The following is a 55818-nucleotide window of genomic DNA, read 5'->3' as shown; positions in this document are numbered from 1 at the left end:
ATGGTGACAAACTCTAGCGGCTCAATTCGCGATCGCTCAAAGCCATTAAACTCAGGAACAACAAACGCCTGAGTCAGTTGCCGTGCCCGATCAGGTCGAAAGTTAAAGAAAATGACACCGTCACCCGCTTCAACCGCGCCAGGGGCTAGCCGCACAGGCTGCACAAATTCATCGGTCGCCCCCGCTTCATAGGAAGCTTTCAAAGCTGCGACAGCCGTTTGTCCGGTGCCGGAGCCGTCTTCAGTCATCACGCGGTACACTTTCTCAACCCGATCCCAGCGGCGATCGCGATCCATCGCATAATAGCGACCGCTGAGGGTAACGATTTGGCCTAAACCAATTGTCTGCGTGTAGTCTTGCAGCCTTTGCAACGCCATGACACCGTCAGTCGGCTTGGTATCGCGACCGTCAGTAACAGCGTGAATACAGACCTGGCTTAAATCTTGGGCTTTGGCCATGTCTAACAAACCCAGCAGGTGGTTGAGATGGGAGTGTACGCCCCCCTCCGAACACAGCCCTATCAGGTGCAATTTGCTGTTACGATAGCGAACCGCCTGACAAACCGCTAGCAAAGCTGCATTTTCTTGCAGAGTTCCTTCTTCAACCGCGTCGGAAATTCTAACTAATTCCTGTGGCACAACACGACCTGCCCCAATGTTGAGGTGGCCTACTTCTGAGTTACCCATTTGCCCGTCAGGCAGACCCACATCCTTTCCAGAGGTGCGAATCAAGGTGTGGGGATAAGCCGACCAAAGACTGTCCATAACCGGGGTATTGGCTGCTGTAACAGCATTGCCAGTTGTATCCTCCCGATACCCCCAACCGTCTAAGATGACGAGCACCATCGGCGAAACAGGCGCTTGTGTCATATCGAAGATCCTTTAGCAATGTAGACAGTTGACTCAGCCATAATACCATCCACCTTCTGATAGTGTGTGCTATGCAAAACCGTTTTATACCACCAAGGAAAAATCAGCTTCCAAACATGAGATAAAGCGATTTATAAATTTTTGTTAAGTAGGGATGGGGTCTTAAAAATCAATTTAATTTTTGGTTAAAGAATGTCCCTGCGCCTTATAGGGTCAGCCTTACAAGTCGATATATTGTGTAGTGAATTGGCGAAATTTTAATTGAAGTTAACATGCAAATGAGATTTTGTCACCTGTTCAGCAGAGGGATATAGATTCTCTGAAGACCCATTATATCGCTGCCTTGCCGCTGGCTGATTGCTACTCAAACCCAACAAAGTAGCCGGTGAGTTCATCTACGAACCTATGAAAAACTTAAGCTTTTCTGCAGTAGAGGTTAATGTTTAGTTGCCGTCTGCAGTGAAGAGTCCACAAGAATCAGCCTCAGTTTAAATAACCCTTTAAATAGTTGCAGAAGCCTAGCGCTGTCGTGATCCCCATCGTTAGCGATCGCCTGACGTTAAAACGACGCTGCTCAAGTTGCTTTGCGGGCGGCTTTGCGAGACTGTTCCTTTTGCCGTTGTTTTTGGCGTTTTTCAGCTGCTTTCGCTGCTTTTTCGGCGGCGATCGCGCTTAGCCGTGCCTGCTCTTTTTCTTCTGTGAGCTTTGCTTGATAGTAGTGATAGTCGCCGCGATAGAGACGGAGTTCTCCTTCTCGCAGCTCAACGATTTTGGTGGCGACCTGAGAGATGAAATAGCGATCGTGCGAGACAATCAGCACCGTGCCGTCGTAATGCTGCAACGCTTCCTCTAACATCTCTTTGGCTGGAATATCGAGGTGGTTGGTCGGCTCATCTAGAATCAGCAAATTAGCTGGTCGAAGCAGCATTCGCGCCAGTGCAAGCCGCGCTTTTTCGCCACCGCTGAGCGCTTTGACAGGCTTGAAAACAACCTCGCCGCTAAAGAGAAATTGGCCTAAGAGCGATCGCACTTCAACGTCTTTCCAGTCGGGCACTTCATCATGAAGGGTGCTCATGACGGTTTTTTCTAGATCAAGCGCTTCTGCCTGGTTTTGCTCAAAGTAGCTGGGGATGACGTTGTGTTTACCCAAGCTGACGCTGCCTTCGACAGGCTGTTCGGATCCGGTGATCATCCGTAGCAGCGTGGATTTGCCCGAACCATTAGGCCCCACAAAAGCAATGCGATCGCCGCGCTCAATCAGCAATTCCGCCCCTAGAAAGAGAATTTTTTCGTCATACATGTGGCTCAAATCTTTGATTTCAACCACCTCTCGGCCACTGCGAGGCGCAGGCGGAAATTTGAACCGCAATCCCCTGAGATCGGCATCTGGCGCTTCAACCAGTTCTATTTTGCTCAGTTGTTTTTCGCGACTTTTGGCCTGGGTGCTGCGGGTGGCGCTGGCGCGAAAGCGATCGACGAAGGCTTGCTGCTTTTCCAGTTCTTTTTGCTGGCGCTCATAGGTACTGAGCTGAGCAGCCTGGTTTTCAGCCTTTTGGGTGAGATAGGCGCTGTAGTTGCCCAGGTAAGTCGTAGAAACCCCCCGTTCTGTTTCTACGATTTGGGTGCAGAGGCGATCGAGAAACTCACGGTCGTGAGAGACGATTACCATCGGCGTGTTCAGGCTTTTGAGGTAAGTTTCTAGCCACTCGATGGTTTCTAAATCTAAATGGTTGGTCGGCTCGTCTAGCAGCAGCAGGTCAGGCGCTTGCAGCAAAATTTTACCCAAGCTCATGCGCATCTGCCAGCCGCCGCTAAAAGCACTAACCAAGCGATCGCCGTCTTCTGGGGCAAACCCCATCTCTGGCAAAATCTTCTCAATGCGCGCTTCTAAGCCGTAACCGTCTAAAGCTTCAAACTGGCGCTGCAGGCGATCCATTTGGGTAATGAGCTTTTCTAGCTCGTCGGGATCAGCCTGCTCCATGCGGTGGGGCATCTGGGTTAGCGCCTGCTGTACACCGTTAGCAGCTTCAAACACCGTCCAAAATTCTTCTCGAACCGTGCGGCTGGGATCAACCTCAAACTCTTGGGTCAGGTAAGCAATGTGCAGACCGTTGGGACGCACCACAGCGCCAGAAGTGGGTTCAACTTCGCCAGTGATGATTCGTAGCTGAGTCGATTTACCCGCGCCGTTAACGCCGACTAAACCAATGCGATCGCCCGATTTAACTTCCCAGTTAACATCTTTGAGCACTTCTCCAGTCGGATAGATTTTACTAACGTGTTCTAGGCGTAACATAGGCGCTTACTCTAAACAGCTTCCGTCCATCCATCCCTTTGCCGCGTCGCCCAGTCTTGACCCAAGCCAGTTATCCCAGACGGGCGAATTTAGCGCGATCGACCAGAGCTATCTAGCAGCGATCGCCTCAAGGCAACTTTAACAAACTTCATAACTCTTGAGAGCAGGGAAGTCAATTTTGTCAATTCTCTGTCTCTTGGCTCTGCCCTGGCTCAGCGAAAATCGGCTGCTCAGCCATTTCCGCTAACCCTACCGACGTCAAAAGCTCTGCCCAACGCGCTTGTACAGTAGCCGACTGGGGATACCCTTGGCGGAGGCTAATGAGTTGAGCGATCGCATCAAACCATAGGCCGTTGGCGGCGTAGAGAGCGGCATGGGCAGCGACAGGTTCACGAGCTAGCTGAGCTGCTAAATCAGCGGTGGGATCAATTCGCTGAATCCAACCGTCTACCCGCAAATCTTGCTGACGAGCCTCAGCATTGCAAACAAGCGCCACCGACCATTGATAGTCTTGCTCCAGCGCCAGAGGAGGCAAACCCACCGATTCAGGCAATTTCAGGCTAGCAATTCCAGCAGCCCTATCGGGCACAAACGTGCTGCGATACACGAGCTGTCGCTCTGCGGCTGTAGTCTCAGCCCGGTAAAGGCTAAATTCAACTAGCTGTGCTGAATTTTGAGGCACAAACCAGTAAAAAGTCGGGTAAGGCTGAGTGGTCAGCCCCAAATTACTATCCGGGAGCAGCGCCGTCAGCCGTGCAGGATTGCCAAACGCACAGCCCCCTCGCGTCCCGCCGCCCACCCGCCGCCCAGGACGACCCAAATTTGGCGGTTCAAAACGCTCAGCAGCAACAGGCAGCAGCGGCAGAAAGCCGCTGAGGTTGAGGCTGAGCGCTAAGCCTAAAGAAATGTAAATTGGACGCCAGGTTTGCCAGTCAGTCATGACGATTAGGGCTAAACAACATCAGCCGTTAAAAAATTAAGGCACAAGGCGATCGCAGCTAAGCAGTTCTATTATCTCACCCTGCATACGGCTGATTAACATCCTTCAAATTCCTTACTGCTTCATCCGCCTAGACCTGTAGGTAGTCCCTAATGGGTAAGCATACGGAGTCGAGTTTCCAGCAAAGAGACAATGCAGCAATGGGCAAAACTCGGTAAAGCCAGGATTAGGTTGATATTTAGCAGGGTTTATGGCCGCGCCATTAACACCTTGTCCAGCGTGTCATTCCTCTACAACATATCCTGACCGCTTTAGGACTACTGAGATTTTCGATAGCCTACTTTTATGGCTAAGCATTCAAGTCAATATCTTCATAGAGATCACTGATATCAACCGGGCAATCAAAGCTGTTAAAAGAAAGCGCTACGTCAGGTGAACGATACTCTGACAATAACCACTGATTGGGCGAGGTTTTAACGTAGTGCTCAACATGGATAGCGTACTGATCGATCAGCAGGTATTCCTGAAACGTAGGAATCGTACGATAGGCTAGAAACTTGTCTCCCCGGTCATAGTCCTTGGTAGAGGTAGACAGAACCTCGGCAATAAAGCAGGGGTTCGTCACCGTATCCATGCGCCCCGTTTGCAACTGGATGGGTTTAGGCACCACCATCACATCCGGATAAGTGTAAATATTGCGAGCCGGAATCCACAGGCGTTGATCGGCCACAAACGTCCGAAAGGGTTTACCACGCAGGGCTGACTTTAAAAGCACCAGCAGATTTCCGGCAATATCGTTAGGGTCGGGCGTGCCCCCCGTCATGAGCCTGATGTCTCCATCCCAAAATTCATGGCGATCCTCCGAGTTGACTTCCAACTCTAGATATTCTTCAACGGTGTAAGTGCGTTCAGCAGCTTGAATCATGGCGGCTAATTAGGGCGGTTTGAGCAGCAGGGCTTTAATCTCACCCATAAGTCTACCGCCGTCGATCTTTCTCTAAAATGCTGTCGATCAGATCTGCTGGCGGCATAGGTTCAAAGGTGTCTTTGATAGTGAGGTTCTTCTGATCCAGATTGTAAATGGGGATGTAGAGTTCATCCCTACGGGCTTTTTGCGATCGCGCTTGGTTACACAGTTCCTTGCAGCAGGCCAAGCTGCTTTACGCTAGTTGACGTTGTTTATCGGCACAAAACCTTATGGCGCACCCTCTTTTCATCTTCAATCTTTTGCTGGGAGTTTTGCTGACAACAGCCCCTACAGCCCACGCCAGAACCGGGGCAGCGGCTGAGACAATTTCATCTGGGCTGGCGCAGCTAAGCGAAACTTACAACACCTATGCCGAAGACGGTCTGGCCATTGATTACCCAAGTGGCTGGCGAATTGAGCGTCCTAGCCAGCAGTCAATACGGCTGATGAACTATGACCCTATTGCGCCGCTAACAGAGGTCAGCGCTCCCATCAAAACCGAGATCTGGTTAATTGACGAAAATCCAGCCGTCGTGGTTGGGCGCGAACTGGATACCTTGCAGCAAGAACAAGCTCAGGTTAATCGCTATCGAGTGGTAACAGTCGATCAACAATCAGGAATTCGTATTTGGCTGGGAGGTCTCACAGGAGACTTCTCCCATGCGATTAAAACCTACGTGGGCTACGGCGATCGCCAAACAGTCATGATTGTCAGCCACTATGCCAGCCCCGGCGAAGCGGACGAAGCTGCAGCGATCGAAATCGAAGCAGCGGTGCTACGCATTCACGACTCATTTAAAAAGCTAGCGATCGCTGACGAGTCATAGCCGTTTTTCGGTGAACCGTATCAGACGTATCGGCCAGGGTTGGGAAGCAGTTGTTAGAGTAAGAAAGCGTTATTCGCTAGAGCCATTGCAAAATCAGCCTGTGAATCAAGTCTTACTCGTTGTTCACCAGGAAACCTCCAACCCTGGCCTGGTAGGACATTTTCTCAAAACAAAAGGCTATGCCTTAGATATGCGCTGTCCGGCTTTAGGGGATGAACTACCGCAAAGCCTGGAAGAACATGCTGCGGTGGTCGTTTTTGGTGGCCCCATGAGCGCCAACGACGACCATACGCTGCCGTTTATTCGGCAAGAACTCGATTGGATTGAGCAAGTCCTCGCGGCAGAGAAGCCCTTTTTGGGGATTTGTTTAGGCGCACAGCTCTTAACCCGTGTTTTGGGTGCCCAAGTTCGCAGTCATCCCCAAGCCATTCGCGAAATTGGCTACTATCCCATTACCCCTACAGCCGCTGGCAAAGAATATTTCCAAACCCCCATGCATGTCTATCACTGGCATCAAGAAGGGTTTGAAATTCCTCTGGGTGCGACCTTACTGGCTGAAGGAGAAAACTTTGCCAACCAAGCTTTCTGCTACGGTGACTTTGCCTTTGGGTTGCAGTTTCACCCCGAAATTACGGCAGAAATGATCGACCTCTGGACGACCAAAGCAGCCGACCAGCTACAACTACCGGGTGCCCAAAGCCGACAGCAGCACTTTGAACTTCACACTCACCACAGCCCCACAGTTCAAAGCTGGTTAAGCCGATTTTTGGCTCACTGGCTAGGCGAAGATCCCACCCGGCAAACGCTACGGCCTCTCTCAGCGGCTTAAAGCCTCAGGCTAAATGGGCTTGCAAAAAGGCCAGCGATCGCTGCCACGCATCGGCTGCGGCTTCAGCGCTATAGGCTTCTGGGCGAGCATCGTTGAAAAAGGCGTGTCCGGCCTCTGGGTAGATGTGGGTTTCGATCGTGCCTTGAGCCGCCTGAATGTCTGCTGTGAGCGCCTCTACGGCATCGCTAGCGACAAACTGGTCTTGCTGCCCGAAAAAGCCCAGCACTGGCCCAGAGAGTTGGGAAAAGTCAGGCTTGACGTCGGGGTGAATGCCGTAAAAATCAATAGTTGCCACAATTTCTGGGCTAAGGGTGGCGGCCAGCAACGCCAATTGCCCCCCCATACAAAAGCCCACCACCGCCAAACGCGGATGTGTCACCGCCTCATGATTCAGCAAATACTCAATCGATTGCCTCAAATCTTGAGCCGTCTGTTCGATATTGAGAGCCATCATGAGCTGTTCGGCTTGGTCAGGAGATGTTGTTTTTTGGCCGTGATAAAGGTCGGGAGCCAGCGCTACATAGCCTGCGGCAGCAAAGCGATCAGCGAGGTCGCAAATGTGAGGCACCAACCCCCACCACTCCTGAATCACAATGATGCCTGCTCCAGATCCAGCCGATGGAAGCGCTAGATATCCCAGATTTTGAATGTCAGTGCCCATAGCAAGGGTGCCAATAGAAAAATACGCATGCCCATTATTGAAGCGGCGATCGCCAGTTGCCAATCTGTCCGCTGGTGGTTTAAACCCTTGGGGCGGAGCAAAGTTTGAGTTAGGTTCGCTGGCGACCATAGTAAACAACTTCAAGATCGGCGCACCAGCTAGGGGTCGTATTTTCGTAAAGATAAACTTGCTCTACGCGGTAATAGACGCCGTCTCGAAACAGGCAATCTCCAACTCTGGGAATAATAGGATAACTAGCAAACCAAAGAGCATCTTCTTTGGGGCTGTGCTGACTGGGTACCTTGGGCGCACGATAAATAATTTGCACCGGAAAGCCCGCGCTAGAAACCGAATTTGTTGCTGCTTGTGCTACTTTTTTGCCAGAGGTTTTCTTCATGGGCATAGCCTCGTCCCCAACATTCAGCACTCAAGCATTTTTTTTGAAATTTATACTGAGTATTTATACTCAATACCCAGGTTTTTAACCGCTCGAAAATCGGGCCGATCGCGACGGGTTTGCTTTCACCTAAAGGGTTTCAGCCTGATCAATCACTTTTGAGGGAGGCAGAAACCCCAAATAAATTTAACAATTAAGCGTAAAACGTAATACCTCTCAATCTGGTAAGGTGATCTCTATGAACTTTTGCAACCGTCCGCCTTCATAGTGAAATCCTTTAACCACGCAAATCATTTTGATTTGATGTAGTTGCTGGATTGACAGGTCTACGACGGAATGAAGTGATTGATAGTGATCGAGGAGGATTATGATGCTATCTCCAATCGAGGAACCTGACGAACGATTCGCTCAACTTTCAGCTTGGGCAAATGTCGTTTTCAAAGTCGTTGGCTTCAGACTCTTACTGGGTATTGTGCTAACGCTAACGCTTTTGTTCACCAGTTGGCACTCACAACCCTTAGAAGCCACTGCCGTTACGCAGTCATCTTTGCAAATGATGACGTCTCGGCCTCAGGCTCAGGTGATGTCGGCTGCTCATTATCAGCGATCGCAGCCTCCAGCCGCTTCGGAGACTGACCCAGCTTTTGATCCCAGCGTGGCAAATCGACTCAGCCGTCAAGGGTTAAGTCATGCCGTTTTGACAGGTAATCATTTAACTCGGGCTCATCTTTTTACTGAGTTACCTCGCTGATTTTAATAGCCGATGCCTGTAGCGCTTGCTATCAGGTTAATGGCAAAAACTAGCCTTACGCTTCAGCATTCACTGGCCTGCTAACGTTAGATTTCGCTTCAATCTTATTTAGCTGAGGCAACGAGAGAAAGCTGTGAGAAAAGACTAGAATAGTGTGTTGAGTTTTCTAACCTCAGCACACTTTTGAGTTTTTAAAACAGCGTTGAGTGTTGCTCTCGCTGGTGTAGAGAATTTTTGTCCTATCTCGTGTCAGCGTTAACTGCCGACGACTATTATGACTGCTCCGATTCGCTTTCTCATGTGCGCTCCCCATCACTATGACGTAGATTACGTTATTAACCCCTGGATGGAGGGCAATGTTCACAAGTCTTCCAAAGATACCGCAGCAGAGCAGTGGCAAGGTCTGTACCAGATCATTGCTGAACACGCCACGGTCGATCTGGTCAAACCCCAACCGGGCTGGCCAGACATGGTCTTTACTGCCAATGCCGGTTTAGTATTAGGCAACACGGTCGTTTTAAGTCGATTCTTTCATCCAGAGCGACAGGGAGAAGAACCTTACTTCAAGGCGTGGTTTGAAGAGCAAGGTTTCACCGTGCATGAATTGCCTAAGGATCTGCCGTTTGAAGGGGCCGGAGATGCCCTGCTCGATCGCGAAGGTCGGATGTTATGGGCGGGTTATGGATTTCGCACCGAGCTAGATGCACACCCTTATTTAGCTAAATGGCTTGATATTGAAGTGCTTTCGCTGCGTCTAATGGACGAGCGTTTTTATCATTTAGATACGTGCTTTTGTCCGCTGACAGACGGCTATTTGCTTTACTATCCGCCCGCCTTTGATGCCTACTCTAATCGCTTGATTGAGATGCGCGTTCCGGCGGCAAAGCGAATTGCAATTGACGAATTAGATGCCGTCAACTTTGCCTGTAATGCGGTCAATATCGATCGCCTTGTGGTTTTAAACCAGGCCAGCCAAGATCTAAAGCAGCGGTTAGCGCAAGCAGGTTTTCAGGTTATTGAAACGCGGCTAAGCGAATTTCTCAAGGCTGGTGGAGCGTCTAAGTGTTTGACCTTGCGCGTTACCGAACCCGTTCAGGCTGACATTCACGCTGAAGCTGCCATTGAAAGCAAAACGTTACGGTTAGAAGGGCATTTGCTCGATTCGGGTTTGATCAACCGGGCTTTAGATTTGATTGTCGAAGGCGGCGGCAGCTTCCAGGTGCTCAAGTTTGACCTGGGTGAACAGCGGCAAAGTCCATCCGCAGCCGAGGTCAAAGTCTCTGCCCCTGACCACGGCGTCATGGAAAAGATCATGTCGCAGCTGATTGATTTGGGGGCTGTGGCTCTGCCTCAAGAAGTGCGCGACGCACAGCTAGAAGCCGTCACTCGAGCGGGTGTAGCACCGCTTGATTTCTACAGCACAACCATTTATCCCACTGAAGTCCGGGTGCAAGGGCAGTGGCAGCGCGTCCAAAACCAGCGTATGGATGGCGTGGTCGTGGTGGCGCAAACCGCCACAGGGCTGACAGCAGAATGCCGTCTGTTGCGAGACTTACAAGTTGGGGATCAGGTGGTCGTCAACATAGAGGGTATTCGCACAGTGCGTAAGGCAGATGCCAGAGAAACGCGAGGCTCGGCAGAATTTTCCTTTATGGGGGCTGGGGTTTCGAGCGAACGGCGAGTTGAACTGGTAGTTGAACAAGTCAGTTGGGAACTGCGTAAACTACGGGATCAAGGCGGACGTGTGGTGGTCGTTGCTGGGCCAGTGGTGATTCACACGGGCGGGGGAGAACATCTCTCACAGCTAATTCGAGCGGGCTATGTTCAAGCCCTATTAGGTGGCAACGCGATCGCAGTGCATGATATTGAGCAAGCGCTGATGGGGACTTCTTTAGGGGTCGATATGAACCGAGGCGTTTCTGTCAGGGGCGGTCACCGCCATCACATCAAGGCAATCAATACAATTCGTAACTGTGGCAGCATTGCCCAAGCGGTTGAGCAGGGGGTTTTGACCCAGGGCATTTTCTATGAATGTGTGCAGCACAACGTGCCTTTTTCTCTAGCGGGTTCGATTCGTGACGATGGGCCGCTCCCCGATACCCAAATGGACTTAATTCAAGCTCAGGCAGATTACGCCCGCTTGGTACAGGGGGCTGACATGATTTTGATGCTCTCGACCATGCTGCACTCCATTGGGGTAGGCAACATGACCCCTGCTGGCGTCAAGATGGTCTGCGTCGATATCAACCCAGCGGTTGTGACCAAGCTAAGCGATCGCGGTTCAGTTGAGTCTGTAGGCGTAGTCACCGACGTAGGGCTATTCCTCAGTTTGCTGGTTCAACAGCTCGATCGCCTCAACCATCCTTACTTAGTCAAATAGGCTAGCTGGCTGGTTTATTGCTACAATGCCCTGTCTTGGTGGCAGGGCTTTTTTTTGCTCGGCGTGACTGCTCGGCAAGAAAAACATATAGCTAAAAGCAAAAGGTTGAAGGCTAAGGGCAGAAGCAAAGCGTTTCTGTCAGCGGCTTTCAGCTATTTAAGCGTCTCAACACGGGTGTCTACAGCAATATCAAACAAAACGTAGAGGATATTACATTTTCCTAGAAAGCTGATGGCAGCGATCGCCACTCAGGTTAAAAAAAGGATGACGTGAACCATTTAGGTAAAAAAGTGACGAAGTATCAATCCGCTATCATAATGGCTCTATTGGGTCTAGCTGGCAGTGGGCTGAGCGCATCAGCAGACGTTGCCGACTGTCGAGCAGCCATTGGGTCTGCTCCGCTGGAGGGAACAAATGCCTCTCGTCAAGGTGAAGTCATTGTCGTCGGGCGTTTGCCTGAGCGGCACTACCTCGTTATTGTGCCAACTGACAATGTTGCTGTGCTAGCGCAAGTGCAGGCTTGTGTGCCAGGAGCTTTCATCACGCGATCGCGTTTAGGCCCCTATATTCAAGCCGGAATTTTTGAGCAACGTTTTTTGGCTGAAAATTTGTCGTCTTTGTTACGCGATGAAGGTATTCGGGCACGGGTAATTTATATTCGGTAAGCTAACTTCAATCAGGAGATAACGATAGTTGCGAAGATGGACACAGCCTTTACTGATAGCGGCAGCGGTCGGTATCACCTGCTCGGCTTCTACCAGCATTATTGCTCAGACTTTACCCGTGCGGGTCAACCGTTGGTTAGAACTCCGCCAGACCAGCGGCAGCGTCGTCTATGTACGCGGTAGCCGTACCCAGCCAGCGCGAACGGGCTTTCGCTTACAAGCGGTGGGAGATGGCCTCAGAACAGGCGCAAGAGCCAGAGCGACCCTAGCCCTCGACACGCAAATTGGCTTTGTGCAGGTTTCTGAAAATACCGACTTGCAAATTACCGAGTTGCGAACCACCCGCAACGGTGGCCGCGTGACAGAAATTACGGTTAACCGGGGGCAAGCCAGATTACAAGCTCGACCTTTTACAGTTCCAGATACCGAATTAAACATTCGCACGCCCGCAGGCGTCAGCGGTGTACGGGGCACCATTTTTGGCGTTTCTGTACAACCGGGGGGACGAACTGGGGTGGCCACCGAAGAAGGCAACGTCGAGACGTCAGCGCAAGGACAAAGCGTCAACGTGCCCGCTGGGTTTCAGTCCATGATTGTTCCTGGCGAACCCCCTACCCCACCCATGCCATTAACCAACGACCCCAGCCTCAATTTAAGTATCTTAAGAGCAGTTGACGATACAACCGTTGAAATCATTGGTCGAGTCGATCCACTAAACTTGTTACTTATAGAAGATGCCGTTCAAACACTCGATCGCAGTGGCGAGTTCAACCTTCGTTTGCCTTTGCCTGCCGATCGGCGGATCCAGGCTTTGGTAACAACGCCTTTAGGACAACAGCAAGCTTATGAGTTGGTGGTTCCGTAAACTCGGATTGCCTTTGCCTGAGTTGGGGCGACTCATGCCCGGAGCCATCATTGCCCTGGTAGTTGCCTGCTTGATGCAGCTTAAAATTTTTGACCCGATAGAGTTGCTGCTGCTGAAAACGCTGACACTATCGAGAGGGGCAACTCCTTGGGATGATCGGATTGTTCTGGTAACCGTAGACGACCAAACCTTAAACGAGCTGGGTCGGTTTCCAATTTCTCGCGCTAACTATACGCAGCTTTTGCGGCAGCTCAAACTGGCGGAAGCCAGCGTGGTAGCGTTAGATATTTTGTTGACTGATCCCAGCTCAGAAGACACCAGACTGGCAGAGACGATTTTGCAGAACGGGCAGGTCGTTTTAGCCCAAGCCTGGAGTCCGCAAGAAATACCCTTGCCGCCTACCGCTATTCTGGCGGAGTCGGCTGTGTTGACTGGCCATATTCGTCAGTTGATTGATGCCGATGGCATTACTCGTCGGGTTGAACTGGTCTATCAGGATGTGCCCGCTTTGGGGGTGGCGATCGCCCAGGTTTACAGTTTAGTAGCCGAACTGGTTACAATTCCGGATCAGCCGATGATTTGGGTCAACTGGCCGGGGCCAGTCGCCACACTGCCCAGCTATTCTCTGGTAGATGTTATTGCTGGGGAAGTGCCGCTGTCTACCTTTCAAGACAAGATTGTGCTGATCGGTATGACCGCCACTGGCGTAGACCCGCTGCTGACCCCTTTTGATCAGCTTTCTCCAGCTAGTGGCGTTCATCTCCATGCGGCTGTTGTGCATAATTTGCTCAATGAAAGCTGGTTGCGGCAGCCTAGTTCGCTTTGGGTAGGGCTGCTTTTAGTTGTTTTTGGCCCTTGGCTCAGCTGGATCCTCAGCGATCGCGCCTTAGCCACGCAGCTAATCATTTGGCTAGGGGGCAGTCTGGTTATTCTCATTCTGGCCTTTGTGGGAATGGGGTTAAACTACTGGCTACCGGCTGTAGCGCCTTTAGTCTTTTTGACCTTAGTAAGCAGTAGCGTGATTGCGCTGGATCGGTTGAGAACCAATGCTATCTTGCAAGCCCGCAGCGAGTTTCTCAGCACCATGAGCCACGAAATCCGCACCCCAATGAACGCCGTTATTGGCATGACAGAACTGCTGCTAGAAACTTCGCTCTCACCTGAACAAAAGGATCTCTCAGAAACGATTTATCACAGCGGCCAAACCTTACTGGCGCTGATTAACGACACCTTAGATCTTTCCAAAATTGAGGCAGGCAAGCTAGAGCTAGAAGAACGTCCCATTAGCCTGCGTGGCTGTATGGAGCAAAGTCTAGAGTTAGTCGGCAGTAAAGCCAACGAGAAAGGCATTGAGTTGGCCTATTTGATTGAGTCAGGGGTACCCGAAATTATTTTGGGCGACGAACTACGCATTCGCCAAATTTTGCTGAATCTTTTGAGCAATGCCATCAAATTTACCGAAATTGGGGGCGTTACGCTTAAAGCCCAGCTAACGCTAGAGTCGCATCAACCGCGATCGCGATCGCGCCAGTTGCGCCCCATCCCCCCCAAAACAGCCCAGGTCAGTCAAGGATTTACCGCCTACACTTTAACCCTTGCCGTCACTGATACGGGTATTGGCATTCCCGAAGATCGCTTAGCCAGCTTATTTAAGCCGTTTAGCCAGATAAACCAGTCAACCGCGCGGCAATATGGCGGTACAGGGTTAGGCTTGGCGATTAGTAAACATTTGGTTGAAAAAATGGGAGGGATTTTGTGGGTCAAAAGTCGCGTGGGCAAAGGCAGTACCTTTGCCTTTAAGCTGCCAGTAGTCGCTCCGCTGCGCCAACCATCGCTGCCAACCTCAGATAGACGGTTCCATCAGCAAGCACTGGTGATCGAAGCTTACGAAGCAAGACAGCAATTTTTACAGCAGCAGCTCGAAGCCTGGGGTTTTCAATCTCAAATATTTGGCTCGATAGAAACGGCTTTAGCCGATATGCAGCCCCACTCGCTGCCACAAATAGCCATCGTCAATGCGCTAACGCTAAAAACAGGCATGGCGATCGCTGATTCGTTACGTCATGCCGCTCAGCAACCAGGCTTACCCGTCATTTTGATGCTGTCGGCTTTTCAAACGCCATCCAAAAGCTTACCGGATGGCATCCTGCTTCTGCGCAAACCCATTCGCCAAACCCCTTTGCTAGAAGCTTTGCAAACTGGCCTTGCCCCCACCTTGAGCGCTCATGACAAGGTAGATCAGGCGAAGATACCTGACGCTTCAAGCGCGACGCGATCGCTCAAAATTTTGCTAGCTGAAGACAACAAAGTCAATCAAAAAGTGGCGCTGCGGATGTTAGAGCGAATTGGCTACCGGGCTGATCTAGTGGTCAACGGTCGCGATGCCGTACGAGCCGTGTCAGAGCAACCCTACGACGTGGTGCTGATGGATATGCGGATGCCTGAGCTAGACGGCCTAGAAGCCACTCGCCAGATTCGTCGCCAGCATCCGATCGATCGCCCGTGGATTGTTGCCATGACCGCCAACGCCATGGAGGAAGATCGACGAGAATGTTTAGCCGCTGGCATGAACGATTACCTCAGCAAGCCCATTCGGGTGCACGAGTTGACGCAAGCCCTTGAGCGCTGCCCCTATCCCCCCAAAGCCCCAGATTAGGGACGGTTCGCCAAGGCCATCCGACTAATAGCGAATACGCGGATCGATATAGGCATTGAGCACATCGATTAAGATGCTCATCAAAGCCACAATGGCTGCAAAAAAGACCATTAGCCCCTGGACAACCGGGTAGTCTCGCTGAGAAATAGCTTCGTAGAGGCGATTAGCCAGCCCTGGCCAGGAAAATGTCACCTCCGTCAGCACCGCCCCCCCCAGCATAGAAGCAAACGTCAGCCCCAAAATTGTAATCACCGGGATTAAGGCATTTTTGAGGGCGTGAACAACAACAATCCGGCGTTCGGGAATGCCCCTAGCTCTAGCAGCTTCAACGTAGTCTGCTCGTAGCGTCTGCTTTAGATTGACCCGCACCATCCGCTCAAAAATGCCGCTAATCAAAATCCCCAGGGTCAAACAAGGCAGCACCAGATAGTACAGCGCTGTCAAACATTGAGCCAGATTAGCGTGCAGCAAGCTATCGACCACGTACAGCCCGGTTGGCCCTGCGGGCGGAGCCATCGTCAGCGGAAAGCGCGTGCCAATGGGAAACCAGCGCAGTTGTACGGCAAACACCAGTTGCAAAATCATGCCAAACCAGTACATCGGCACGGCATAGGTAAGAATGCCAAACAGCCGTCCGCCCGCATCAATGGCAGAGTTGGGCCGAGACGCTGCGATCGCCCCTATCGTAATGCCCACCACTGCCGCCACCAGCAATCCCCCAAGGGTTAGCTCTACCGTGGCCGGAAAATGAGCCGCAATAATTTGCCAAACGGTTTGACCCTGGCTAGAAAGAGAGGTTCCCAAATCTAGCCGCAGCAAGTCACCTAGATAGCGAATATATTGCAGCCAGAGCGGCGCATCTAAGCCAAGCTGCGATCGCAGCGCCTCTTTAGCTGCTTCGGGTGCCCTTGAACCCAATAAGGCATCAATCGGATCGCCCGGTGTGGCTCGCAACAGCAAAAACACCAGTGTAATGATCGTCCAGATCATCAGCGGCGCTAGCAGCAGACGAGCCAAGACATAGTTACGAAGTGAGGCAGAACGAGACATTATTTGCTAATCTGCCACAACAAAAACTGCTGGGTGGGTTGAATTTCAGCCCCTTCAACGCTGCCTTGGGCAAAAACGTAATCTTTGTTTTGCCAGAGTGGAATATAGGGCACGTCTTCTTCTAGCAGAGTTTGCAGATCTTTGAAAATTTGGTTGCGGGCTTGGGGGTCTTGTTCGCCTCGCTGTTCACTCAGCAAGCGATTCGCCTGCTCACTAAAGTAGAACGAACCGCTGTCCTGGCTTTCACCCTTAATGCACAACGTCGTTGCTGAGCCTTCCGCACAGCTCATAAAAGGCTGAATAAAGGTATCCGCGTCGTAATAGTCGGGATACCAGTTAGCCAGCACCGTTGGGTAGACGCCTTTTTCCACATTCTCCCAAATCGTGGCTGACTCAGCGCTGTTGAGCACAACCGTCACCAAACCGGGCAGTCCCTTTTCAATTGATTCTTTTAAGGTGGTGGCGACAATGCTGCGGGTGGTTGAAGAAGAGGGGTACCAGATTTCTAAAGTAAAGGGATTGGCCTCTGAAAAGCCAGCTTCGGTCAACAGCGTTCTGGCTTTTTCAAAGTCGCCGTCACCATAGGTTGCCTTAAACACAGGCTCGTAAATATCAAAACTGGTGGGAATGAGGCTATATAACGGTTCAGCCTGCCCCTGAAAGACGCGTTGATTGATCAGTTCTCGATCGATCATGGCCGCAACGGCTTGACGCACCTTCACATCGTCAAACGGTTCAATCTTCTGGTTAAGCGTCATAAAGTTAATTACCGTGGTGCCCGCTTCTATCACCGTCCAGTCATTGCTGTCGGCTTCTCGTTCCAGGCTGGCAATTTGATCGGGATCTAGCGTTTGATAGGCGACATCTACCCCCCCAGTACGGAAGGTGTTATACAGGTTGGCGGCACTGGTAAAAATTTGAATGTCAATCCCTTCATTTGCCGGAGCCTGCCCCCAATAGTCTGGGTTGACATCGAGCTTGATCGCATCAGGGCTGAAGGCAGCTAGCTTGTAGGGGCCAGAACCCGCAAAGCTATCTGGTTGAAAGCTACCAGCCGCAATTTCATACTGGGAGGGGGGTACCGGAGTAACGCCCCAAAACGTCAAGAGAGCCGTAAAAGCGGCAAAAGGTTCTTGCAGGGTAATGGTAAGCTCGTAATCGTCGGTGGCTGCAACGGTGGCAATTTTATCGGCTAGCAAAAAGGCAGGGCGTCCGCCATTTTCCATAAAGCGCTGAATGGAAAAGGCCATGACTTCAGCGTTAAAGGGCGTACCGTCATGTAAGACGACGTCTTCCCGCAGGGGAATGGTATAGGTAAGGCCATCTTCGCTAATGTCTGGCATCTCGGTGGCTAGCTGCGGCACCAGGTCGGTTGTACCCGGTTCGTAGGTATAGAGGCGATCGCCCAGGTTATAAAGCAAAATGCCGGGAAAAATTTCGTAGGCATCAGCCGGATCTAGCGTTCTAGCCTGAAGCGTTGTCCCTATGCTTACACGGCCACCGCTTGTGGTCGTGGCCGCTGTACTCTCATCGCTGGGTGGCGAGGCCGGACTACACGCCACAATTAGCCATAAGCCAAAACTAAACAGCGCGATCGCCTGTAGCAAGACGCGCCGCGATTTTGAGAACTGAGTCCGCCAGCGTTTTCGTAAAGTTGTAGCCGCCCGCAGCATGGTTACTCCTCACAAGACAGAACCAATCCCCGCCTGATCAAAAATAGGGATCCTGCTAGTTGTACCACTGTGGCTGACTTTAGTTCAATCACATTAGCTGCCAGCCGCAACAGATTCGCTTTGATCGGGGCTACTCGATTTACCCCCCAATTTGAGCGCTAGGGTTTCAGTCAGGATGTGGCTGAGCAACCCTAGCGGCCCCGCAAAGAGGCACAGCAGCAGCGAGTGGCGAAACCAGACGTTGAGATCTAGCGATCGCAGGTAGAGCCAACGACCCACAAGCAAATCCATAACCAAAAAGTGAACCCAGCCAGCCGCCATCACTTTTTCTTGGCTAAAAAGCTGGGCTAAATCGGCCAGCTTCAGTTGCGGGTCAGAAAATGCAGCCGCAGTGTCAGGGTCGAGGCTGGTAACAAAAAAATACAGATAGACCAGCGCCAGGGCAACAAAGGGTAAATAAGAAGTCATCACCCGCCGCGTTACACCCCAGCGCGGCGCAATTAGCATCAAGCCCCAGAAGGGCAGCACAAACAGGTTGGCACCGTTAAAGATTAGGTCTAGCGTCATAAAATCAGGCTAAGCAGGGTAGGGGCTAGGTTTAAGCTTAGATCTTACTGCTCTACGCGATAGCCCAGATCAGCAAGGCGAGTGCGCGACTGTCGCCACTTCGGCTGGACTTTGACAAACAATTCCAGGTACACCTTGCCCGCAATCAATTTCTGAATCTGCTGACGCGCGGCAGTGCCAATTGTTTTCATCATGCTACCGCCTTTGCCAATCAAAATGCCTTTTTGCGACGATCGCTCTACATGCACCGTTGCCAGTACCCGCGTAATGGTTTCCTCTTCTTCCACCCGGTCAATAGAAATAGCGACCGAATGCGGTACTTCCTCACGGGTATGCTCTAAAATCTGCTCGCGAATGAGTTCTCCCATGATGAAACGCTCTGGCTGGTCAGTGACTAAATCAGGAGGATAGTAATAAGGGCCAGCCTCTAAATGATCGACCAAAAGCGTTTGCAGCGAATCCATGCCTGATCCGGTCAAGGCTGAAAATTGATGCAACGGCCACTGATGCGCCGTCGCAATCTCCTGATAGCTTTGGTTAATCTCTGCGGCAGCTTCGCCCTGCTGATCGATTTTGTTAATCCCCAAAATCACAGGCGTTTGTACCCGTGTCAGTAGCTCCACAATAAAGCGATCGCCCCGTCCGGCTGCCCCTGTACCATCGACAACCAACAACGTGGCATCTACCGAAGCGATCGCCACTTGAGCATTTTGTACCAATACCCGACCCAGCTCGTGGTGCGGTTTGTGAATGCCAGGGGTATCGACAAAAATAATTTGAGCGGTAGGGGTGGTGAGAATCCCCCGCAGACGGTTCCGCGTAGTTTGGGCGACAGGTGAGGTAATGGCAATTTTTTGACCCACCAGATAATTCATCAGGGTCGATTTGCCCACATTAGGACGACCGACAATCCCCACAAAGCCCGATCGAAATCCCGCCGGAGCCGTCGGGATCAAATTTGAGTTGAGTGCCTCCATATCGCCCTAGCTGCCTACGATGTGAACGATAACTTCTCGCTGATGAGCGCGATCGCGGTGTTCCCAGAGATAGATCCCCTGCCAGGTGCCTAACCCCAACCGTCCCTTGATAACTGGAATCTGCTCTGAAGTATGAGTCAGCGCTGTGCGAATGTGAGCAGGCATATCATCTGGGCCTTCGGTGCTGTGGCGGTAGCGACGGTTTTCAGGCACCAAATCAGCAAAAAAGTTAGCCATATCTACTAGCACATCCGGATCCGCGTTTTCCTGAATCAACAGGCTAGCAGACGTGTGACGTAAAAAGACCGTGCAAAGTCCAGTTTGTATGCCTGAGTCAGCAACGGCTGACTGCACTTTATGGGTGAAGCGCTCCAGGGATTTGCCCCGTGTTTGCAAAGTCAGAGTGGTTTGGTAATGAATCGTTTCGGTTGTCTTGGTAGCCATGCAGTTTTGTCAGGTCTCTTCTTCCAGGATAAAACAGGCACGAATGCCTCAGTCTATTCGCAGCGGCCTCAAACAAGACCGACGGCAAGACCCCAGCTAGACGACCTCAGATGGCGATCGCTGACGCTTTTATCCGGCATGACAGCCATTAGTTGAGCAGAGCGCCAACTGGATAGTTAGCGTTGAGCAGAGCGTTGGCTCCCTTTACATTTTTTAACAGCCACAGTAAAGCAGCCACCTAAAAAACGGTCAGCCCAGGGAAGGATATTTTAACTTCTAAAAGTTTTTTCGCAGGTTTTGCAACTATTGGAGATCCCTTCATTATTTATCGGGATCGTCAATAAAAAGATTTAAGGGTTTGAACCTTGATTTTAATTTTCGGTTGACCTTCTCTTAACCTGAATTTCACTTCACAGAAAGCAATTTATGAGATTCTTGGTAAGGGTATAAACACTTACAAATTTTTGCTCGTCTATGTATTTGATTAACGAGTTTTAGTGAAATTAATGTTTTTTAAGGCGTTTGACGGTGCAACCTAAAAGTTTTTTAGCCCGGAAACTGCTAACGGTTGTAGTAGCAGCCAGTTTTACCTGGATTTTGGCAGACGTGCATCAACCTGTCTGGGCAGAAACAGAAGATATTGTGATCGATATGCCTGTTTCTGGTTCAGTTTTGTATAGCACTTTGATCGAACAAGCTGAACAATTAGCCAGTGGCGAGGTCAGCCGTCAGTTTAGCCAAAACTCAGACATTTCTGAAGTAAGAGTAGTCGTCATGGGTAGCCGCTATGGCGAAATTATTCCAATTTTAGCGACGAAAGTATCTCGCAGCCAGTGGCAAGATAACCCGCAAATCACGGTCTGGACAGACTACTATAGCGCGTCCTACACGTTACTTCAGCGACATGACGAAGAAATTATCGCTTTAGCACCCGCTCGGTCTATAACGGCAAATCCGTCTGTTTCTGCGCCTACAAAACAAACAGAAATAGATGCGGCTTACGACGAAGGGCGTCTATCGGCTGAAGAAGCACAAATTTATTTAGATTATTTGGACTAAGTTAACCTAATTGACTGCAAAGGTTGAACATCAAGCAATGAACAATTGCCCCTGATTTGCAGGTTCAAATAAGTTTATGTCATGCAGACTTTCCAGAAGTAGAAACAGCTTAACGCTGTTTTTTGAGGTGGTTTAATCGCAAAGCAGGCGTTGTTGGGTGATGTTGTTAGCAACTTTTCAATTCTTAGGAGAACACCAGTGAATCACGATAACAGAATTAGCAACAAATCAAGTAATCGTACTTTTCAAGACGTTCTTCAGGCTAGACTGTCTCGTCGCGGCGTCTTGGCTCGCAGTGCAGCTTTATCGGCAACTGGCTTTTTGGCGGCTCTGGTGGGTGACAAAACTCTGGTCAAGGGTGCTGTTGCAGCCGTAACAGACTCAGCTACCACCTCTCTAGAGGGCAGCGGTACAGCGATCGCTCAAACTAGCCCCTTAATTGATTTTTCAATCGTCCCTGCGGCTGAAGGTTCAGGCCCTGTGCCCAATATTTCTTCAGACTACCAGTTTGAAGTTTTAATTCCCTGGGGCACCCCGCTTCAACCCGGTGGGCCTGAGTACAACGGCGATCCCAACTCTCGTCCAACTGCCGAAGAGCAAACCCGCCAAATCGGAATTGGCCACGATGGTATGTGGCTTTTCCCCATCGGCAGCGGCAATGACCACGGTGTCTTGGCGATCAACCACGAGTTTGGCGGCAACGATCACATTCTGGGCAAGCCTGCCCCTGAGAGCTTAGAAGATGTTCGTCTCTCTCAACACGCCCACGGCGTTAGCGTAGTCGAAATCAAAAAAGTCAGCGGCAACTGGCAAGTCGTTGCCAGCAACAAGTCTCGCCGCATCCATGTCAATACGCCTGTAACCTTTAGCGGCCCTGCTGCCAACAGTGCCCTGCTGCAAACACCCGCAGGCAACACCCCCCTTGGTACTGTTAACAACTGTGCCAATGGCTATACCCCCTGGGGCACCTATCTCACTTGTGAAGAAAACTTCAACGGTTACTTTGGGGCTACTGGCACTTGGACACCAACTGAAGCTCAAAGCCGCTACGGTTTCAGCGCGGGTGGTTTTGGCTACGGTTGGGAGAACTTTGACCCCCGCTTTGATCTCTCCAATCCTGACTATCGCAATGAAGAAAATCGCTTTGGCTGGGTAGTTGAAATTGACCCAATGGATGCGTCTCAGACCCCGGTTAAGCGTACAGCGCTAGGCCGCATCAAGCACGAAAACGCCGAATTGGTGATTGGTCGTGGCGGTCGCGCCGTCGTTTACATGGGTGATGACGAGCGCTTTGACTACATCTACAAATTTGTCTCTCAAAGCAACTGGCGTTCTATGCGGGCTCGCGGTATTAGCCCCCTCGATAGCGGTAAGCTCTATGTCGCCAAATTCAATGATGATGGCACGGGTGAATGGCTAGAACTCACCATCAATAACCCAACGCTGAAGGCTCAATTTGCGGATCAAGCAGAGATCTTGACCTACACACGCATGGCGGCGGATGCCCTGGGTGCAACCAGAATGGATCGGCCTGAGTGGATCAGCACAGCGCCTAATGGCGACGTCTTTTGTACCTTGACCAACAACAGCCGTCGTACCGTTGCTGATGCACCGAACCCGCTGGCACCAAACCCCGACGGCCACATCATCAAGTGGCGCGACAGCAACCAGTTCACTGGCCTGACGTTTACCTGGGATATTTACATCCTGGCTCAAGATACTCACGGCGCGACTGATGAAAGAACCTTCAGCAGCCCAGATGGTCTTTGGGCCGATCCCGATGGCCGACTGTTCATCGAAACCGATGGCGGTCAGCAAAAGGGACTCAACGATCAAATGCTGGTGGCTGATACGACCAACCCCAACGAAATTCGCCGTCTGTTCACTGCCGTAACTAGCTCTGAGGTAACCGGGATTACGGTCACCCCCGATCGCAAAACTATGTTCATCAACATCCAGCACCCCGGCGATGGCGATCCAAGCCTGACCAACTTCCCAGCCCCGACCGATGGGGTCACCATTCCGCGAGATGCCACCATCGTCATCACCCGCAAGAACGGCGGCATTGTCGGTTCATAACCCAACCCCGCCTCTTTGAGATAGTCGCGGTCAACTGCGCAGAGCTGGCTGGCAGGCGTTCAGCATTGAGCCTGTCAGCTCACTGCCTAAAAAATTTTTCCTCAGACGTCAAGCACTGCGTTGTCGAAAAGGGGATTTTGCTCCTCTTAGGTTTCGATTGGAAGTTAATTAGTGGATAGTTTTATGAAGCATATTGTTTTAGCGGCCACTGCGGCTCTAGGCTTAGCTGCGCTGGCAGCTCCGGCTGAAGCAGCTCTCTTTAGCTGGAATGTTGAATACACGGGCTGGTGGGAAGAAGAAGCCACCGTATCCGGCACGCTCTTTGCCGATGAGGCGTCCGCAGCAGATGGCATTCTTTCGCTTGATGAACTGACGGATTGGTCTTGGAGCTGGAGCGGCAACAGTTTTGTTCCAGCTTTTGCCATTTCTTCTAAAGATGAGGGGGCTGAAATTCAAATTTTTGACCCCAGCGCTGCAAGTGGTTTCTATGTTGATGGCACTGCGAACTTACCAGACTTGCTCGATGACCTCGATCAAGGCGTATTCGCGGCTGGAGATTTTCTGCTCGATCTAGAGTTTCTAATTGTTGAGCAGATTGATACGGGTTCTCAAGGTACCAGCGATAGCCTGGTTGCTTTTGGCGACACGAGCGCTGCGGGTACGGTAAGCGTCGCTGATCCGAAACCAGTTCCTGAACCTGCTGCTTTGTTGGGTCTGCTGGCGCTATCGGGCTTAGGAACCGCTAGCCTCAAACGTCAAAAGCAAGCAGCTTAGGTTTTACTGAGCGGTCTGCTTCAGCGGTCTGTTTGCAAATAGGGTATCAACGCGGCTGGTAAGTGTACGCTTGCCAGCTTTGCTTGTGGAGGCTACGCACCGGGCGAAATCCATAGCTGTAGTCACCCGTGTTGAGGCACTTCAATAGCTGCAAGTCGCTGACAGAACAGCTTTCCTGCTGCCCTTTATCCTCAGCCTTTTGTCTTTAGCCATAGGACGACTACTTTAATGATCGCAGCCGGGAGGCTGGGGGGCGGCTTGAGCTAGTTCAGCCGCAAAGCCTTCTGCTAGCTGAACAACTGTAAATCCTTGGCTAACGCTGCCTTGCATCGCCTGCCTGCCGTAGCCTGTCGGGTACATGTGGGCACGAATAATTAGGGTTTGCTCAGGCTGAACGGCGATCGCGCCCCCCGGTCGCCAAAAGGGTTGTTCTTCTACGTGGCTATGGGCTAGCACCCGGCGAAAAATGAGGTCGCCTTCTTCGCTGATGACTTCCCACCAGTTAGCATACTGATCGCAGCCTGTATCTGGGCTTTTTATGGTCACCGCCAAGGTATAAGCGCCTGGTTCTCCGGCTGTGGCTTCTACAGCAATGACTTCGGCAAAAGAAGCTGCTGTCGATGCCGGGGTAGAAGGGGCGATCGCCGTTGAATTTGCCTCAGATGAGAGCGGCGGGGCTTGACAACTCGTGAGGGCAAGGGCGATCGCGCTCATTGCCCCCAACCGCTGTAAACCTTTAAGGTCAGTCTGTAGCCGCATCGGTTAAAGCCTTTGCTCTTTGCTCTTTTAATCGTAAGAGAAAGGCTATTAAGCGCCACCTGATTATTAAAGAACGACCAAAAGCTTGCTCACCTGGCGGCGAACCGAGATCACCCCCTCTGCGCAACCTACCTACTGCAAAGGGGCGGTTCAACGGGAGGGAAATTGTGTATCAGGTGGGCAATGCCCACCCAACCCAGGCAGCAACGCTTAACCTTCGCGGAGTTTATCTAAAACGCTTTGATCTTCCATGGTGGAGGCATCGCCGACGAGATCTTCACCGCTAGCGAGATTGCGCAAAAAGCGGCGAATGATCTTGCCTGAGCGCGTTTTGGGGAGCGCATCGGCAAAGCGAATTTCACCCGGACGAGCGATCGCGCCAATTTCAGCAACCACGTGCTGCTTTAGCTCATTTTTTAGCTCATCGCTAGGGTTGTAGGTGCCTTCTAACGTCACAAAGGCGAAAATGTCTTCCCCTTTAATTTCGTCTTTTCGACCCACGACAGCCGCCTCTGCCACAGCCGGATGCGACACCAAAGCCGACTCAACTTCCATCGTGCCTAGGCGGTGCCCGGAAACGTTGATGACATCATCAACCCGACCCATCACCCAAAAATAGCCATCTTCGTCTTTACGGGCACCGTCTCCGGCAAAGTAGACGTACTGGCCATCTTTGGGCGGAATATGCTCCCAATAAGTACGGCGGAAGCGATCGTCATCGCCATAGACCGTCCGCATCATACTGGGCCAGGGATGCTGAATCACCAGGTACCCCCCTTCGTTGGTTCCCACCGGGTTGCCTTCTAAATCCACCACATCCGCCAAAATGCCCGGAAAGGGTTTAGTTGCTGAACCCGGTTTGGTCGGCGTAGCCCCAGGCAGCGGCGTTAGCATAAAGCCCCCCGTTTCGGTTTGCCACCAGGTATCAACAATCGGGCACTTGCCCCCGCCAATAACGGAGTGATACCACATCCACGCTTCTGGGTTGATGGGTTCGCCCACGGTACCTAACAGCCGCAGCGAAGAAAGGTCACGCGCTTTGGGAATGTCATCTCCCATTTTGATGAAAGCCCGAATGGCCGTAGGTGCCGTGTAGAAAATATTGACTCCGTATTTTTCGACTACATCCCAAAAACAGCCTGGATTTGAAGGCCGGGGTACCCCTTCGTACATTAGGCTAGTTGCCCCATTCGAGAGCGGCCCGTAAACAATGTAGCTATGCCCTGTAATCCAGCCGACATCAGCTGTACACCAGTAAACATCGGTGTCTTTAATATCAAAGGCCCACTTCAGCGTCATGTGGGTGTAAAGGTTGTAGCCGCCAGTGGTGTGAACAACCCCTTTGGGTTTGCCCGTGGTACCGCTGGTGTAGAGGATAAACAGCATATCCTCCGCGTCCATTTCTTCGGCAGGGCAGTCGGCAGAAGCTTCAACCTGTCGTTCGTGCCACCAATGATCTCGACCGGGTTCCATATGCACCGTTTGCTGGGTACGCTGCACAACCAGCACGTTTTCTACGCTGGGGACGCTGTTGTTAGCGATCGCCGCATCAACGGCGGCTTTGAGCGGAATAGTTTTGTCTTTGCGAAAGCCGCCATCAGCCGTAATCACCAGCTTGGCAGTGGCGTCGTTAAGCCGATCTTTGAGGGCTTCGGCGCTAAAGCCCCCAAAGACGACAGTATGAGGGGCACCAATGCGGGCACAGGCTAGCATGGCGATCGCCGCTTCTGGCACCATGGGCATGTATAGCCCGACGCGATCGCCTTTTTTCACTCCCAGGCTTTTGATCACGTTAGCCATCTGACAAACTTCACGGTGAAGCTGCGCGTAGGTTAGCGTTCGAGAATCGCCAGGTTCGCCTTCCCAAATCAGCGCTGCTTTATTTCGTCGCCAGGTGGTTAAATGGCGATCAAGGCAGTTATAAGAAATATTTAGCTTGCCGCCGACAAACCACTTGGCAAACGGCGGCTGCCAGTCAAGCACTTGATCCCACTTTTTGAACCAGTGCAGTTCTTGCTCGGCTAGCTCAGCCCAAAAAGCTTGGGGATCGGCAGCGGCTTTGTCGTAGAGAGCCTGATAGTCGGCCATGCTTTTGATGTGGGCAGACTGCGAAAAAGCTTCGGGGGGATGAAAGAGCCGCTTTTCTTGGAGAACGGATTCTATAGTGGGTTGTGACATAGTGATCGATTCAATCCTTTGGATCGGGTCGTTTAGACTGCTTTCAAAACCATACTTTTTTTAGCCGCTGCTACAGCAGAGACTTTGGGTTCTTTAATGTTCCGTCGGCATAACTGTGCTTTATTCTAAAAAGTGCATATTCACAATTGTTCACCCGTTCCCTGTCAACGCCAATGGCTCTGGCTCACGCAATTTTAGTGGCGCTTCTGGATCGGCCCTGTAGCGGCTACGATTTAGCCAAGCGCTTTAGCAACTCTGTCGGCTTTTTTTGGGATGCCAGTCATCAGCAAATTTACCGCGAACTTTCTAAGTTAGAAGCCCAAAACTATCTGACCAGTGAAAAAGTTTTGCAAGACACCCGCCCCAACAAAAAGCTATATGCCGTCACCGAAGCAGGCAAACTGTTTCTCAAAGACTGGATGGCTGAGCCGACCGCGCTCAATCCGGTTAAAGATGACCTGCTGGTTAAAATTTTTGGCGGCTATCTGGTTCCGGTCGAGATCATCGTCAGCGATCTGTTGACCCATCGCCAACAACATCAGGCTCGCTTAGACGAATATCGCACGATTGAAAAACAGTTTTTCCCAGAACGGGAACGACTGTCGCCCGTGGCTCGCTTTCAGTACCTAACGCTGCGTAACGGCATTCGCTATGAGCAAAGCTGGTTAGCCTGGTGTGAAGAAGCGATCGCTTATTTGCAACCCTCAAAGTTACAGAACTCAAAGTAGTTGCTCAAGCCCAGCGGGTAATCTGGTAGCAGCTATAAATATCGCATGTTGAGGGGAGACGCCATGAACGCTTGGATAGTAATCGGTATTATTTTGCTGATTGTTGGCCTCACCCTCTTTTTTGTGCGGCGCAATCAGCAGGCGCGAGCCTTTAGCCTTAAGTCGGCGCGACGAGTGACCGTGGCAGAGCTAGGCAACACCGCCCAAGCGATCGCCGATGAAATTGGCGGCGGCAACTGGCGAGACTACGTCAAGCTTTGGGGTGAAATTGAAGTGGCACAACCGCTGATTTCCGAGCTGAAGCAAGTTCCCTGTGTGTATTACAGCTTCAAGGTGCAGCGCGAATACGAAGAAACGGTTACCGAAAAAGACGCTGAGGGCAACACCACCCACAAAACAGAGCAACGTTCTGAAACGGTGGCCAGCAACCAGCAATCGACCCTTTTTTATCTGCAGGATGAAACTGGCAAAATTTGGGTAGACCCGAATGAAGCAGCGATCGAAGCCGTACAGGTTCTCAATGAGTTTCGACCGGGCGATCCGGCGGCGGGGATGTTGCAAATGGGGCGCTTTTCTTTAACGTTGGGAAACAGCCATCGCCGCACGGTAGGCTATCGCTACACGGAGTCGGTGCTACCTATTGATCGCAAAGTTTTGGTGGTAGGAGAAGTCAGCGACCATACGGGCACGCTCACCCTTTGTCGGCCAACAGCGACGAAGAAGAAATACATTATTTCCCTCAAAACCGATGAAGTGCTAACGGCCAATGCCGACCAGGGAGCTAAGAACGCAGCAATTGCCATGTTCATTTGCCTGGGTTTAGGAATCCTGTTAATTCTGGTGGGTATTCTGCTTTAAATTTACCTTTGGCGATCGCTGCCAAGATTTATCTCCAAAGCTTATGTCACCGCCACCGCCGCCAGCCACCTCTGGCCTTCCTGCTGTTCCCGACGATGCAACCATTCAGGATATTTTGGGCGTTGCCATCTTCGACATGAATGGCTTACCGCGAGAGTATTACGTCACGCCATCTAATACAGAAACGAGCTGGGTGCAAACCGTTTTTCAAGCCTTGGGGCTTAAATCTTTGCTGACGGCTTCGCTGCGGTTAGAAGGCTTTCAGCATATTGTGATTCACACAGCCGAACACGCAGCCGTGGTGATTCGTCAGAAAAACTGCTACACCGCCCTGTTGATGCGAGGGCTAGCATCAGAAGCCATTACCGAAACTTTTGTCGATTGGGTTAGGCAGTTTGAGGCTGAAACACTGCGTAACAGCCCTTATTTTCGGGCAGCTTAAATGCCCAATCGCTGATAGACCTCATCTAGGTTGCGCAAGTGATGCTGGGGGTCAAAGCAGGCAGCGATCGCCTCAGGAGTTAGCTGCTCTTTCACGTCAGGATGATTGGCAATTAGCTGATGAAAGTCACCCCCTGGCTTGTTCCAGGCTTCGTGGGCGCAGGTTTGCACAATTTTGTAAGCGGCTTCGCGCGACAGCCCTTGATCGACTAGCGCCAGCAAAACCCGCTGGCTAAAGACAACGCCGCCATACAGGTTCATATTGCGCTGCATGTTGTCGGGATAGACCAGCAAATGCTTGATCAAATCCGTCGCTTCTACCAGCATAAAGTGAATCAAAATGCAGGTATCAGGAAAAATCACGCGTTCGACAGAGCTGTGGGAGATATCGCGCTCATGCCAAAGGGCTACGTTTTCTAAAGCGGCGATCGCATGGCCGCGAATGATTCGCGCTAAGCCCGTCAGCCGTTCAGAGCGAATGGGGTTGCGTTTGTGGGGCATAGCCGAAGACCCTTTTTGCCCTTTAGCAAAAAATTCTTCAACCTCTAGCACGTCGGTGCGCTGCAAATTGCGGATTTCGACGGCAAAGCGCTCTAGCGAGGCGGCCAGCAGCGCCATCGCCTGCATAAAGTCGGCATGAATGTCGCGGGCAATCACCTGAGTAGAGGCGGTATCGGGTCTTAAACCCAGCTTTTGACAAGCGATCGCTTCGATTTTGGGGTCAATATTGGCGTAGGTACCGACGGCTCCTGAAATCTGCCCAACCGCAATTTGATCTTGTAAACGATTTAAGCGATCGCGGTGGCGCATCATTTCAGCCAGCCAGCCAGCCAGCTTAAACCCAAAGGTAATAGGTTCAGCATGAATGCCGTGCGATCGCCCAATCATCACCGTGTCGCGATGCTGCTGAGCTTTATAGCGAATGGCTTGAATTAGATTTTCGACCTGGGTGAGAATAATTTGCAAACTGTCGCGTAGCTGGAGCGAAAGCGCCGTATCGATCATGTCTGAGCTGGTCATGCCCAGATGAATGTATCGCCCAGCTTCGCCCACATACTCATTGACGTTGGTTAAAAAAGCAATGACATCGTGACGCACCTCAGCCTCAATTTCCAAGACACGCTGAGGGTCAAAATCAGCTTTAGCCTTGATTTCCTCAACGGCTGCTTGAGGAATGTAACCCAATTCTGCCTGGGCTTCACAAACGGCAATCTCGACCTGAAGCCAGGTTTTCATCTTGTAGGTGTCGGTCCAGAGATCGCCCATTTCGGGCAGGGTATAGCGCTCAATCAAGGCAGTGTCGAAGAATACAACCGCTCTATTTTACCTGGCGAACCCCCATTCAGCGCAGAAATTCTGCTGGAGTTAAAGCAGTCCTCAAAGAACGCTAGCCATTGCTGAAATTGAAAACCCTAAGGGGATGTTTGAACAGATATTTGCTGCGGTTTAGATCCCTCTACTACCTTAAAAAGGGGGACTTCCGAGCCGATTCGCCGTTTTCAAGGTATAGAGGGGATCGATGAGTGCCTAAAAGCACAACCACTGGCTTTTCAAACCCCCTCTAAAGAACCTAATCTCGCTGTAGATCTTAACCTTTGCGGAACTATCGGGTCGGGGGCTGTAGTCAATGGGAAACAGTCCGTTTTATCGAGGCGATCGCAAATGACATCCGCTTGGTATTGGTTAGCTTCCGCCTTTGAGGCAGCTCACAACAACATGCGGTTTATGGCCTGGAACTCTTTTTTAGCTCTAATTCCGCTTTTTCTTAGCGTGTGGCTATTTCGGCGTCGCCGCTTAAAGTCAATTGCATGGGTTATTGGGTTGATCACTTTCATCGCTTTTTTACCCAATGCCCCCTATGTTTTGACCGATATTATCCATCTGGTTCACGACATTCGCTATGGCTATTCCATCTGGATTATTGCTTTGGTTTTAGTGCCGCAGTACCTCTTGTTTATGTTTATTGGCTTTCAAGCCTACGTGATTTCTTTAATTAATTTGGGCTACTTTTTACGGCTACGAGGGTTGGGACGCTACCTTTTGCCCACCGAGCTGTTTATTCACATGCTATCGGCAGTAGGCATTTATTTGGGGCGGTTTCATCGCTTTAACAGTTGGGACATTCTTACCCAACCCGAACCCTTGATTAGTAGCCTCTGGCACACTTTATTAGCTCAACGACCAGCAGCTATCATGCTGATCACCTTTGGGGTAATTAGCGTTCTTTACTGGCTACTCAAGCAGGTGACATTGGCCTTAGCAATGTACCTGAAAGTTTCACGACAGGCTAAATCTGAGATATTAATGCTAGGTGGAGATTGAATTTGCTCTAATCGGCTGTTCGCTGAGGGGTGTCTTTGCCAACTTGCTGCATTAAAGTCCACGATCCCCAAGCAAAAGTGTAGGCTAATAGAATGCTGCCAGTAACGGTTATGACCGCAAAAGGCGACAGCATTGCAATTAGGACAGCGCTTAAAAGTAAGAGGGACAGCAGTGACTTGTCCATGTGATATCCTCAGCAGTTTTGGGGATTTTCACCTCTATTATTACAAAGGCAATGAGACTTCAACGGTAAACCTGAGAGGCTGGTACGTAACGTCTAAATTCGCAATACTTTGTTGCAAGAACCAGCAGCACTATCAAAAGTTCCGTAGTGAAATTGCCTTTAGATCTATCTTAGGTTTGATGATTTTTTCACAGATTTTAGCTGAGCCAATTTGTTAACCCAATGTCATGCCTCCCTTAGATCTCTGAGGGGCTAGACGGTAAGCGGATGAGAAAAGTTGGGGCAGACTGAAAGGCTAAAAAAGCGGGTTCTTGCTGAGCTTTTGTCCGGTAAAGGGAGGGCGCTAAGGCGATCGCCCGTCTGAGGTGTTCTGCGGCCCAACCGCTATTGCCCAGTTTGGCATAACAATAAGCCTGCTGATAGAAAGCAAAAGCAATATCAGGTTCAATGGCCAGGGCTTTGTTATAACTGTCGATCGCGCTTTGATAATCGCCCTTTTGCTGTAAAACCAGCCCCAACGCCAACCAGGCAGGGTAATAATAAGCCTGCCGTTTTAAGGATTGAACCAGACAGTTTTGAGCCGCCTTGAAATGACCCAGCGTACCTAAGATCAACCCTCGCTGATACTCGCTATAAAAAAAATCAGGCTCTAAGCGTTGAGCCTGATCTAACTCGCTAAGAGCCTGCTGTAGCCGTCCTAAGCGGCGGAGCACATAGCTACGGGCGACGTAAACTCGAGGATTGTTACGAACGAGACGCAGCGATTGATCAAAACTGTTGAGTGCTGCTTCGTACTGAGCGCAACGCACTTGTAAATAGCCTAAACAGTTCCAAATTTTGCTGTTATCTGGCTGGCAAAAAGCCGCTTGCACCAAACTGGCAAGCGCCTCAGAGATTTGTCCTAAGCGCACCAGGGTTTTGCCGCGATAGTACCAAAGCGAAGCCGTTTGCGGAGCTAGGGCGATCGCCTGCTGATAGCAAGCTAACGCCGCTGCATAGTGCTGGCGACGATGTAAAAGCCGTCCTTTGCCAGTAAGCGCTTCAATGTTATTGGGCGATCGCGCTAGGGCTTGTTCTAAACTGGCGATCGCTTCTGCTTCGCGACCTAGCTGAGCCAGCGCCACGCCGTAGTTGTACCAAACGGTGGCGTCTTGATCATTGAGTTCCAGCGTGATCTGGTAGCTGTTAACGGCTTCTGGGTAGCGACCGAGCAAACAAAACAAATAGCTTTGATAATTCCAGGCAGCATAGGGTGGCTGTGGCTGCTGTAGCCAGTTTTGACAGCGCAGCAGTTCTTGCTCTAGCGTCGAGCGATCGCGCGAGGAAGGGTCTATTCGCTCGGTTGCCTGCAAACGCTCACTACCGGACTGGGGCATTGAGGGAGTCCCCCCGTAAGTCGCTACTGTTTCTTTCTGCAAAACTGGGGTCGAGCAGGAAGATAATTTCCCAATCTGCGGCAGATTTCAGCGCTCAAAGCTGGCAAACCAGCCAATGAAGCTAGGATGATGAAAACTGATTTGCAGCTTTCCTATGACTTCAGCGTCTTCTGTTGCCCAGCCACCGCTCAACCTCGAACTTGTCAGATCGGCGTTTCCCAGCTTAGGGTCAGACTGGATCTTTTTAGATAATGCGGGGGGGTCACAGATTGCTCAGCCCGTCATCGATCGCCTCAACGACTATCTTTTAACTTCTAACGTTCAGCTAGGGGCTTCATACGCCGTTTCTCAGCAAGCTAGCCAGCGGCTAGCCCAAGCCAATCAGGCAGCCGCAACCTTCATTAACGCAGCCGACCCGTCCGAAGTCGTCATGGGGCCATCGACTTCCCTGCTGCTGAGAATTCTGGCTTATTGCCTGGGGCAAACGCTGCAGCCAGGAGACGAAATCATAGTGACCAACTGCGACCACGAGGCTAACATTACCCCCTGGCTCGACCTACAGCGCCAGGGAATCGTCGTCAAATTTTGGTCGATCTGTCCGCAGACGTTGACCTTGCCTTTGAACGACCTAGCCGAACTGTTAACGAACAAAACTCGACTGGTGGCGTTAACCCACGCTTCTAACGTTTTAGGCACACTCAACCCCATTCGGCAGATCGCAGATTGGGTGCATAGCTGCGGCGCTTTAATTTGTGTCGATGGCGTTGGCTATGCCCCCCATCGGCTGATCGACGTGCAAGCGCTGGATGTCGATTTTTATGTCTTTAGCTACTACAAAGTCTATGGGCCGCACCATGCTTTGCTCTACGGCAAGCGCGAACATCTGCTACCCTTGCCCAGCTTTAACCACAGCTTTATCACGCCCGATAGTCTGCCCTACAAGCTGCAACCCGGCGGCGCTAATTATGAGCTGTCTTACAGTACGCTCGGTATTTTAGATTACCTAGAGCAGCTAGTAGACCAGCCGGAAACATTGACGCCGCGCGATCGCTGGGTGCAAGCGTTTGATCGCATTAGCCGCCACGAAGAAGCCCTCAGCCGCCGCCTGCTCGATTTTTTGACCAGCCAGCCCAACGTAAGCGTCATCGGTGAAACCACCCCCGATCGGCAAATTCGGGTGCCCACTGTGGCGTTCACGGTAGCCAACACCGATAGCGCTACCCTGCCACCCCAGCTAGACAAACACCAAATCGGCATTCGTTACGGCGATTTCTACGCTAAGCGCTTGATCAACGCTTTAGGCTTAGCAGACCAAAACGGCGTTGTTCGCGTTAGCCTGGTGCATTACAACACGTTAGCAGAATGCGATCGCCTGATCGCCCACCTAGAACCGCTGCTGTCAGCCTAGTTTTCTTCGCCTGCTAAAGAATATACCTGGCCATCAATCAGCAGGCGAGTGATCCCTTTAGCATGTAAGTACTGACTGGTTTTTTGCAGCACTTCGCCATCGGGAATTTTCACAACGCGCTGATTGCGCCGGGAAAACCGCCGCGCTACCCGGTGGTTGTCAAAAATGGGTAGCGTACGCGCTTCAATTTCACTGTCAGGAATTTGGCCTAGCTCACCAAACTCTCTGAGCGGACGGGTAATCAAATCAGCAGTGCGATCGACGACTAAATAACAAGTCTTAGGCAAGTTCGCTTGAGCCAGCGGGATAATTTCAATCGCCGCGTTCCCTTGAAGATGAGGCTTGAGCGATTCGTCGTCGTCATCCCAATCCTCGTCGTCACTCTCTTCGTCATCGTCATCTAAGTCGTCGTCATAGTCGTCGTCTGTGACTGAGAGGTCACTGTCGTCTAGATCTTCGTCGTCTTCTTTGAGAACAGGAGCCGTTTTTTCTTTTAGCTTTACTTCTGGTACCGCGCTGGTCGGGCTTAGCGATGGGCTGGATTCGGTTTTGAGCAAAGGAAGCTGGGTACCTGCCTCGGCTTCTTCTTCCTGGCTACGAGAGCGGCGACGGCGTCTAGGAACTGAAATTTCGGTGGGGGAAATTTCAACTGTCTCAATCGGCTCTGCTTCTGGCTCGACCTCAGGTATCTCTTGAGGGCTAACAGCCGCTTGCGCCTCGCGATCGCTAGCAGTTTCAGCCGCTGGGGGAGCAGGCGCTTTTGACTTGAGCTTAGGCTTAGCCGGAATTTTCTTTGTAGGGGGGTCTGTCGCCGTTGCTGTTTCTGCGGTGCTGGCTGTTGGGGAGGCCGCTACAGCAGGTTCTGGCGTCTGGTCTGGGGGAGTGGAATCTACCGGGGGATCCGGTTGCGGGCTTTGTTCAACAGGGGCAGTCGGGGCAGGCTCACTGGAGGAGCGTTTTTGCTGAATGAGGGCGCTGTACTCCTCGGCTGGCAGCGAACTTTTCAAGACGCGACTAATGGTGCTATTACTCACGCCAAAGCGATCGCCAATGGTAGAGGTTGTCTCTCCTGGCTGCTTGTAAATTTCAATAATTGCTTGCTTGTCTGCGTCTGATAGTTTGCTTGGCGCCATGCTGCCCAAATCCCCGCACTGCTGAAACCTACCTGCTCTGCCGCTGAAACAACAGTAGCAGGACTACTATTATGACTGATTGCACCTGCGATCAGGTCTTTCGTTACCGAGCTATCCGCGACGACGGCGGCTGCTGCGGCGTGACTGGGTCGAGATGGCATATTCCACCACGGCTCCCAAGGCAAAGAAAATGGCTGAAAAAGTCCAAAAGACTTCCCACAGTTCACCTTCTTCGTAAGTGGCGGCATTGATCCGGTAAGCAAAAAACATATCGGCAATGTAAAGGCAAAACGCCGCGATCGCAATTAGCTTCCAAGATTGAGAAAAGCGCCCACCCCAAAAAGCCACTAGCATGGTGGCTGCAATCACCACCAAAATGCAGTCGCCAATCACATAAAGCCAGCCAGCCGCTTCTTCATACTGGCTCAGGTAGTTGTCTAAAGACACTATCCAAGCAGGAGCAGTAGGAGCCGCACTTGGGTCTTCAGCCGCTGCATCTGGCACAGCCCCCTCTGGAGGCACAACCGGAGCCGTTTCAGTCGGCTGAGGCGGTGGGCTGGCTTGAGCATAGGCTGCGGCCATTAGCGACGGTCGGGGCAAACTAGCCGCCTCAGCTACCGCAAAATAATTGAGAAAGATAGCCAGGGCAACCCCAGCCAAACCAATACCTGCAATCGTCAACCACTGCATCGCTTCTAAATTTAAGCGACGGGGCAACACCGCTCTCAACATGCCTAAAATCAAAAACACATAACAAAGAATGTAGAAAAAGTCGCCCAGGGAAACGGCTGGATCTAACCCCCAAACTGTGCCCCAAAAAAAGAACAGCACATTGCCCAGGGTAAAGCATAACAGCCCCAATCCCAGCAACAGCCAGACCCCGCGACCACTGACAATTTGACTACTCCCCCAGTTACGAAAACAAAGCAACGTCGCGATCGCAAAGGCACCTGTTTCCAACACCGTAATGCCATAGAAGAACCAGGCGGGATGTTCTCCACCCGGTGGCGGTACGCTAAAGAGTAAGAAAAAGATGAGGGAAACCAGCCCCCAAGCAATACAAAAGAGAACAACGTTCCGGGTAGATACGACTGACTTGAGACTAGAGGACGAATGACTCAACAGAACCCACCTCAACTGTAATGACAACAATCTTTTAGGGGCTAAAGCAACTGCCAGTACCCATTAACACTCAGCTTGGCCTCTGCAGCTAACTGTTCAGTCAGCGTTGCACAAGATGCTGAAATTAAAAAATATTAGCCAAGATTCTTAAAGTTGAACGATTTCATCCCGCTTGATTATTCGGGTTACTTGTCTACGCATAGCAATAACGATAAAAATACCGCTGTACCTCAAAGACTGATGTGCCTCAGACGTGAGGGTTAACTTGGCAACAAAAGCGATCGCCTCACTGCCAGAGCTTGCCATTGGGAGACTGATTCAACCAGGTACTAAACTGCTGTTGGTGGTTGGGGGGTAAGTCTTCCAGCGCTTCCATGGCTCTTTCAGTAAAATTAGCATTACCAAAATAGCTTTTACCGATCCGATGTAGCTCTTGCAACAGTGTCTGAAGGTGGTGTTCCTGCCACGCAGGCATTTGCGTCATTGCCAGCGGATCGATAGTAAAAATGGCATCTACTGACTTAGCTGACTCAACCTGAGGAAAGTGCCACTGCACAAAAGTATCAGCCACGTCCTTGCGAAATAAAGCGGCTTGCTTATCGCCTAAGAGGTCTTCAATGTCGATATAGAGCGCCTGCAACAGTAAAAGGCAAGCCTGAATGAAAAACGGCGCAGCCATTGAGCCACTGGCCACGTCACTGCCTTCAGCGGCATCTAGCTGTTCAAGGCGAACTTTACCCCAAACGCTAAAGCGTTCAGGTTCTTCTAGCAGAACACAAGCTTTGCCGCGATTGTCTGTTAGATCTCGCCAGAGTGCCCTGGCTTCTTCCTCTTGGGCAGCATTAAAAACGCTCAGTAAGCGAAAGGTTTGACCCTGATAGGAGAGAACCGGAATTTTTTGATCTTTAGTGGGGTGTTGAATGTTTTTAATATCAACATCCTGACGCTTGAGAATAAACATAACGCTGCCAATTCACTCCTAATCGGGCCGTGGATTGCAGAGGTGATGATCAACCAATTAGAACGCATCTGTCGCTAAGACAGTTGAGAAGATACTTGATTGTAACGGGTAGGCACCCCTCTATTGAATAACCTACCCGCGAAGACTATTAAAGCCGTATTTCCATCCTTACTTTAGACTGAGGATGACCTTTTACACGCATATCTCACCACATCTGCGCCAATTCGTAGCCTCTGTAACACTTGCCCAAATTCAACCCATTGCGATAGGGCTAAGCGATCGCTACAATTTGTGGGAAGTCGGCTGAATAGTCGGCTGATCGGGGCCCTTAGCTCAGTGGATAGAGCAACCGCCTTCTAAGCGGTCGGCCACAGGTTCGAATCCTGTAGGGCCCGTTGGGGTTGAACTACAATTGGCAGCCAATGCCTCAATCGCGCTGCGATGCTAGCGTGAAGCACTGATAGGCTGTAGCCACAAGCTTTGAGGCGCTGCGATCGCGGCAAACTTTGACAGAAAAGCTTTTCTTCTGCCTTCGGCCCTCTACTCAGCCTTTGATGCAGCCTGATCTGAGAACCGAGGCAACCTGGCCGGGTTCGCCTCGCTCAATCAGGCTATGGATGCGGCAAAAAATTGGCAGCGATCGCGCTCAGACGGGCTAGCCCAAAACAATCCGGTTGTAGAGCAGCAGTGTGCCCAAGGTGGTGACCAAAACGGTAGCAGCAATCAGGAGAAGATCCATCTGTTTTGTAAACTCCTGGAAAATTACTGAGCTTATTGTGGCGATCGCAAAGCTAGCCTATCAGGGAAAAAACACGGCTATTTGAAGACTGCAACAGTCTGTAATCAGTGTTTTTACTTGTTAGACTCGCTCTCAGGTCGCTTCAGCCAAATTCCTTTGAGTCCAGCCGCCTTAGCCCCCTCGTAGTCTTGGGTATAGCTATCACCGACATGCCAAGCGGCGGCAGCCGGACAGTCGTGTTTCTGAAGCGCAGTTGCAAAAATTAAAGGATCGGGTTTAGCCGCGCCTACTTCGGTGGAGATAGTAATACTTTGAAAGAAATCTTGTAGCTCTAAAGCAGCTAAAACGGCATAGAGACGAGAGTCAAAGTTAGAAATGATCCCCAGTTCAATGTTTTGAGCCTGCCAGCTTTTAAGCGATTTTAAGGTGTCGGCATAAACAAACCAGGGCTGAGCGGTGGCGAAGTGGGCATAGAGGTCGGCAAAAAAGCCGTCGAAGTCGGCGAACGCCTCTAGAGCGCCAATTTGCTCAAAAGCTTGCTGGGCGATCGCATACCACCAGCTATATTCTTTATTGGGAATAGCTGTTGTCTCAGCATCGGGAAAAGCTAGGGGCTGAGCGCTGCCAAACACCTGCACAAAAGCCTGATTAAGCCGGGTGGCGTCAACCGCTACCCCCACCGAGCGGGCAATGTCAGCATACACCTGACCGACGCTACCGCGAACGCCAAAAAGGGTACCGACCGCATCTAAAAAAATAACCTGAGGCTGAGACATAGAGCCGCCATAAAAATTAAGTCTTGAGCAAATCGCGCAGAGGTTGCCCCATCCAGTTCAAACCAACGCGGACTTGGTGGTCGAGAGTGGGCATTCGATAGAGGTAGGCCAGTCGTCGGGCAACATGGGCAAAGACGCCATCTAGCTTCATGCCTAATCCGGTTAGGGTGGCATTGTGGGTACCGAGGGTCATCATTTCGCCCAGGTGATTGTAGCGGAAAGGCAGCAACGGTCGTTCACTCAAAGAAGCCCAGACATTCCAGGCGGCATAATCGGCTTGCTGAATGGCAGACTGAGCCGTGTTGGGGACTTGCTGACCACTGGCATCATGGCAGGCGACCAAATCTCCGAGCGCAAAGAGATCGCTATGCCCCACTACTTGCAAAGTCGGCTCTACCAGAATTTGTCCTCGCTGATTCTGTTTGAGTTCAAAACCTTGAGCCGCATCTGCCGGACGGGTGCCCACTGTCCACAGCACCAGCTCAACTGGAATGGTATCGACCTGGCCGCGGTATTGCAGGGCGATCGCATCAGCCGTGACAGACTCTACAGTCGTTTCTAAATCTAGCCAAACGCCTCGTTCTGACAGCGCTTTTTCCGCCGCCTGACGGTTAAATTCGGACGAGGTTTGTAAAATTTCGGTAGCCATTTCAACGATGCGGATACGACCGCGATCGCCCAGGCGATCGGCTAGCTTGCAGGCCAGTTCAACGCCACTATAGCCGCCACCGACGATCGCAATTCGAATCTTTTCTGCCGTACTGGTTTCGAGTTCGCGCAAACGCTCTTTGAGTCGATAGGCATCTTCAATGGTGCGAAAGGGAATGGCATAATCAGCCACCCCAGCGGCTAAATTCAGCGGCGTTTCGCCTCCCATAGCCAGCACCAGGCGATCGTAAGCCAGGGTTGTGCCATCGCTAAGACTGACCTGATGAGCAGCCAGGTCAAGCCCTTGCACCCCACTTTGCAGAAAGCGAATGGGGGTATTGGCTAGCAGTTCTTCATAAGGAGGCGCAATTTCCCAGGTTTGCAACTCTTCGGTTACTAGCTCATAAAGCAGCGGCGAAAACAAGAAGCGATCGCGCTGATCAACTAGCACAATCTCTGCCTGATGCGGGGCTAGCCAGGGCAGCTTACTAAGGCTCAAAGCTGTATATAGCCCGCCAAAGCCGCCCCCTAAAATACAAATTCGATGAGCCGATTGAGTCATGGTTGCGCCAGGTGGGTAAAATCTTTCTACAGAATAACAAGCTCCGCAGCCAGTGCCCTCTCCAGGCAGAAAGACGCTATTGCTGATAGATCGGCAGCAAAACGCGAAACGTTGACCCTTTACTCAATTCGCTTTCAACCTTAATAGAACCGCCACAATAGAGCAGCAGTTGCTGCACGATGGTCAGCCCCAAGCCAGCCCCCTCAGGTTCGCCATCGCTGACCTGACGCCCCCGATAAAAATGATCAAACACTCTGGGCAAATCAGCGCTAGGGATGCCGATGCCCGTGTCGCGAAACTGTAGTTCGATAAACTCGTGTTGAAGCTGCGCGGTTACCCAAACTTCGCCACCTTGGGGCGTAAAGCGAATACAGTTGTGCAACAAGTTGATCACAATTTGCCGTACCCAGGTTTCGGGGCAGGCCGTGGGGGGTAAGTTTTCAGAAATGGTGTAGGCCAGCATCACCCCTTTTTCTTGGGCAATAGGCTGATAGGTACTGACTACACCCGGTACCACATCCGCCAGTTGCAGCGGCTGCACCGCAACGTGCCCCAGTTCGCCTTCTAGCTGGAGCAAATTTAACACACCGTTAATTAACGTACTTTGGCGATCGCACTCATTGCCAATCATTTCCATATAGCGCTGTCGCTGCGGCCCCTTGAGGCTAGGGGAAGACAGCAGCGTCAAGGCGGTTTTGATGCTGGTTAGGGGCGCTCTCAGTTCTTGGCCAACAGTGTTGAGAAAGTCGTCACGCAGTCTCAGCGTATTGAGCAATTCTTCATTTTGGGAAGAGAGATCCGAAACCGCTAAAGCCTGACGGCGCATACTAGCGAGTGTTTGCCGCAGTCGGGCTTGACTGGCTAGCTGTTGCGTTACCAGAGCATCTAGCAGCGAAAAGTTGACAGGCTGAGTATGGATTCTGGCAGCGTCTAGTTCCAGGTTGTGCGCTAGCATAGCCGCCTCAGTTGACTCAGAATAGCCTGCGGCACTGGCGGAGATCACATGCTGCAAGCCTTGCAAAATATGCCGTACAAGCTGAGGATCAAAAGAGCAAATTACCCGCAAATAGTATTTTCTTTCTCGATTGCGCTCAGCCACCTCCGGTATTCCCAAAGCCGTATCTTCGGCGGCGGCTTCATCATCGGGGGAACTGGTACCTGGCTGTACCCGAAATCGTCTGGCTAAAACCACGCCTGTCAGCTGAGCCGACAAAAATAGCAGAATATACTCTCCTCTAAGCCCACTTTTAGGCGCTAGCGGAATAATCGAGACGCGCTCAGCCAGTTCTGCCCCCTCCTGAAGCAATAGCTTTTCATCATCTAAGCCGTGGCTGCTCAGAAAATAGGTGGCCTCAGCTAGCTGATGCTCATACAAGTAAGCACTAACTGTCTCTTGCCAAGCCGCACCGCTCGGTAGCTTTAGCCAACAGGTCGCGACAATCTGCTGCTCTACCAAATAGTCGGTCACCGACTGCAGAACACCTTTGAACCCTTTAGCCCACACTTTGACAGGCTGGGGGGCAGGTTGATAATCGAGGGCTAGCTGATAGAGAGAAACATCGGGGTAACGGGGCGAGGACATGAAGATTTAAGGAGAATGAAGGCTTTCTACCCTAAGTCTAGAAAGTCATCAACAGGGTATTTGAACACATTAAAGACTAAATTGGCGGTTTGGGCATGTGCTTAAGGCAGATTCAGGCATAGCGGTGTTGCAAGGCTGTCCGGGCTTGTTCGCGATCGTCGAAGTGAATTTTTTCGGTACCCAGAATTTGATAGTCTTCATGGCCTTTGCCTGCAATCAGAATGCCGTCTCCAGGCTGAGCCGCTAAAACAGCGGTGCGAATGGCTTCAGCGCGATCGCTAATCACCGTAAAAGGCGTTGACCCGGCCATACCCTCTGTAATATCTTGCAAGATCTTCTGCGGTTCTTCAGTGCGGGGATTGTCAGAAGTGACATAGACCCTATCTGCCAGCGTTTGAGCAATATGACCCATTTGGGGACGCTTGGTGCGATCGCGATCGCCACCACAGCCAAATACGCAAATTAGCCTGCCAGAAACAAAAGGACGCGCCGCTTTTAAGGCATTGTCAAGACTGTCGGGCGTATGGGCGTAGTCTACAATCACGCTGATGTCTTGATCGGGTTGTACCTTAACCTGCTCCATCCGACCGGGAACGCCGCTAAAGTGAGGCAGCGCCGCCACAATTTGCTCCAGCGAAACCCCCAAATGTAGCGCCGCCCCTACAGCGGCTAGCAGGTTTTCTAAGTTAAACTGCCCCACCAAAGGCGAGCGAAAAGCCGCTTCTCCGTGAGGCGTTTGTAGCAAACCTTGCACCCCTGTTGCCTGATACGCCAGGTTGCAGGTGTAGAGATCGGCGGCGGTATTTTCTAAGCTGTAAGTCCAAACGCGATCGCGGCTAAGCTGGCTCAGCAGTTGCCGACCATAGGCATCTCTTTGGTTGATAATGGCGCGACCCTTGAGGTAATCGGAGCCAAAGAGTAAGGCTTTGGCGGCAAAGTAGTCGTCTAAGTCTTTGTGATAATCGAGGTGATCTTGGGTCAAATTGGTAAAGACCGCCACTTCAAACGGGCAACCCCACACCCGCTTTTGAGCCAAAGCGTGAGAACTCACCTCTAAAACCGCTAGCTCACTTCCAGCCGCTAAAGCCGCCGCCAAGTCAGCTTGTAGCTCAACAGCAAAAGGAGTAGTGTGCAAAGCCGTCTGCTGATAACCAGGCCAGCGGCTATAGAGCGTGCCTAACAAAGCCGTTGGGCGCTGAGCCTGCAAAAGCAAAAACTCAATCAGATGAGTGGTTGTGGTTTTGCCGTTGGTGCCCGTCACCCCCACTAGCTGGAGCTGCTGAGCCGGGTAATGATAAAAGGCGGCGGCGGCGGCGGCACAGGCGATCGCCATGTCGGTCACAGGCACCACACAGGCCATTTCGTCCGCCAAAGGTGTTTTTTTCTCATAGGCGGCTGGCGAAATCAAAGCCGCGATCGCCCCTGAAGCCACTGCACTTTGCCAAAACTCACCACCATCTACTCGCGTACCAGGCATCCCCATAAACAAGTCTCCTGGCTGGCAAGCATGAGAATTGGTCGATAACCCCTTAACTTCGGCTTCAAGCGCCGGATAATCGGGGCGATCAAATCCGGGAACCTGTAATTGCCGGGGCAGCTTGGCCAACAGTTCTCGCAGCTTCATGTCAGCAACTCCTTACATTGTGAGCTGCGATTATTTTCTCTTACTCTTGCTCAAATATTTCTGTAACAATTGCTCCACTTGAGCTAAAGAGGCACGAGGGGACAGTCGGGGCAAAGGCTCTTCGGCAACGCCAGATTCGGTGTGATGCAAAACACACAGCACCGGAATTTCATACTGATAAACCTGAAACCAGTCGGGGCGGCTGGTAATATCGCGAATTTCTAAGTCAAACTCAGGCTGCCGTAACTGCGCCAATTTTTCTTGCAGTCCTTCGCAGAGATGGCATCCCGGCTTGCTATACAGCACAAGTTGCATAGGGTAGAGAGTTAAATGGGTAGTTTTCAGTTTAGAGGAGAAGGGCCGTGACCTATGGGGCAAAGGGATGAACCCTCACCGTGGATCTCCTGCCCTCAAATCCCCCTAACGACCCTTGGAGCCGCTGCTGCTATTTCTTAAGCTTTATTAAGGTAGGATGCTGAAGTACATCCAAAATAGGCTGTTCGGAAAACCTAACCCACCTTGTCGTAATTAAATCCCTAAATCCCGACCGGATTATGTGTGTTTATGAGCTACGATTGGATGTATAACAGATTTGACACTGCCCAAGCAGTTAACCAGCGGAAATTCAAATTATGGTTCAGTGCATGGAATCCCCCGTCAGGGCCAAAAATGTCAGCTTAGACTTTGACTTCGAGCGGCTCAATGAGCGATTTGAAAACTCAGAGCCAATGGAAATCCTGGCTTGGTGCGTTGAGAATATCACTGAAGGGCTGGCTCAAACCACGGCATTCAGCATCCTATCTGTTACCCACATGCTCTACCGGGAATTAAATGCGCCGGTACCCGTGATCTTTCTGGATACGCTGCATCATTTTCCAGAAACTTTAGAAACGGCCCAACGAGCTAAAGAATTTTATGGCCTAGATTTGCACGTTTATCAAGCCAAACACGTCAGCAGTCGGGAAGAATTTGCGGCTCGCTACGGCGATCGCCTGTGGGAGCGAGATGTCGATCGGTTTCATTATTTAACCAAGGTTGAACCCCTACAGCGAGCACTATGCGAACTAGAAGTCAGCGCTTGGGTCACAGGCCGTCGCCGCGATCAGTCTCATACCCGGCAGCAAATGCCAATTTTTGAGCAAGATACCCAAGGTCGCGTTAAGGTCAATCCCCTAGCTAACTGGACACGTAAAGAGCTATGGAGCTACACCTATAGCCATAACGTGCTTTACAACCCGCTGCATGATCGCGGCTATACCAGCATTGGAGACGAACCGCTAACGACGCCTATTTTGCCCGGTGAAGACGAGCGGGCAGGGCGTTGGCGCGGTAGCGTTAAGACGGAATGTGGTATTCACGTCTAAAAGACGACAAGCGCGGTTCATATCTCATAGGTTTGGTCTAGCCGCTACTGCTTCAAGTTAGCGGCTATTTGCTGCCGTAGTAAAAAGCAATTTCTTTGTCTTTGAGGGGCGCAAAATCGGCTTTGAGCAGCATTTGATTCAGCTCATCTTGGGCAATGTGCTTAGCGCCAATACGCACAATTCGCGATCGCATTGTATTGGTTACGCCGCTACGCTGCCGCTGAGCTTCTAGCGCCATCACACTGTTGTATAAATCCAGTTTTTCGGTGGGGATAGGCGAACCATCTAGGTCAAGACCTTGGGCGATCGCGGTATCGACAGCATCGGCTCCTGTGGTTTGAGGCGCTTCGCTATTCATTTAATTAACCTATAAACTCAGCGTCCGTATTTTATCAAGCCAAGCGCCCTGTTTCATCCCAAAGAATCGTTCCCACTGTTTAAAACCAAATTTTTATTCAGAATAAAAGGAACTCCATTGCTGGCAATGGAGTTCCTTTTTTAGGATTATTTCAGCTTCACCAGGAGGATCCAGTAAAGCCGCAAAAATTAGTTTTTGTCAGTTCAAACAAGTCGCAAACTCGTCGCTTATTTTGAGGGAGTAACCTTCTCTACCAGTTCTTTAGCTTCTTCAATTAAGCCATTGTTAGAAGGATTTTCTTGTTTGTAAGTCTTCATGTTTTCTTCGTAGGTTTTTTCGACGCCCCTGGGATCGTCGATGATTTCAGTAGCTTTTTCATAGGCTTCGCTACGACTTTCTGAGGCCGCCGTGTTTTGAGTTTGCGTGACTTCTGACGCTCTAGGGGCAGCATAGCTGGGTTGAGTTGCAATCATTAACCAGCTAGCCATCAGCGCCAGACTGAAACAAATAAAAGCACGAATACGATTATAAAAGAGAGCATTTGGCATAAAGCGTTGCATAACAGTTTCTCCTATGGGTTAAAGCCACAATTTTGACAATACATAGCTAAAACTGCGGCGATTTCGAGTAGAACAACCCAAATTCTAGATGTCTGGATTAACGAACTCTTCTGCCTGGAGATGTATTCTCATCACCAGAAGATTGATTCAAAGCCTGGTTGCAGCAAGCGAGATCGCCCATGCATGATAGCAATAAGTCTTTTTGTTGATTTATCTCCGTATGCGATCGCTTTTTCTTGGATTTCTCGCGGCTCTTTTCATGGCTTTACCCGCTTTAGCCGATGAAACCAATTTAGCCACAGCAACCTTTGCTGGTGGCTGCTTCTGGTGTATGGAACATCCGTTTGATCAGTTGCCAGGTGTGGTTTCAACAACGGCGGGGTACACAGGTGGCGAACTTGAAAGCCCTAGCTACTGGCAAGTCTCGTCGGGGACGACAGGCCATCTTGAGTCTATGCAGGTGGTCTATGACTCAGCGCAGGTCGATTACGAGACGCTATTAGACATTTTTTGGCACAATATCGACCCGCTTGATGCTGGTGGCCAGTTTTGCGATCGCGGTGAGCAATACCGCTCAGCCATTTTTTATCACACCGAGGCTCAGCGAAGGGCAGCCGTTGCTGCCAAAGCAGCGCTAGCCGCTCCAGAACGCTTTAATCAGCCCATTGCGACTGAAGTTTTGCCCGCCCAGCCGTTTTATCCTGCCGAAGATTACCACCAAAACTATTACGTCACCCATCCCGTACGTTACCGGGTCTATCGTTTTGGCTGTGGCCGCGATCGCCGTTTAGCCGAACTTTGGGGCAACGATACCGCTACCGCATTAACCCCCTAGCCCACCTAGATCGCCAGCCTCACCCGTAGACACATTAGGGTTTTGGCTCAAAGCGGCTGTCTCATATCAGTGATTTCTATCACAGCAACCGACGCACTGCATCACGGTTTGCCCCTTGGGTCATCACATCCGATTTCCCCTAAAATCACCCGCGGTGACGGTCGATATCACTGTCTAGATTCGTTCACTGCCGCATTATAAACACAGATAAGGACGCCCGTTATCTGTGCCATTCAGGCATACAAGGAGCCAGATTTCGCTTGCTGTCGCTGTGAGGATACCAGCCACCCCAACTCATCATTGACTCAAATATTTCTCTTGATCAAGTTTGACCACACTCCCTCAGCCCTACCACTGGTAGGGTTTTTTCTTGGCGGTATTTCAGCGTCCTCTCAGGACAGTACGCTAGTTTAGCGAAGGTATGAAGATATCCTAGTGATCAAGACTGCGTTTGTTGCTGAGGACAGCCCCATGCAAATTTATCTGGACTATAGCGCCACAACGCCAACGCGACCGGAAGCGATCGCGGCTATGCAGGCAGTGATGTCCGAACAGTGGGGCAACCCCTCTAGTCTGCATCAGTGGGGCAACCGAGCCGCCACCTTGATGGAGCGATCGCGTATGCAGGTGGCTGATCTGATCAACGCGCCGATTGACTCTATCTTGTTTACCGCTGGGGGCACCGAGGCCGACAACCTAGCCGTTATGGGGATCGCTCGTCGCTATCGGCAACCCCAACATTTAATTATTTCTAGCGTTGAACATTCGGCAGTGGCTGAGCCAGCCAAGCAGCTAGAAGCCTGGGGGTGGCAGGTTAGTCGGTTGCCCGTCGATCGAGCGGGGCGAGTGAACCCTGCCGATTTGGTTGCGGCTCTACAAAGCAATACGGTACTGGTGTCGGTGATTTATGGTCAGAGCGAAGTGGGTACGCTCCAGCCGATTGAGGCGCTAGGACAAATTTGTCGCGCTCAGGGTGTGGTCTTCCATACAGATGCCGTTCAGGTGGCGGGTCGCCTGCCGCTTGATGTGCAAACTTTGCCAGTTGATTTACTGTCAATGTCGAGCCACAAGATTTACGGCCCCCAAGGAGCCGGGGCGCTGTATGTGCGGCCAGGGATAAATTTGGTGCCGTTACTCGGCGGCGGCGGCCAAGAGTTTAAGCTGCGATCGGGCACTCAGGCAGTGCCTAATATTGCTGGGTTTGGCGTAGCGGCAGAGCTGGCAGCAGCCGAAATGCCCGCTGAAACCGTGCGCCTCATTCATCTTCGCGATCGCCTTTTTAGCCAGCTAGCAGCGGTAGCCGGATTAGAGCCAACGGGCGATCGCCGCAATCGATTGCCCCATCATGTCAGCTTTTGCTTTACCGAAGCAGATGGCGAACAGCTCAGCGGCAAAACGCTAGTACGTCAAATGAATCTAGCTGGTATTGGCATTAGCGCTGGATCAGCGTGTCACAGCGGCAAACTCACCCCTAGTCCGATTTTGCAAGCCATGGGTTACAGCGATCGCGCAGCCAAGTGTGGCATTCGCCTCACCCTCGGTCGCCAAACCACCGCAGCCGACATTGACTGGACAGCGCTGGTTTTGCAGCAAATTTTGGCACGCTTGCAGGCCGCTACTCTGATTTCAAAAATTTAAGTCAGCAAAAGCGCGATCGCAGCAATCCCGGCCTGTGGGAAGATGGCTAGGCACATCGCTTTCTCTTCTCTCTAGCCATCCATGCAACTAATCGACTGGCTGATTGTTTTAGCCTACTTGATCTTAACCCTGGGCTTGGGTCTGTTGCTCGCCCGCAAGGCATCCGGCAGTTTGGTGGACTTTTTTGTCTCTGGGCGATCGCTGCCTTGGTGGTTAGCAGGCACCAGCATGGCGGCGACCACCTTTTCGATTGATACCCCCCTTTATATTGCTGGGGTCGTCGGTAGCCGGGGGATTGCTGGCAATTGGGAGTGGTGGAGCTTTGGCATTGCCCATGTGGTGATGATCTATATCTTTGCGCGACTCTGGCGACGCTCTGAAATTATCACCGATGCTGAACTAACGGAACTGCGCTACGGCGGTAGAACAGCAGCCATTTTGCGCGGCACCAAAGCTTTTTTGTTTGCTGTGCCCATCAACTGTATTGGCATTGGCTACGCCATGCTGGCAATGGTCAAAGTGATAGAGGCGCTACAGTTGTGGCAAAGTCTAGGGGTTGATCCGGGCGAGGGGCTAAAGCTGTGGAGCGTCATTGGCATTAGCCTGTTGGTCTTGATCTATGCCGGATTTTCAGGACTATGGGGCGTGGTAGCCACCGACTTTTTTCAGTTTTTTTTAGGGTTGTTTGGGGCGATTGTAGTAGCGATCGCAGCGGTTGTTTCGGTAGGCGGCATGAGCAACTTGGTCAGCCAGGTTCAAAGCCTCACCGAGCAAGATGTCCTAACGCTGGTACCCGTAACCTGGAGTAGCCAAGGGCTGCAGTGGGGCGAAGCGGCTGGTATTACCGCCAGCACCTTTCTGGCTTATGTCTTTTTGCAGTGGTGGGCCTTTCGGCGCAGTGATGGGGGCGGCGAGTTCATCCAGCGGTTGGCCGCCGCCAAAACCGAAGCTGAAGCTGAAAAAGCCGCCTGGTTTTTCAACATTTTGCACTATGTCGTACGTACCTGGCCTTGGATTGTGGTAGCGCTGGCGGCAATGGTGCTATACCCGGATCTTGCCGATCGAGAGTTGGGCTACCCCAAGCTGATGCTCGACTTTTTGCCCCCTGTTTTGCTCGGCATTGTTGTAGCCTCGCTGATAGCCGCCTTTATGAGTACGGTGTCAACGCTGATTAACTGGGGCGCTTCTTACCTCACCAACGATCTTTACGGACGCTTTATCCGGCCTGGAGCCAGTCAAGCCGAGCTGGTGTTGGCCGGACAAATAGCCTCAATTATCGTGACCATTTTGGGCGCGATCGCAGCTTTTTATTTTCAAAATATTACGACTGTCTTTCGCCTGGTGATTGCCATAGGCACAGGCCCAGGGTTGGTTTTAATTCTGCGTTGGTTTTGGTGGCGCATTAACGCAGCGGCTGAACTGGCCTCTATGCTGGCTGGTTTTTTCATTGGTTTGTTTACCAGCGTTATTCCCCTCTTCATGATTGAAGACTTTGGCTTACGGCTGCTGGTTACCGCCGCCATTACCACGGTCATTTGGGTAGCCGTCATGCTGATGACACCACCAGAGGCTAGCGAAACCCTCGATCGCTTTTACAGCAAAGTTCGACCGGGTGGCCCTGGATGGCACCGACAGCGAATCCGCACTGGTTTGAGTCCGGCGCAAGATCTCAGGATTGATCTTCAGCGAGTGGTAGCTGCTTTGCTGTTGCTGTTTGGTGCCATGTTTGCGGTAGGGGGCTTTTTGCTGTTGCAATCTTTGACAGGTTGGTTGGCGCTCGTCGTTGCCGTTTTAGGGGCTGTTTGGCTACAGCGCTTGAGTAAACGTTATCCTGTTGCCCCAGTGCCGCGTCCAGGGTTAAGCGATCGCCAAGATGCCTTCGATGAGCAGTAAAATAAAAGCAGCATTTATAAAACTTGACAATCAGCTTTACCCTAAATGGCTTTCTTTCGCTCCTATGTGGCTCCTTTTTTGATTGTGGTGGTGTTTCTGATTGCGCTAGTCGCCGTTAGCGCTCGCATCGTGCTGCCAAACGATATGATGGCTCCCGCCCCTACCGAAGACTTGCAAAGCGCTGCCCCCCAGCCTGACCTGGCTGAATCGGCGTTACCGCCACAAATTTCCGTTCTGCTTCACGGTCAGGCTAACCCGGTCTAGCCCGCTAAGAGGATGTTTGAAAAGATATCTGCTGCGTAGCAAAACGGTTTAGATTTCCCTTAAATCCCCCTTGAAAAGGGGACTTCCGCTCTGAAGCGGCAGCAAACATGTTTGCAGTTCCTGGTTACGAACTTTACACAGGCTCCGGGCGCGATCGGGCGTTGCTGGTGCAGTTTCTCCAGCGTAGCTATCAAGAGTTGGAAAATGCCCAAGCTTTTGCCCACTTGAGCCAAACGGTAGAGCAGCATTTTTCAGCCGACACACCGCTCTGGTGGGTGAAACTGACCAGCCCATCACCGCCTGCTTCTGAGCAATCCCCCGTGGGTTGTTTGTGGTTGGGTAATGCAATTGAGCAGATCAGCGGCGATCGCCATGCCTACATTCTGTTGCTTTATGTAGATCCCCAGCACCGCCGTCGCGGTTTGGGTACAGCCCTGATGCAGCAAGCGATCGCTTGGGCAACGGATAGGGGCGATCGGCAGATTGACTTGCAGGTTTTTTGTCAAAACCAAGCGGGACTGAAGCTTTATGAAAAGCTGGGTTTTAGCCCCCAATCCATTTGGATGAGCAAACAGCTTAGCGGTAATTGGTAAACTGCAAAGCCATCGGCCAGTCTTCTTGCTTGATAAGCTGAATAGCCTCTTGCAAATCATCTTTAGACTTGCCCGAAATGCGAACAGCATCCCCCTGAATCGAAGCCTGCACTTTTTTAAGGTTGTCTCGAATGAGCTTAGTCAGTTTCTTAGCACTTTCTTGGCTAATCCCTTTTTGTAGCTTGATCTCCTGGCGAACGCGATTACCGCTAGCAGAGTCAACCTTGCCAAAGTCAAAAATTTTCTGTGAAAGCTGCCGCTTGGCCGCTTTGGTTTGCAAAACAACGTGAATAGCTTGCAGCGTCATTTCGCTGTCAGTTTCGATCGTAATCACGTCATCGCCCAAATCAATGCTGGTTTTGGTATTTTTCAAGTCGTAGCGGCTAATAACTTCTCGTCGGGTTTGGTCAAGCGCGTTGACCAATTCTTGCCGATCAAAGTCGCTAACCACATCAAAGGAATAAGATGAAGCCATTGCAATTTTTATCAAGCCTTTAGTAGCGTCAACTGTTCCCTACAGTAAGACAGAACGGCAGCTAATCACAAATAGAGCAAAACTGCTCAAGCTACCCACTGCAAAGGTCAGCGATCGCAGCAGGGGAATATCAAGAATGTAAAAAATAGAATAGAAAAAACGAGCCACCAAATAGGCGATCGCCGCTCCTAGCGCTAAGGCTGAAGTCTGCCCCGTTATATAGGCCATAAGTGCAGCCGGAGCAAATAGGGCAAATGATTCAAACGAATTTTGATGCGCCCAGTTGGCTCGCTGGGCATAGGGCGGTAGCTTGTCGAATAGGGTACGTGGAGCTGACATGTCGTATCCCAACCGAAAGCGCTCCACCCCAACACACAAAAAGGGTAGGTAAATTAAAGTAGCCCCGATCGCGATGCAGACCAGTAAGGTCGCTGGCATAGGTAACACAAGAAGCCTCACATGCCACTAATCAAAATAAAACAACGTCACTAGCTTGCGCTGATCTTCGGCATCATTACAGGTTTGCAGCAGCGTATGGCTATCATGAAAAGCAAAGCAAATGAGCTGCTGGCAGCGAGAAATAATTTCTTGATTACACAACGAACTGGCTTCTGCTAAGGAAAGCGAGTCGTTTTCCGGATTTTCTACCAAATGCATGACCTGTTCGAGCTGATCGCGAGATTCTCTGGGTTGCTTAGATAAGCTCTGCGGCAAAATGACGGTCAGCAAGTTAGGATCCGCTTTCGTGGCTCCTCGAATGACGGCAGAGTTGGTACCTGTGGCACCAGAGGTCAAAATGCGGTTCCCCCCCAATACCAGCGCGTAGCTCATTAGCTCGATGAGGCGCTGGTGGGTAATAGGAACGTGACGAGAACCCAAAATAGCAATCCGTTTAGAACCCGATTCCTGGATGACCGCTAACTCTTGTAAAAACAGGTCAACTTTCGGAGTCTCGGTAGGAGCTTCGATAGACTGACTCAAGGGCGCTACAGAATGTTAAGGAACTGGCTCATTGTATCAGAATGCATGGAACTAAAGCGCACTCCCTCAAGAAGCTGTTGTAGCGGGTTGCAAATTGAGCGCTGAGATCAGGCGATCGAAGTCAAAGTGCTGCTCCATTAAATGTCGCATGCATTCTACCTTGACTGGCTCGTGGAAACGTACCTGGCCGAAGGTTTGGTCAATAATTTCTACCGTGGTTAAGGTGTCGAGATCAACCGACAGAATTGGAATTTCGAGATCCGTAGCTCGACTGAGCACCTGGGTAGCAGGGGGCAGATGCCCGGTTAAAATTAAACACTGGGTTGAGGTTTCGAGGGCAGCTAGTTGGATATCGGTGCGATCGCCCCCGGTGACCACCGCCATATTGACGGCTTTGCGGAAGTATTTCAGCGCCGAACTGACATTCATAGCGCCAATAGTCAGGCTCTCAACCATCAAGTCGAGGCGATTCTGACAGCACAGCACTTCTGCCCCCAGCCGATGCACCAGTTCTTCCACACTGATGCTACGCATTAGAGCCGTTCTTGGCATAATTCCCAGGACGGCAATACCTTGCTGCTCTAAAAATGGTTTAAGGTCGGCTTTAATATGCTGGATCTGATCAGCCGGAGCGTCGTTAATCAAAACACCCAAGAGGCGATCGCCTAAGCGCTGCTTCACTGACAGTAAGCTATCGACAATACGAGCGGGGTGAAAGCGAGTGACGATTAGCACAGACGCTTCAACCGCTTCGGCCAGTTGAGGCAAAGCCAGGTTAAATAAAATTCCCTCTTCCAGGTTGCCAGGGCCTTCCACCAAGAGCAAATCTTCACCACCCGCCTGACGGTAGGCGGCTAAATTAGCATGGCTGTCAAACTGTTGATACTCCGATAGCCGTTCTTGAATCGTCGCTTTGTCTAACATCAGCAAGGTTGAGCGGACTCGATCGGCTGGTAGCTCAAGGGCTTGGGTAATAAAGCGGACATCTTCATCTAGCTGATCGTCGAGATGTTCGCTGGGGCAGGTACCGAGGGGCTTTCCATAAGCAATTTCAATTCCCCTTGCTTGGAGCTGAAATGCTAACCCCAGAATAATGGCCGATTTGCCACTGTACGATTCAGTCGAACCAACTAGTAAATGCCGAGCTTGCTTGGGCACGCCGATACTCCTCTCAAATAATCCGCTTGGGTTGCACCTACGGACTCCATTCTGACATTGTCTTTGTCTTAGAGTCGCGTTAGGTCAGTCAAATCTATTGGTGTGATAACACACCTGCTCTCATAAAATTGACAACAGCGGTGAGGATTCTAAAACAACCAGGCTTGTTTCTGGCACTGCTGCGCTTTGCCTGCCAGCCAATCGCTTCGGCTCAACAGACCAGCCGACGGATGGTTTAGTTTTTTTGACGGCTCTTCAGACCAGCTAATCGTCGAGGCGCAGCAATTTGCGATAGAAGGGTTTGGCAAAATCGGCTGGCCGCTTACGCCGAATAGCATAAAAAACGTCAATTAAAAAATCGACAAATTCAAAAGTCGCCATGGTGACTTCGTAGCTCAAATCGGCGTCGCCATCGAACTGCATGCGGCAATGGGTCAAGTCAGCAGGCAGCATCGAAACGTTCCAGGTGGCAATGAACGGCACGCTGTTGCCACCTTCAATCATGCGTTCGCCTTCTAAGTTGCCTTGCTTGTATAGGGTGATGGCATAGGGCAAGACTTGGCGTTTCGTGCCCTGATAGTAAGGCATGTAGACGCTGATATCTTGCTTACTGGCGGGTTTGATTTCGTCGATTGAGATAGACATTGGCTATAACGTTCCCTACCGTTCTCAAATAGCGCTTTCTCAGATTACTCAGCTCTAGAGCCTGGGCAAACAGAATGGCTCATCGTTGACCGCAGACTTACTTCGGCTCGTTAACTCTGCAACAACCTCAAGGTCAGTTTATTGATACTTGTCGTAAATCGACAAGGATGAAATGACATAAAGCCATAGGATTATTAAGAAGAGTTGAGAGATTGTTAAAGTAGCACAAGAAAGTTTTGCGATTGATTTCCTGGTTAGGATTCCCGACTTCACAGCAAATTCAATCACGACAGCGAGTTCGGTTTTCCTACTGAGTCGGAATCAGGCCAGTTGTGAGGAGGCTCAAGCAACAACCGCCAGCGGCGATCGCAGTGGCTCCTTAAGTAATGACGACTGTTTGAGGTGTTTTCGGTTCAAACGCGTTCTTGTTGATGGCAAGCAAGCTAGTAAATGTCTAAACTGATTAATTCGCTAATGATTGGGATTGAAGATTCTGAAGGCGATGTATTCTACCCTGGCTATGCTGGGCGTCGCCAAAAGGCTGCCATTACCCTAATTGCCCTTTGGGGAGGGACATTGGCTCTGCACCTTTCCCGTTGGGGCCATACCGTGGTGCTCTTTGTGACGGCGCTGATGGGAGTCCATGTGCTGCGGGTGCTTTTTGCCCGCCCGCGGCCCACGCCGCCAGCGTTAATAGGCTATGACCTGAAGGCGGCTGGCGAAGAGACGGCAGAGCAGTGGCCGTATGTTTCGCTGCTGGTAGCCGCTAAAAATGAGGAGGCTGTAATTGAGAGTTTGGTAAAGTCGCTGTTGCGGTTAGATTATCCCCGCGATCGCTATGACCTTTGGATTATCAACGATAACAGCAGTGACGGCACAGGCGCTGTACTAGATCGCTTGGTGCAGCAATACCAACAACTCCATGTAGTACATCGGGGATCGGAGGCTAAAGGTGGTAAGTCGGGGGCGCTTAATTTAGTCTGGCCGCAAACCAATGGCGACTTAGTCGCTGTTTTTGACGCGGATGCCCAGGTTTCCCCAGATTTGATTCGGCGGACAGTCCCCATTTTTCTGTACGCTCAGTCAGTCGGCGCGGTACAGGTACGCAAGGCGATCGCCAATAGCGGTACCAACTTTTGGACACGCTGCCAGCAGGTCGAGATGGCCTTAGACAGCTATTTTCAGCAGCAGCGAATTGCCCTAGGGGGCATTGGTGAACTGCGCGGCAACGGTCAGTTTGTGCGGCGCACCGCTTTAGAGACTTGCGGCGGTTGGAACGAAGAAACCATTACAGACGACTTAGATCTAACCGTGCGGTTGCACCTCAGCGGTTGGGAAATTGACTTTCTGCCCTTTCCAGCCGTGCAAGAGGAGGGGGTGACCCAGGCAAGCGCCCTTTGGCACCAGCGTAACCGTTGGGCGGAGGGGGGCTATCAGCGCTACCTCGACTACTGGCGACTGATTGGCCAAAACCGCATGGGCGTTGAAAAAACGCTGGATATGCTGGCTTTTTGGGTGATGCAGTATATGCTGCCCGTGGTGACACCCGCCGATTGGGTGGTAGCCGCGCTCAGGCATCGTCTGCCTATTTTTGGGCCGTTGACCAGCTTAGCCGTGATGCTTTCAATGATCGGCATGTTTGTTGGCATGCGCCGCATTCAAAAAGCCTCAGTGCTGATGAGCTTCATCCGCAGCTTGCGCGGCACAGTGTACATGCTGCACTGGTTGCCTGTCATTGCCAGCACAAGTGTCCGCATTTCTGTGCGACCTAAACGCCTGAAGTGGGTGAAAACCGTACACCAGGGTCATCCGCACGATGAATTGCCACTGGATGTTTCGGCGTAGCGCTAGCAGCAAATCGGCTTTAGCCAAAAGGGGTAGGTTTGACCGCGAGTGGTTAACCCATGTTTGTTGTTCGCTCAAACCT

Annotated in this window: 55 protein-coding genes and 1 tRNA gene (1 of these 56 only partly in view); 25 read left to right on the top strand and 31 right to left on the bottom strand. The window is 51.2% G+C overall.

Going from position 1 to position 55818, the window contains the following annotated elements; translation table 11 throughout:
• From gpmI to ACTS3T_RS07590, 4 genes are all read right to left on the bottom strand, one after another.
• On the bottom strand, window positions 1-869 hold the 5' portion of the coding sequence (gene gpmI / locus ACTS3T_RS07605; protein WP_377967479.1) for a 2,3-bisphosphoglycerate-independent phosphoglycerate mutase. 736 nt of this gene lie to the left of the window's left edge; 869 of the gene's 1605 nt are visible here — the first part of the coding sequence; its start codon is at window positions 867-869; its stop codon lies beyond the left edge, outside the window.
• A 574-nt stretch (window positions 870-1443) separates the two neighbouring features.
• Window positions 1444-3165 carry an ABC-F family ATP-binding cassette domain-containing protein gene (locus tag ACTS3T_RS07600; RefSeq protein ID WP_377967477.1) on the bottom strand — a complete coding sequence of 574 codons (1722 nt, stop codon included), beginning with the start codon at window positions 3163-3165 and terminating at the stop codon, window positions 1444-1446.
• A gap of 181 nt (window positions 3166-3346) precedes the next feature.
• Entirely contained in the window at window positions 3347-4105 is a 759-nt protein-coding gene (locus ACTS3T_RS07595; RefSeq protein ID WP_377967475.1) for a DUF928 domain-containing protein, read from the bottom strand.
• 349 nt (window positions 4106-4454) lie between these two features.
• Window positions 4455-5030 (bottom strand): Uma2 family endonuclease, encoded by a 576-nt coding sequence (locus ACTS3T_RS07590; protein ID WP_377967473.1) that lies wholly within the window; start codon window positions 5028-5030, stop codon window positions 4455-4457.
• A gap of 272 nt (window positions 5031-5302) precedes the next feature.
• Here ACTS3T_RS07590 and ACTS3T_RS07585 point away from each other — a divergent pair, with 272 nt between their 5' ends.
• Window positions 5303-5899 (top strand): hypothetical protein, encoded by a 597-nt coding sequence (locus ACTS3T_RS07585; RefSeq protein ID WP_377967471.1) that lies wholly within the window; start codon window positions 5303-5305, stop codon window positions 5897-5899.
• A gap of 10 nt (window positions 5900-5909) precedes the next feature.
• Window positions 5910-6728, top strand: coding sequence for a glutamine amidotransferase-related protein (locus ACTS3T_RS07580; RefSeq protein ID WP_462934897.1), 819 nt, complete (start codon window positions 5910-5912; stop codon window positions 6726-6728).
• Between the two features lie 4 nt (window positions 6729-6732).
• On the opposite strand, the gene ACTS3T_RS07575 is transcribed toward ACTS3T_RS07580, so the two are convergent.
• Together ACTS3T_RS07575 and ACTS3T_RS07570 are read right to left on the bottom strand one after the other, a co-directional pair.
• Window positions 6733-7518 carry a dienelactone hydrolase family protein gene (locus ACTS3T_RS07575; protein ID WP_377967468.1) on the bottom strand — a complete coding sequence of 262 codons (786 nt, stop codon included), beginning with the start codon at window positions 7516-7518 and terminating at the stop codon, window positions 6733-6735.
• Window positions 7499-7786, bottom strand: coding sequence for a hypothetical protein (locus ACTS3T_RS07570; RefSeq protein WP_377967466.1), 288 nt, complete (start codon window positions 7784-7786; stop codon window positions 7499-7501). The genes ACTS3T_RS07575 and ACTS3T_RS07570 overlap by 20 nt, the downstream gene beginning before the upstream one ends.
• A gap of 367 nt (window positions 7787-8153) precedes the next feature.
• Between ACTS3T_RS07570 and ACTS3T_RS07565 the strand changes: the two genes are divergently transcribed.
• The 5 genes from ACTS3T_RS07565 to ACTS3T_RS07545 all read left to right on the top strand — a co-directional run bounded on the left by ACTS3T_RS07565 (window position 8154) and on the right by ACTS3T_RS07545 (window position 15103).
• Window positions 8154-8537, top strand: coding sequence for a hypothetical protein (locus ACTS3T_RS07565; RefSeq protein WP_377967464.1), 384 nt, complete (start codon window positions 8154-8156; stop codon window positions 8535-8537).
• A gap of 274 nt (window positions 8538-8811) precedes the next feature.
• Window positions 8812-10917, top strand: coding sequence for a bifunctional arginine dihydrolase/ornithine cyclodeaminase (gene argZ / locus ACTS3T_RS07560; protein ID WP_377967462.1), 2106 nt, complete (start codon window positions 8812-8814; stop codon window positions 10915-10917).
• 290 nt (window positions 10918-11207) lie between these two features.
• On the top strand, window positions 11208-11582 hold the full coding sequence (locus tag ACTS3T_RS07555; protein ID WP_377967460.1) for a hypothetical protein: 375 nt from the start codon (window positions 11208-11210) through the stop codon (window positions 11580-11582).
• Between the two features lie 28 nt (window positions 11583-11610).
• The gene (locus ACTS3T_RS07550) at window positions 11611-12447 is read left to right on the top strand and encodes a FecR family protein (RefSeq protein ID WP_377967458.1); all 837 of its coding nucleotides are present in this window, start codon (window positions 11611-11613) and stop codon (window positions 12445-12447) included.
• Window positions 12428-15103, top strand: coding sequence for a CHASE2 domain-containing protein (locus ACTS3T_RS07545; protein WP_377967456.1), 2676 nt, complete (start codon window positions 12428-12430; stop codon window positions 15101-15103). The genes ACTS3T_RS07550 and ACTS3T_RS07545 overlap by 20 nt, the downstream gene beginning before the upstream one ends.
• 24 nt (window positions 15104-15127) lie before the next feature.
• Here the strand turns inward: ACTS3T_RS07545 and ACTS3T_RS07540 are convergent, their stop codons facing one another.
• The 5 genes from ACTS3T_RS07540 to ACTS3T_RS07520 all read right to left on the bottom strand — a co-directional run bounded on the left by ACTS3T_RS07540 (window position 15128) and on the right by ACTS3T_RS07520 (window position 19814).
• Window positions 15128-16153, bottom strand: a complete 1026-nt coding sequence (locus tag ACTS3T_RS07540) for an ABC transporter permease (RefSeq protein WP_377967455.1) — start codon at window positions 16151-16153, stop codon at window positions 15128-15130.
• Window positions 16153-17826, bottom strand: coding sequence for an ABC transporter substrate-binding protein (locus tag ACTS3T_RS07535; RefSeq protein ID WP_377967453.1), 1674 nt, complete (start codon window positions 17824-17826; stop codon window positions 16153-16155). The genes ACTS3T_RS07540 and ACTS3T_RS07535 overlap by 1 nt, the downstream gene beginning before the upstream one ends.
• A 93-nt stretch (window positions 17827-17919) precedes the next feature.
• The gene (locus ACTS3T_RS07530; RefSeq protein ID WP_462934896.1) at window positions 17920-18393 is read right to left on the bottom strand and encodes an ABA4-like family protein; all 474 of its coding nucleotides are present in this window, start codon (window positions 18391-18393) and stop codon (window positions 17920-17922) included.
• Window positions 18394-18437: 44 nt separating this feature from the next.
• The gene (era, locus tag ACTS3T_RS07525) at window positions 18438-19370 is read right to left on the bottom strand and encodes a GTPase Era (protein WP_377967807.1); all 933 of its coding nucleotides are present in this window, start codon (window positions 19368-19370) and stop codon (window positions 18438-18440) included.
• 6 nt (window positions 19371-19376) lie between these two features.
• The gene (locus ACTS3T_RS07520; protein ID WP_377967809.1) at window positions 19377-19814 is read right to left on the bottom strand and encodes a secondary thiamine-phosphate synthase enzyme YjbQ; all 438 of its coding nucleotides are present in this window, start codon (window positions 19812-19814) and stop codon (window positions 19377-19379) included.
• A gap of 528 nt (window positions 19815-20342) precedes the next feature.
• On the opposite strand from ACTS3T_RS07520, the gene ACTS3T_RS07515 reads away from it, so the two are divergent.
• The 3 genes from ACTS3T_RS07515 to ACTS3T_RS07505 all read left to right on the top strand — a co-directional run bounded on the left by ACTS3T_RS07515 (window position 20343) and on the right by ACTS3T_RS07505 (window position 23726).
• Window positions 20343-20873, top strand: a complete 531-nt coding sequence (locus ACTS3T_RS07515; RefSeq protein WP_377967811.1) for a hypothetical protein — start codon at window positions 20343-20345, stop codon at window positions 20871-20873.
• A gap of 198 nt (window positions 20874-21071) precedes the next feature.
• Window positions 21072-22952, top strand: coding sequence for a PhoX family protein (locus ACTS3T_RS07510; RefSeq protein WP_377967813.1), 1881 nt, complete (start codon window positions 21072-21074; stop codon window positions 22950-22952).
• 183 nt (window positions 22953-23135) lie between these two features.
• On the top strand, window positions 23136-23726 hold the full coding sequence (locus tag ACTS3T_RS07505; protein WP_377967815.1) for a PEP-CTERM sorting domain-containing protein: 591 nt from the start codon (window positions 23136-23138) through the stop codon (window positions 23724-23726).
• Window positions 23727-23951: 225 nt separating this feature from the next.
• Here ACTS3T_RS07505 and ACTS3T_RS07500 read toward each other — a convergent pair whose 3' ends face one another.
• The gene (locus ACTS3T_RS07500) at window positions 23952-24485 is read right to left on the bottom strand and encodes a hypothetical protein (RefSeq protein WP_377967817.1); all 534 of its coding nucleotides are present in this window, start codon (window positions 24483-24485) and stop codon (window positions 23952-23954) included.
• A 210-nt stretch (window positions 24486-24695) separates the two neighbouring features.
• Window positions 24696-26663, bottom strand: coding sequence for an acetate--CoA ligase (gene acs / locus ACTS3T_RS07495; protein WP_377967819.1), 1968 nt, complete (start codon window positions 26661-26663; stop codon window positions 24696-24698).
• A gap of 173 nt (window positions 26664-26836) precedes the next feature.
• On the opposite strand from acs, the gene ACTS3T_RS07490 reads away from it, so the two are divergent.
• The 3 genes from ACTS3T_RS07490 (at window position 26837) to ACTS3T_RS07480 (ending at window position 28691) form a co-directional block, all read left to right on the top strand.
• Window positions 26837-27391: a PadR family transcriptional regulator gene (locus ACTS3T_RS07490; protein ID WP_377967821.1), complete on the top strand. Its 555-nt coding sequence runs from the start codon at window positions 26837-26839 to the stop codon at window positions 27389-27391.
• Between the two features lie 63 nt (window positions 27392-27454).
• Window positions 27455-28249, top strand: coding sequence for an E3 ubiquitin ligase family protein (locus tag ACTS3T_RS07485; protein ID WP_377967823.1), 795 nt, complete (start codon window positions 27455-27457; stop codon window positions 28247-28249).
• A gap of 43 nt (window positions 28250-28292) precedes the next feature.
• Entirely contained in the window at window positions 28293-28691 is a 399-nt protein-coding gene (locus ACTS3T_RS07480; RefSeq protein ID WP_377967825.1) for a hypothetical protein, read from the top strand.
• Here the strand turns inward: ACTS3T_RS07480 and purB are convergent.
• A complete protein-coding gene (purB, locus tag ACTS3T_RS07475; protein WP_377967827.1) occupies window positions 28688-29983 on the bottom strand; it encodes an adenylosuccinate lyase in 1296 nt (431 codons plus the stop codon). The two genes, ACTS3T_RS07480 and purB, sit on opposite strands and share 4 nt — an antisense overlap.
• 369 nt (window positions 29984-30352) lie before the next feature.
• Here purB and ACTS3T_RS07470 point away from each other — a divergent pair, with 369 nt between their 5' ends.
• The gene (locus tag ACTS3T_RS07470) at window positions 30353-31012 is read left to right on the top strand and encodes a DUF1361 domain-containing protein (RefSeq protein WP_377967829.1); all 660 of its coding nucleotides are present in this window, start codon (window positions 30353-30355) and stop codon (window positions 31010-31012) included.
• Between the two features lie 7 nt (window positions 31013-31019).
• Here the strand turns inward: ACTS3T_RS07470 and ACTS3T_RS07465 are convergent, their stop codons facing one another.
• Entirely contained in the window at window positions 31020-31196 is a 177-nt protein-coding gene (locus ACTS3T_RS07465; RefSeq protein ID WP_377967831.1) for a hypothetical protein, read from the bottom strand.
• A 236-nt stretch (window positions 31197-31432) separates the two neighbouring features.
• Window positions 31433-32614, bottom strand: coding sequence for a tetratricopeptide repeat protein (locus ACTS3T_RS07460; RefSeq protein WP_377967833.1), 1182 nt, complete (start codon window positions 32612-32614; stop codon window positions 31433-31435).
• 112 nt (window positions 32615-32726) lie between these two features.
• Between ACTS3T_RS07460 and ACTS3T_RS07455 the strand changes: the two genes are divergently transcribed.
• The gene (locus ACTS3T_RS07455; protein ID WP_377967835.1) at window positions 32727-33980 is read left to right on the top strand and encodes a cysteine desulfurase-like protein; all 1254 of its coding nucleotides are present in this window, start codon (window positions 32727-32729) and stop codon (window positions 33978-33980) included.
• On the opposite strand, the gene ACTS3T_RS07450 is transcribed toward ACTS3T_RS07455, so the two are convergent.
• From ACTS3T_RS07450 to ACTS3T_RS07440, 3 genes are all read right to left on the bottom strand, one after another.
• A complete protein-coding gene (locus tag ACTS3T_RS07450) occupies window positions 33977-35113 on the bottom strand; it encodes a hypothetical protein (protein WP_377967837.1) in 1137 nt (378 codons plus the stop codon). The two genes, ACTS3T_RS07455 and ACTS3T_RS07450, sit on opposite strands and share 4 nt — an antisense overlap.
• A 111-nt stretch (window positions 35114-35224) precedes the next feature.
• The gene (locus ACTS3T_RS07445) at window positions 35225-36235 is read right to left on the bottom strand and encodes a hypothetical protein (RefSeq protein WP_462934895.1); all 1011 of its coding nucleotides are present in this window, start codon (window positions 36233-36235) and stop codon (window positions 35225-35227) included.
• A gap of 286 nt (window positions 36236-36521) precedes the next feature.
• Window positions 36522-37196, bottom strand: a complete 675-nt coding sequence (locus ACTS3T_RS07440) for an Npun_F0813 family protein (RefSeq protein WP_377967841.1) — start codon at window positions 37194-37196, stop codon at window positions 36522-36524.
• 184 nt (window positions 37197-37380) lie between these two features.
• Here ACTS3T_RS07440 and ACTS3T_RS07435 point away from each other — a divergent pair, with 184 nt between their 5' ends.
• The 3 genes from ACTS3T_RS07435 to ACTS3T_RS07425 all read left to right on the top strand — a co-directional run bounded on the left by ACTS3T_RS07435 (window position 37381) and on the right by ACTS3T_RS07425 (window position 37965).
• Window positions 37381-37503, top strand: a complete 123-nt coding sequence (locus ACTS3T_RS07435) for a hypothetical protein (protein ID WP_377967843.1) — start codon at window positions 37381-37383, stop codon at window positions 37501-37503.
• A 15-nt stretch (window positions 37504-37518) separates the two neighbouring features.
• Window positions 37519-37591 (top strand) — tRNA-Arg (locus ACTS3T_RS07430).
• A gap of 218 nt (window positions 37592-37809) precedes the next feature.
• Window positions 37810-37965 (top strand): hypothetical protein, encoded by a 156-nt coding sequence (locus ACTS3T_RS07425; protein WP_377967845.1) that lies wholly within the window; start codon window positions 37810-37812, stop codon window positions 37963-37965.
• A gap of 83 nt (window positions 37966-38048) precedes the next feature.
• Here the strand turns inward: ACTS3T_RS07425 and ACTS3T_RS07420 are convergent, their stop codons facing one another.
• The 5 genes from ACTS3T_RS07420 to ACTS3T_RS07400 form a co-directional block, all read right to left on the bottom strand.
• Complete coding sequence (locus tag ACTS3T_RS07420; protein ID WP_377967847.1) at window positions 38049-38711, bottom strand: HAD-IA family hydrolase; 663 nt, start codon at window positions 38709-38711, stop codon at window positions 38049-38051.
• Window positions 38712-38727: 16 nt separating this feature from the next.
• Window positions 38728-39921, bottom strand: coding sequence for an NAD(P)/FAD-dependent oxidoreductase (locus ACTS3T_RS07415; protein WP_377967849.1), 1194 nt, complete (start codon window positions 39919-39921; stop codon window positions 38728-38730).
• A gap of 76 nt (window positions 39922-39997) precedes the next feature.
• A complete protein-coding gene (locus ACTS3T_RS07410) occupies window positions 39998-41503 on the bottom strand; it encodes an ATP-binding protein (RefSeq protein ID WP_462934894.1) in 1506 nt (501 codons plus the stop codon).
• A gap of 112 nt (window positions 41504-41615) precedes the next feature.
• Window positions 41616-43127: a UDP-N-acetylmuramoyl-L-alanyl-D-glutamate--2,6-diaminopimelate ligase gene (locus ACTS3T_RS07405; protein ID WP_377961109.1), complete on the bottom strand. Its 1512-nt coding sequence runs from the start codon at window positions 43125-43127 to the stop codon at window positions 41616-41618.
• Between the two features lie 30 nt (window positions 43128-43157).
• Window positions 43158-43442 (bottom strand): glutaredoxin family protein, encoded by a 285-nt coding sequence (locus ACTS3T_RS07400; RefSeq protein WP_377961107.1) that lies wholly within the window; start codon window positions 43440-43442, stop codon window positions 43158-43160.
• Window positions 43443-43759: 317 nt separating this feature from the next.
• On the opposite strand from ACTS3T_RS07400, the gene cysH reads away from it, so the two are divergent.
• On the top strand, window positions 43760-44491 hold the full coding sequence (gene cysH / locus ACTS3T_RS07395; protein ID WP_377961104.1) for a phosphoadenosine phosphosulfate reductase: 732 nt from the start codon (window positions 43760-43762) through the stop codon (window positions 44489-44491).
• 64 nt (window positions 44492-44555) lie between these two features.
• On the opposite strand, the gene ACTS3T_RS07390 is transcribed toward cysH, so the two are convergent.
• Complete coding sequence (locus tag ACTS3T_RS07390) at window positions 44556-44849, bottom strand: small RNA NsiR4-regulated ssr1528 family protein (RefSeq protein ID WP_377961102.1); 294 nt, start codon at window positions 44847-44849, stop codon at window positions 44556-44558.
• Window positions 44850-45076: 227 nt separating this feature from the next.
• The gene (locus ACTS3T_RS07385; RefSeq protein WP_377961099.1) at window positions 45077-45409 is read right to left on the bottom strand and encodes a hypothetical protein; all 333 of its coding nucleotides are present in this window, start codon (window positions 45407-45409) and stop codon (window positions 45077-45079) included.
• Between the two features lie 259 nt (window positions 45410-45668).
• Here ACTS3T_RS07385 and msrA point away from each other — a divergent pair, with 259 nt between their 5' ends.
• The 5 genes from msrA (at window position 45669) to ACTS3T_RS07360 (ending at window position 50632) form a co-directional block, all read left to right on the top strand.
• Complete coding sequence (msrA, locus tag ACTS3T_RS07380) at window positions 45669-46244, top strand: peptide-methionine (S)-S-oxide reductase MsrA (RefSeq protein WP_377961097.1); 576 nt, start codon at window positions 45669-45671, stop codon at window positions 46242-46244.
• 471 nt (window positions 46245-46715) lie between these two features.
• On the top strand, window positions 46716-47882 hold the full coding sequence (locus tag ACTS3T_RS07375) for a cysteine desulfurase family protein (RefSeq protein ID WP_377961094.1): 1167 nt from the start codon (window positions 46716-46718) through the stop codon (window positions 47880-47882).
• A gap of 81 nt (window positions 47883-47963) precedes the next feature.
• The gene (locus ACTS3T_RS07370; protein WP_462934893.1) at window positions 47964-49775 is read left to right on the top strand and encodes a sodium:solute symporter family protein; all 1812 of its coding nucleotides are present in this window, start codon (window positions 47964-47966) and stop codon (window positions 49773-49775) included.
• Between the two features lie 45 nt (window positions 49776-49820).
• A complete protein-coding gene (locus tag ACTS3T_RS07365) occupies window positions 49821-50039 on the top strand; it encodes a hypothetical protein (protein WP_462934892.1) in 219 nt (72 codons plus the stop codon).
• Window positions 50040-50146: 107 nt separating this feature from the next.
• Complete coding sequence (locus tag ACTS3T_RS07360) at window positions 50147-50632, top strand: GNAT family N-acetyltransferase (RefSeq protein ID WP_462934891.1); 486 nt, start codon at window positions 50147-50149, stop codon at window positions 50630-50632.
• On the opposite strand, the gene ACTS3T_RS07355 is transcribed toward ACTS3T_RS07360, so the two are convergent.
• The 5 genes from ACTS3T_RS07355 to ebsA form a co-directional block, all read right to left on the bottom strand.
• A complete protein-coding gene (locus ACTS3T_RS07355; protein WP_462934890.1) occupies window positions 50616-51107 on the bottom strand; it encodes a YajQ family cyclic di-GMP-binding protein in 492 nt (163 codons plus the stop codon). The genes ACTS3T_RS07360 and ACTS3T_RS07355 overlap by 17 nt on opposite strands.
• Before the next feature lie 39 nt (window positions 51108-51146).
• On the bottom strand, window positions 51147-51545 hold the full coding sequence (locus tag ACTS3T_RS07350) for an MAPEG family protein (RefSeq protein WP_462934889.1): 399 nt from the start codon (window positions 51543-51545) through the stop codon (window positions 51147-51149).
• 27 nt (window positions 51546-51572) lie between these two features.
• A complete protein-coding gene (locus tag ACTS3T_RS07345; protein ID WP_462934888.1) occupies window positions 51573-52088 on the bottom strand; it encodes a DNA recombination-mediator protein A in 516 nt (171 codons plus the stop codon).
• Between the two features lie 66 nt (window positions 52089-52154).
• Entirely contained in the window at window positions 52155-53246 is a 1092-nt protein-coding gene (locus tag ACTS3T_RS07340) for a phosphotransacetylase family protein (RefSeq protein WP_462934887.1), read from the bottom strand.
• Between the two features lie 264 nt (window positions 53247-53510).
• A complete protein-coding gene (gene ebsA / locus ACTS3T_RS07335) occupies window positions 53511-53891 on the bottom strand; it encodes a type IV pilus biogenesis protein EbsA (RefSeq protein ID WP_462934886.1) in 381 nt (126 codons plus the stop codon).
• Window positions 53892-54341: 450 nt separating this feature from the next.
• Here ebsA and ACTS3T_RS07330 point away from each other — a divergent pair, with 450 nt between their 5' ends.
• A complete protein-coding gene (locus tag ACTS3T_RS07330) occupies window positions 54342-55736 on the top strand; it encodes a glycosyltransferase family 2 protein (protein ID WP_462934885.1) in 1395 nt (464 codons plus the stop codon).
• The last annotated feature ends 82 nt before the right edge of the window (window positions 55737-55818 follow it).

Origin of the sequence: Almyronema sp., from assembly GCF_052168255.1 — a bacterium.
Lineage (GTDB): Bacteria > Cyanobacteriota > Cyanobacteriia > Phormidesmidales > Phormidesmidaceae > Sphaerothrix > Sphaerothrix epifaneia.
This window is presented reverse-complemented; position numbering and strand designations above follow the sequence as displayed.

Coding starts and splice junctions, on each gene's coding strand:
- ACTS3T_RS07600 (WP_377967477.1), bottom strand. CDS start 3,165: ATGTTACGCCTAGAACACGTTAGTAAAATCTATCCGACTGGAGAAGTG.
- ACTS3T_RS07595 (WP_377967475.1), bottom strand. CDS start 4,105: ATGACTGACTGGCAAACCTGGCGTCCAATTTACATTTCTTTAGGCTTA.
- ACTS3T_RS07590 (WP_377967473.1), bottom strand. CDS start 5,030: ATGATTCAAGCTGCTGAACGCACTTACACCGTTGAAGAATATCTAGAG.
- ACTS3T_RS07585 (WP_377967471.1), top strand. CDS start 5,303: ATGGCGCACCCTCTTTTCATCTTCAATCTTTTGCTGGGAGTTTTGCTG.
- ACTS3T_RS07575 (WP_377967468.1), bottom strand. CDS start 7,518: ATGGTCGCCAGCGAACCTAACTCAAACTTTGCTCCGCCCCAAGGGTTT.
- ACTS3T_RS07570 (WP_377967466.1), bottom strand. CDS start 7,786: ATGAAGAAAACCTCTGGCAAAAAAGTAGCACAAGCAGCAACAAATTCG.
- ACTS3T_RS07565 (WP_377967464.1), top strand. CDS start 8,154: ATGATGCTATCTCCAATCGAGGAACCTGACGAACGATTCGCTCAACTT.
- argZ (WP_377967462.1), top strand. CDS start 8,812: ATGACTGCTCCGATTCGCTTTCTCATGTGCGCTCCCCATCACTATGAC.
- ACTS3T_RS07545 (WP_377967456.1), top strand. CDS start 12,428: ATGAGTTGGTGGTTCCGTAAACTCGGATTGCCTTTGCCTGAGTTGGGG.
- ACTS3T_RS07540 (WP_377967455.1), bottom strand. CDS start 16,153: ATGTCTCGTTCTGCCTCACTTCGTAACTATGTCTTGGCTCGTCTGCTG.
- ACTS3T_RS07535 (WP_377967453.1), bottom strand. CDS start 17,826: ATGCTGCGGGCGGCTACAACTTTACGAAAACGCTGGCGGACTCAGTTC.
- ACTS3T_RS07530 (WP_462934896.1), bottom strand. CDS start 18,393: ATGACGCTAGACCTAATCTTTAACGGTGCCAACCTGTTTGTGCTGCCC.
- era (WP_377967807.1), bottom strand. CDS start 19,370: ATGGAGGCACTCAACTCAAATTTGATCCCGACGGCTCCGGCGGGATTT.
- ACTS3T_RS07520 (WP_377967809.1), bottom strand. CDS start 19,814: ATGGCTACCAAGACAACCGAAACGATTCATTACCAAACCACTCTGACT.
- ACTS3T_RS07505 (WP_377967815.1), top strand. CDS start 23,136: ATGAAGCATATTGTTTTAGCGGCCACTGCGGCTCTAGGCTTAGCTGCG.
- ACTS3T_RS07500 (WP_377967817.1), bottom strand. CDS start 24,485: ATGCGGCTACAGACTGACCTTAAAGGTTTACAGCGGTTGGGGGCAATG.
- acs (WP_377967819.1), bottom strand. CDS start 26,663: ATGTCACAACCCACTATAGAATCCGTTCTCCAAGAAAAGCGGCTCTTT.
- ACTS3T_RS07490 (WP_377967821.1), top strand. CDS start 26,837: ATGGCTCTGGCTCACGCAATTTTAGTGGCGCTTCTGGATCGGCCCTGT.
- ACTS3T_RS07485 (WP_377967823.1), top strand. CDS start 27,455: ATGAACGCTTGGATAGTAATCGGTATTATTTTGCTGATTGTTGGCCTC.
- ACTS3T_RS07480 (WP_377967825.1), top strand. CDS start 28,293: ATGTCACCGCCACCGCCGCCAGCCACCTCTGGCCTTCCTGCTGTTCCC.
- ACTS3T_RS07470 (WP_377967829.1), top strand. CDS start 30,353: ATGACATCCGCTTGGTATTGGTTAGCTTCCGCCTTTGAGGCAGCTCAC.
- ACTS3T_RS07465 (WP_377967831.1), bottom strand. CDS start 31,196: ATGGACAAGTCACTGCTGTCCCTCTTACTTTTAAGCGCTGTCCTAATT.
- ACTS3T_RS07455 (WP_377967835.1), top strand. CDS start 32,727: ATGACTTCAGCGTCTTCTGTTGCCCAGCCACCGCTCAACCTCGAACTT.
- ACTS3T_RS07450 (WP_377967837.1), bottom strand. CDS start 35,113: ATGGCGCCAAGCAAACTATCAGACGCAGACAAGCAAGCAATTATTGAA.
- ACTS3T_RS07440 (WP_377967841.1), bottom strand. CDS start 37,196: ATGTTTATTCTCAAGCGTCAGGATGTTGATATTAAAAACATTCAACAC.
- ACTS3T_RS07435 (WP_377967843.1), top strand. CDS start 37,381: ATGACCTTTTACACGCATATCTCACCACATCTGCGCCAATTCGTAGCC.
- ACTS3T_RS07425 (WP_377967845.1), top strand. CDS start 37,810: ATGGATGCGGCAAAAAATTGGCAGCGATCGCGCTCAGACGGGCTAGCC.
- ACTS3T_RS07420 (WP_377967847.1), bottom strand. CDS start 38,711: ATGTCTCAGCCTCAGGTTATTTTTTTAGATGCGGTCGGTACCCTTTTT.
- ACTS3T_RS07415 (WP_377967849.1), bottom strand. CDS start 39,921: ATGACTCAATCGGCTCATCGAATTTGTATTTTAGGGGGCGGCTTTGGC.
- ACTS3T_RS07410 (WP_462934894.1), bottom strand. CDS start 41,503: ATGTCCTCGCCCCGTTACCCCGATGTTTCTCTCTATCAGCTAGCCCTC.
- ACTS3T_RS07405 (WP_377961109.1), bottom strand. CDS start 43,127: ATGAAGCTGCGAGAACTGTTGGCCAAGCTGCCCCGGCAATTACAGGTT.
- ACTS3T_RS07400 (WP_377961107.1), bottom strand. CDS start 43,442: ATGCAACTTGTGCTGTATAGCAAGCCGGGATGCCATCTCTGCGAAGGA.
- cysH (WP_377961104.1), top strand. CDS start 43,760: ATGGTTCAGTGCATGGAATCCCCCGTCAGGGCCAAAAATGTCAGCTTA.
- ACTS3T_RS07390 (WP_377961102.1), bottom strand. CDS start 44,849: ATGAATAGCGAAGCGCCTCAAACCACAGGAGCCGATGCTGTCGATACC.
- ACTS3T_RS07385 (WP_377961099.1), bottom strand. CDS start 45,409: ATGCAACGCTTTATGCCAAATGCTCTCTTTTATAATCGTATTCGTGCT.
- msrA (WP_377961097.1), top strand. CDS start 45,669: ATGGCTTTACCCGCTTTAGCCGATGAAACCAATTTAGCCACAGCAACC.
- ACTS3T_RS07375 (WP_377961094.1), top strand. CDS start 46,716: ATGCAAATTTATCTGGACTATAGCGCCACAACGCCAACGCGACCGGAA.
- ACTS3T_RS07370 (WP_462934893.1), top strand. CDS start 47,964: ATGCAACTAATCGACTGGCTGATTGTTTTAGCCTACTTGATCTTAACC.
- ACTS3T_RS07365 (WP_462934892.1), top strand. CDS start 49,821: ATGGCTTTCTTTCGCTCCTATGTGGCTCCTTTTTTGATTGTGGTGGTG.
- ACTS3T_RS07360 (WP_462934891.1), top strand. CDS start 50,147: ATGTTTGCAGTTCCTGGTTACGAACTTTACACAGGCTCCGGGCGCGAT.
- ACTS3T_RS07355 (WP_462934890.1), bottom strand. CDS start 51,107: ATGGCTTCATCTTATTCCTTTGATGTGGTTAGCGACTTTGATCGGCAA.
- ACTS3T_RS07350 (WP_462934889.1), bottom strand. CDS start 51,545: ATGCCAGCGACCTTACTGGTCTGCATCGCGATCGGGGCTACTTTAATT.
- ebsA (WP_462934886.1), bottom strand. CDS start 53,891: ATGTCTATCTCAATCGACGAAATCAAACCCGCCAGTAAGCAAGATATC.
- ACTS3T_RS07330 (WP_462934885.1), top strand. CDS start 54,342: ATGTCTAAACTGATTAATTCGCTAATGATTGGGATTGAAGATTCTGAA.